Below are 57671 nucleotides of genomic sequence, written 5' to 3'. Positions count from 1 at the left end.
TCAGACAGAGGTGCAATATCCAGCACCAGCCCAGGCTGATCGGCCGCCACCAGCTGGCGATAGTTTACGCGGCAGTGGGAAATAGTTTGCTGAACGGGAGGCTGAAGTTCTTGCAACAATTTCGCCGCCGCTGGCGGATTACTCACCAGCGCGTCCCAGTCCTGAAAAAGGCGTTCCTCTTCCTCAACGCGGGAATTAAACATATTTGGATAAAGGCACGCTAATACCGTCTCACGTAACCGGTTCAGATCTTTGACGGGTTTTAGCAGAATATCCTGAACGCCAAGACGTAATGCTTTGGCAATATCCGCCATATTTTCTGTCGCGGAGATCACCAGAATGGGCATCTGGTCACCCTCGTTGCGCAGATGTTCAACCAGTTTCAGCCCATTCATTCGCGGCATCGCGATGTCGCAAATCATCAGATCGGGCGTAATACCGGTCATTTTTTCCAGCGCGTCGACACCATCTTCAGCCAGTAAAGTGTTTGCTCCCAGCGAGGATAACCACGAATCCAGTAGCGATCGGAAAACGGGCTCGTCTTCAACAATCAAAATGTGTTTTCCGGCCAATGGCTGCGTCATGGTTCCTCCCCTGGCTGACAGTTACTAAATAGTGGCATGCTATCGGCACTATCGCCTGTCAGATTTTGCTGAAGTAGTCAAAAAAAGGTGCTTAACGTGCTGTTCGCACAAACGGCAGCAACTCGTCTATTTTCTTTTCGACGGCTAGCGAGCCCGCTGCGATGGCGGCCTCAGCCCGATGGAAATCAAGGGTAGAGATTTGCGGACAGTAAGGCTGAATAAGAATATCCGGAGGATCGCCAGCCATACGGTTACGTTTAAGGCGATTCTCAAGAACCTGAATTGAGGTGGTCATGATCTCCATGGCCGTCGGTGCGGCAACCGAGCGTCGTGCGGCCAGGCGACCAATTCTTCCGCGCAGGCGTTCATGCCAGGCAAGCTTTTCGACGTCGGCATCTTCGCTCTGCAGATTGATCGGCATAAGGTCTTGCTGCATCAGATGAGCGTCGTGCTGCAAATCAACGGCGATGACGATGTCCGCCCCCATGGCGCGCGTCAGAGAGATGGGAACCGGGTTCACGACACCACCATCGACAAGCCAGTAACCGTTATGGGGCACGGGCGCCATAAGCCCAGGAATACTGCATGAAGCACGCACCGCAAGGTGAATATCCCCTTCGGTCAGCCAGAGTTCACGGCCTGTGCTGAGATTGGTTGCGACGGCACCGAAAGGCATCCGGCAGTCAGTAAAGTCTTCGAGAGGCATCACCCGGCGGAACTGGTTAAAGACGCGTTCACCGCGCAACAGCCCACCGCGCTGCCAGGAGAGATCCATCAGACGCAGCACGTCCCAATAGCTGAAGGAGCGCACCCAGGTTTCGAGATCTGGAAGCTTGCCGCACGCGTAGGCGGAGCCGACAAGCGATCCGATTGAACATCCTGCTACGATATCGACGTCAACGCCCATCTTGTTTAAGGCATTAATCACGCCGATATGAGACCATCCCCGGGCTGCACCTGATCCCAGCGCCAGTCCAATTTTAACCTTTCTCATTAGCCCTGTTTTACTTCCCCTGGATTCCTGACATAGCGTCAACGCAACTGCTCAGTTAACATAGTGCTACCCGAGGCGTTTTACGCCCTTATTTTTTGTTCCAGGAAGAGAATCGTGTCTCAACTCTGCCCCTGTGGTAGCGCTCTGGAGTATAGCCTATGTTGCCAGCGATATCTTTCTGGCAATCAGGTTGCACCGGATCCGTCACACCTCATGCGTTCACGGTATACTGCTTTTGTGATCAAAGACGCAGACTACCTGATAAAAACCTGGCACCCGTCCTGCCACGCCGCCGATTTCCGACAGGAGATCGAAGCCGGGTTCGCCAACACCCACTGGCTTGGGCTTACCGTGTTTGAATCGTCACCCGGTAGCCACCACGACGAAGGCTTTGTCAGCTTTGTTGCCCGTTTTACCGAGAACGCCAGGCCTGGCGCCATTATCGAGCGTTCCCGGTTCTTAAAGGAAAGCGGGCAGTGGTATTATATTGACGGTACGCGCCCACAGTTTGGTCGTAACGATACCTGCCCTTGTGGTTCAGGAAAAAAATTCAAAAAGTGTTGCGGGCAGTAACGCCTGACAACCCAGACTTCGCAAATACAAACAGGATTTCCCGGCGATGCAATCATTACAACGTAAAGTTCTGCGCACTATCTGTCCCGATCAAAAAGGGCTGATCGCACGAATCACCAATATTTGCTACAAGCATGAACTGAATATCGTGCAGAACAACGAGTTCGTTGACCACCGTACCGGTCGCTTCTTCATGCGTACCGAACTGGAAGGCATTTTCAACGACACCACCCTGCTGGCCGATCTGGACAGCGCGCTGCCGGACGGTTCCGTGCGTGAGCTGAATCCTGCGGGCCGTCGTCGCATTGTGATTCTGGTGACGAAAGAAGCTCACTGCCTGGGCGATCTGTTGATGAAGGCCAACTACGGCGGCCTGGACGTAGAAATTGCCGCTGTTATCGGCAACCACGAAACCCTGCGCACGCTGGTTGAACGTTTTGATATTCCGTTTGAGCTGGTAAGCCATGAAGGCCATACCCGTGAAGAGCACGACAACCTGATGGCTGCTGCCATTGAAGCGCATAACCCGGACTACGTGGTGCTGGCGAAATATATGCGCGTGCTGACGCCTTCCTTCGTCGCCCGCTTCCCGAACAAGATTATCAACATTCACCACTCGTTCCTGCCGGCCTTTATTGGCGCGCGGCCTTATCACCAGGCGTACGAGCGCGGCGTGAAGATCATCGGCGCAACCGCGCACTACGTGAATGACAATCTGGACGAAGGTCCCATCATCATGCAGGACGTGATTCACGTGGATCACACCTACACCGCAGAAGATATGATGCGCGCCGGACGTGACGTTGAGAAGAACGTGTTGAGTCGTGCCCTGTATCAGGTGCTGGCGCAGCGTGTCTTTGTCTACGGTAACAGAACCATCATTCTTTAATCTTTCGGAAAATGAATTGATTAGCTTTGCGCCTTTACGGATAAAAAGCAGGCAAACAGCTTCTTTTCCCTAAAGGAATGCTTTACAGGGGCGTCTCATTTGATATGATGCGCCCCGCTTCCAGCAGGAAGCAGGCCAGTAAAAACGCATTACCCCGTGGTGGGGTTCCCGAGCGGCCAAAGGGAGCAGACTGTAAATCTGCCGTCATCGACTTCGAAGGTTCGAATCCTTCCCCCACCACCATCACTTCCAGCAAAATCCCAAGTCATATTAAAACCAAACACTCAACCGAATCCGCCTCTGTAGGCCTGGTAAGGCGCATCCGCCACCCGGCGACAGACGACTACATTGGCGGCAAACGACGCTTCACCGGCGAACTTTTCACAATCGACGTATTACATTGTGCATGCTCCGCCAGCCCGTCCAGCAGCGCATCCAGTTGTTCTATCGATCGCACCACCAGCCTAATCACAAAGCAGTCTTCCCCGGTCACCTTGTCGCTCTCAATACACTCCGGCATCGCCTGAATGTACTTATCCACCTTATGCAACAGCCCCGGCAAAGGCCGCACGCGTACCAGCGCCTGCAGCGTATACCCCAGCGCCGCGAGATTCACACGTGCGCCATACCCCTGAATCACACCGCGCTCCTCCAGCCGCTTCAGACGCTCTGCCGTGCTGGGTGAGGTCAGGCCAATGCGGCCGCTCAGCACCTTCAACGACATGCGCGCATCCTCAACCAGGCAGGCTAAAATTTGCCGATCGATATCATCAATAAGGTATTCCACTCATTTCACCTAATTTAAAAATGCAATTAACACCTTCAACCTTATCTCATCCCTGTAAAACCCAACAGCGATTTCCGACAATAGCGTTATTAATCAGGAGGTGAATAATGCGTGATTTACATAAAGGCGTCTGGCAGATGAGTCTGGCGATGTTAATTTCCGGCTCTATCGGCGCGTTTGTTTTGCTCAGCGGTCTGCCGGTGACGGAAGTGGTGTTCTGGCGCTGCCTTATTGGGGCAATAGCGCTTTTCATTTTTATCCGGGTAAGTCAAAAGCCCTTTAGCCCCCTCACCCGCACCACGCTGCTGCTGGCGATTCTCGGCGGTGTGGCATTAGTGGTGAACTGGCTACTGCTCTTCGCAGCCTATGAGCGGATCTCTATTGGTCTTTCGACCGTGGTCTATAACACTCAGCCGTTTATGCTGGTCCTGATGGGGATGTTTTTAGGCGAGCGCGTCAGCGTGGTGAAATGGGGCTGGCTGTTCCTCGCCTTCGGCGGCGTGGTGATACTGCTCTCCAGCGAGCTGACCGGCACCCACGACACTGAATGGCTGGCGGGTATTGGTCTGGCAATGGCCGCGGCCTTCTTCTACGCGCTGACGGCAATCATTGCGCGCAAACTGAAAACTATCGCACCGCAGCATATTGCCTTTATTCAGGTGCTGACGGGCGTCGTGATGCTTCTGCCGTTTGCCAGCCGGCCGTCATTTTCCGGTGATTTTCCCTGGCCGATCCTGCTGACGCTCGGCATCGTCCATACCGGCATTATGTACCAGCTGCTCTACAGCGCGATTCAGAAGCTACCTACCCCCATTACCGGCTCCCTGTCGTTTATCTATCCGGTAGTGGCGATCGTTGTCGATAACCTGGTGTTCGGACACTCGCTGAACCTGACGCAGCTGGCGGGCGGCGCGTTGATCCTGTTTGCTGCAGCGGGCAACAACCTGGGCTGGGGCGAAAAAAACCCCGCGAATGCGGGGTTGGTATCAAGACGCTGAATTAGCGACGGGCACGCACAATCTGGTATTTGCGCGTCAGGTACTCCACCGGCGCGCTCCAGATGTGCACCAGACGGGAGAACGGGAACAGCACAAACAGCGTCATCCCCAGCACAAGGTGAACGCGGAAGATAAACGCCACGCCGTCCAGGTGCTCAGACGCTCCGCCGTGGAAGGTCACGACGGACTGCGCCCACCCCACCAGCTTCATCATTTCACTGCCGTCCATATGCTGCGCAGAGAATGGAATAGTCAGCAGACCCAGCGCGCACTGTACCATCAGCAGGGAGAGGATCAGGATATCCGCTGCAGTGGTGGTTGCACGCACGCGCGGGCTGAACAGACGACGTTTCAGCAGCAGCAGGCCACCCACCAGGGTCATCACACCGCAGGCACCACCGGCGATCATCGCCATCTTCTGCTTCACTTCAATCGGCAGCCACGCTTCGTACATCCAGTGCGGCGTCAGCATCCCAAGGAAGTGACCGGCGAAAATCCCCAAAATACCGATGTGGAACAGGTTAGACGCGACGTGCATCCCTTTGCGATCCAGCATCTGGCTGGAGGCAGCACGCCAGGTGTACTGGCCGTAGTCATAGCGCAGCCAGCTTCCTACCAGGAATACGGTGCCCGCGATATACGGGTAAATGTCAAAGAAGAACATATTCAGGAAGTGCATTAGTGCCGTCCTCCGTTAGAGATATTCAAATATTGCGGGGCAACCGCGCCGGCAAAACGACGCTGGTGAGCGGAGATTTCAGACTCGCCGCAGTTCTGGTCAGCAAAGAATTTCACCTGTTCTTCTTCCCAGACGGCATCCAGCGCTTGCGGGGTATCGTCGCGGGCTTCATCCGCGATTTTCTCCGCCACTTTTTCACTGTCTACAGAGGCGTTCGCCAGCTTCACCAGCAGATCGAACAGTACGGCATAGCGGCTCTCGCGCTGCTGTAGACGCGCGCCGAGCAGCGCAAGAATCGGGGCGATATCCTGCAGACCGCCCAGCGCCTCTTCTTTCGGCAGCTGCGCCAGATACTCCAGGTACAGCGGCAGATGATCCGGCAGCTCGCGGCTGTCGAGCTGCAGGCCGTGCTGCTCGTACTGGGCCATCAGGTCCACCATCGCCTGACCGCGGTCGCGGGATTCCCCGTGAACGTGTTCAAACAGCAGCAGCGACGTCGCGCGCCCGCGGTCAAACAGCTGGCTGTAGTCCGCCTGCGCGTCGAGCAGATCGCGTGCCAGCAGATCGCGGAGGAAAACGCCAAGCCGCTGGGCATCCTCTTTATCCAGGTTTTCAGATGACGCGAGTGCATCAAAGAGTTCCTGTTGATGCTGCGCAAGCGCAGCATCCGGGTACTCAAGCAGACGCGAAACAATGACGAGTTCAATCATTGGTGCGGCTCCGTTTTACTGGTCACATCCATGGCGTCGATGCGGCGGCTGTTGAACAGGTTGAATTTACTGTCTGACCCGTGGCAACCGTCGCCAAAGGTGAAGCCACACGCGCTTTTCTCCGGGAAGGCCTCGCGCGCCAGCTCGCGGTGGCTGCTCGGCACCACGAAACGATCTTCGTAGTTAGCAATCGCCAGATAGCGGTACATCTCCTGCGCCTGCGCTTCGGTCAGGCCGACCTCTTCCAGCGCGCGGGTATCGTTCACGCCGTCAACGGTTTCCGCACGTTTGAAGTGACGCATTGCCAGCATACGCTTCAGCGCCAGCAGCACCGGCTGGGTATCTCCGGCGGTCAGCAGGTTGGCCAGGTACTGAACCGGGATACGCAGGCTTTCCACGTCCGGCAGAATACCGTTGCTGCCCAGCTCGCCCGCGTCCGCCGCAGACTGAATCGGAGACAGCGGCGGCACGTACCAGACCATCGGCAGGGTGCGGTATTCCGGGTGCAGCGGCAGAGCCAGCTTCCAGTCCATCGCCATTTTGTACACCGGCGACTGCTGTGCGGCGTCAATCACGCTCTGTGGAATACCGTCCTTCAGGGCCTGCTCAATCACCTTCGGATCGTTCGGATCGAGGAAGACGTCCAGTTGACGCTGATAGAGATCTTTCTCATTCTCGGTGCTTGCGGCATTCTCAATCGCGTCCGCGTCGTACAGCAGCACGCCGAGGTAACGAATACGACCTACGCAGCTCTCGGAGCAGACGGTCGGCATACCGGCTTCGATACGCGGATAGCAGAAGATGCACTTCTCAGACTTACCGCTCTTCCAGTTGAAGTAGATTTTTTTGTACGGGCAGCCGGTGATGCACATGCGCCAGCCGCGGCACTTGTCCTGGTCGATCAGTACGATGCCGTCTTCTTCACGCTTGTAGATGGCACCGCTCGGGCAGGTCGCGACGCACGCCGGGTTCAGGCAGTGTTCGCACAGGCGCGGCAGATACATCATGAAGGTGTTTTCGAACTGGCCGTACATCGCCTTCTGCATGTTCTCGAAGTTCTGGTCTTTGGCGCGCTTTTCGAACTCGCCGCCCAGAATTTCTTCCCAGTTTGGACCGCTGGTAATTTTGTCCATGCGCTGACCAGTGATCAGCGAGCGAGGGCGGGCGATCGGCTGGTGTTTGCTTTCCGGCGCGTTGTGCAGGTTCTGGTAGTCGTAATCAAACGGCTCGTAATAATCCTCAATGCCCGGCAGATGCGGGTTAGCGAAGATTTTCCCCAGCAGCATCGCACGGTTACCCATGCGCGGCTGCAGCTTGCCGTTGATTTTGCGGATCCAGCCGCCCTTCCACTTCTCCTGGTTTTCCCAGTCGGTCGGGAAGCCGGTGCCCGGCTTGCTTTCCACGTTGTTGAACCAGGCGTACTCCATACCTTCGCGGCTGGTCCAGACGTTTTTACAGGTCACTGAACAGGTGTGGCAGCCGATGCACTTATCCAGATTCAGCACCATGCCGACTTGTGAACGAATTTTCATTTTACGCTCTCCTGTACCTGGTCATTACCTTCGGCGTCTAACCAGTTAATATTCTTCATCTTACGTACCACCACGAACTCATCGCGGTTCGATCCTACGGTGCCGTAGTAGTTAAAGCCGTAGGCCAGCTGCGCATAGCCACCGATCATGTGGGTCGGCTTCGGCGTAATACGGGTCACGGAGTTGTGAATACCGCCGCGCTGCTCGGTGATCTCTGAACCCGGCAGGTTCACGATACGTTCCTGCGCGTGGTACATCATGGTCATCCCGGCCGGTACGCGCTGGCTCACCACCGCACGCGCCGTCAGGGCGCCGTTGCTGTTGAACACTTCGATCCAGTCGTTATCTTCGATACCCAAGTCTTTGGCGTCCGCTTCGCTCATCCAGACAATCGGCCCCCCGCGCGACAGGGTCAGCATCAGCAGGTTGTCGCTGTAGGTGGAGTGGATACCCCACTTCTGGTGCGGCGTCAGGAAGTTCAGCGCCTTCTCAGGGTTACCGTTCGATTTCGCGCCCATCACCGCTTTCACGGAGCGGGTGTCGATTGGCGGACGGTACACCAGCAGGCTTTCACCGAAGTCGCGCATCCACTGGTGGTCTTGATACAGAGACTGACGGCCGGAAAGCGTGCGCCATGGGATCAGCTCGTGAACGTTGGTATAACCAGCGTTATAGGACACATGCTCATCTTCCAGACCAGACCAGGTCGGGCTGGAGATAATCTTGCGCGGCTGGGCCTGGATATCGCGGAAGCGGATTTTCTCTTCCTCTTTATTCTTCGCCAGATGCGTGTGGTCGCGACCGGTAAATTCACTCAGGGCCGCCCACGCTTTCACCGCCACGTGGCCGTTGGTTTCCGGTGCCAGGGTCAGGATCATCTCCGCCGCATCAATTGCCGTGTTGAGCATTGGCTGGCCTTTGGCCGGGCCGTCTGCTTTGGTGTAATTGAGCTTGCGCAGCAGGTCCATTTCGCTCTGGGTGTTCCAGGCGATGCCTTTGCCGCCGTTACCGATTTTCTCCATCAGCGGGCCGATGGAGGTAAAGCGCTCGTAGGTTGCCGGGTAATCACGTTCAACCGGAATGATGTGAGGCGCGGTCACGCCCGGGATCAGGTCGCATTCGCCTTTTTTCCAGTCCTTCACGTCAAGCGGCTGCGCCAGTTCGGCAGCGGAGTCGTGCTGGATTGGCAGCGTCACCACGTCGGTCTCTTTGCCCAGGTGACCTACGCAGACTTCGGAGAATTTCTTCGCGATGTCTTTGTAGATATCCCAGTCGCTTTTCGATTCCCACGCCGGGTCAACGGCGGCAGACAGCGGATGAATAAACGGATGCATGTCCGAGGTATTCATGTCGTCTTTTTCGTACCAGGTGGCGGTTGGCAGCACGATATCGGAGTACAGGCAGGTGCTGGACAGACGGAAGTCCAGCGTCACCACCAGATCCAGCTTGCCGTCCAGACCGTTGTCTTTCCACTCCACTTCTTCTGGCTTCACGCCGCCCTGCTTGCCGAGGTCTTTACCCTGAATACCGTTCTCGGTGCCCAGCAGGTATTTCAGCATGTACTCGTGGCCTTTACCGGACGAGCCCAGCAGGTTGGAGCGCCAGATGAACAGGTTGCGCGGATGGTTTTTGCCGTTCTCAGGCTGTTCTGCCGCGAAGCGGATGGAGCCTTCCTTGAGCGATTTCACGGTGTAATCCACCGGCGACATGCCCGCTTGCTTCGCCTCTTGTGCAATGCGCAGCGGGTTAGTGCCCAGCTGCGGCGCAGACGGCAGCCAGCCCATGCGTTCAGCGCGCACGTTGAAATCAATCAGGTGGCCGCTGTAGCGGGATTTATCCGCCATCGGCGACAGCAGTTCCTGCGCAGTAACCGTCTCGTAGCGCCACTGGCTGGAGTGGTTATAGAAGTAGGAGGTGCTGTTCATGTGACGTGCCGGACGCTGCCAGTCAAGGGCAAACGCCAGCGGCTGCCAGCCGGTCTGCGGACGCAGTTTTTCCTGGCCCACGTAGTGCGCCCAGCCGCCGCCGCTCTGACCGACGCAGCCGCAGAAGATCAGCATGTTGATCAGACCGCGATAGTTCATATCGAGGTGATACCAGTGGTTCAGACCGGCACCCACGATGATCATCGAGCGACCGTGGGTCTTGTCGGCGTTTTCCGCAAACTCGCGGGCGATACGAACGATCTGCGCGCGCGGTACGCCGGTGATCTGCTCCGCCCAGGCCGGGGTGTAGGCCTTAACGTCGTCATAGCTGGTTGCGCAGTTTTCGTCGTTCAGACCGCGCTCCAGGCCGTAGTTCGCCATGGTCAGGTCATAGACGGTGGTGACCAGCGCGGTAGAACCGTCGGCCAGCTGCAGGCGTTTAACCGGCAGCTTGTGCATCAGCACGTTTTTTAGTTCGACCTTGTTGAAGTGCTCGGAACCTTCACCACCAAAGTATGGGAAGCCAACCTCGGCGATCTCGTCCTGGCTGCCCAACATGCTGAGGCGCAGCTCCGTCTCTTCACCGGTGGTGCCGTTACGCTGCTCAAGGTTCCACTTGCCCTTCTCGCCCCAGCGGAAGCCGATAGAGCCGTTTGGCGCCACCAGCTCGCCGTTGCTGTTATAGGCAACGGTTTTCCACTCAGGGTTGTTTTCCTGGCCCAGCGCATCCACCAGATCGGCGGCGCGCAGCGTGCGGCCCGCGGCATAGTAGCCCTCACGCTCTTCCAGCATCACCAGCATCGGCATGTCGGTGTAGCGGCGAACGTAGTCGGTAAAGTACTGGCTTGGTTTGTCGAGGTGGAATTCGCGCAGCATGACGTGGCCCATCGCCATCGCCATCGCGGCATCGGTACCCTGTTTCGGTGCCAGCCACAGGTCGCACAGCTTGGCGATTTCCGCGTAGTCCGGGGTGACCGCAACGGTTTTGGTCCCTTTGTAGCGGACTTCGGTAAAGAAGTGCGCGTCCGGGGTACGGGTCTGCGGAACATTAGAGCCCCAGGCGATAATGTAGCTGGAGTTGTACCAGTCGGCGGATTCCGGTACGTCGGTCTGCTCACCCCAGGTCTGCGGTGACGCTGGCGGCAGGTCACAGTACCAGTCGTAGAAGCTCAGGCAGGTCCCGCCGATAAGCGACAGGTAGCGCGCGCCGGAAGCGTAAGAGACCATCGACATCGCCGGGATTGGCGAGAAGCCCGCCACGCGGTCAGGACCGTAGGTTTTTACGGTATAGACGTTGGAGGCGGCAATCAGCTCGTTCACCTCTTTCCAGGAAGAACGAACGAAACCACCGCGACCGCGCGCCTGCTTGAAGCTTTTCGCTTTGTCGGCATCTTCAATGATAGAGGCCCACGCATCAACCGGGTCGCTGTGCTGCACTTTCGCTTCACGCCACATTTTCATCAGGCGTTTGCGCATCAGCGGGTATTTCAGACGGTTGGCGCTATAGAGATACCAGGAGTAGCTGGCCCCGCGCGGGCAGCCGCGCGGTTCATGGTTCGGCATATCCGGACGGGTGCGCGGATAGTCGGTCTGCTGCATTTCCCAGGTCACCAGACCGTTTTTAACGAAAATCTTCCAGCTACATGAGCCAGTGCAGTTTACGCCGTGGGTAGAACGGACGACTTTGTCATGCTGCCAGCGCTGGCGGTAACCGTCTTCCCAGTCCCGGTTGGTATCCAGAACCTGGCCGTGCCCATCGGCAAAAGTTTCACCCTTCTGTTTGAAGTAGCGAAACCGGTCCAAAAATTTGCTCATCGGGTATCTCCTGTATGGAGCCTGTGGCTCTCTAAATCGACATTGCTGATTTGCAGCGAAGGTAACGCCCTGAAAGAGGGGGAGAATTGATAACGATCAAGACGAAGAGGGACTGTAAAAGGAGGGGTTAGACCAAATACCACCAAAGCGGTATATTTTTAAAACAAATAAATAAATGATTTATAAAGATATTTATTATTCATCGTACAATAACCCCGGCAAAATTTAACATCTCAGGTATTAAGGGGTAGACATCCCTGCAAAGCGATGGCGATCACAGTGTTACCCGCAGATGACTGCTGCAAAAGCTTTCAGTATGTTGTAACTATTATTCAGTCGAAAAAAAACGCGGCACGAAGGCCGCGTTAACGGATAATCACACTTACTTATTTTTCTTGGTATTACGGCCATATACCAGCCACGTAATCACGACGCAGGCGATATAGAAGACGAGGAAGACTTTCATGGCGCCAGCCGGAGAGCCGGTCAGGTCAAGCGAGATGCCGAACGCTTTCGGAATAAAGAAGCCGCCAATTGCGCCAATAGCCGAGATAAAGCCCAGGGCCGCAGCCGTATCCGTCGCCGCTTCACGCATGGCCTGCTCTTCGCTTCCGCCCTGCGCTTTCACGCGATCCATCGTCAGCTTGCGGAAGATCACGGAGATCATCTGGAAGGTAGACGCACTCCCCAACCCGGCCGTCAGGAACAGCACCATAAACACGCCGAAGAAGGCAAAGAAGTTACCGCCCTGCCCGTCAGAAGGCAGCGTCAGGAACAGCAGCGCGCAGAAGACTGCCATCACAATAAAGTTCACCAGCGTAACGCGAGTCCCGCCCAGACGGTCGGAGATCATGCCCCCCAGCGAACGCGCCAGTGCGCCAATGAACGGACCGAAGAAGGCGAATTGCAGGATCTGCACGTCCGGGAACTGGGTTTTCGACAGCATGGCAAAGCCCGCTGAGAAGCCGATAAACGAACCGAAGGTAGCCAGATACAGCAGCGCCATCACCCACAGGTGTCCACGCTTCAGCACCGGAAGCTGCTCGCTCAGGGATGCTTTCGACGCGCTCAGATCGTTCATAAAGAACCACGCAGCGAGGGTGAACACCACCAGGAACGGAACCCAAATCCAGGCCGCGTTCTGCAGGTAGAGGGAAGAACCATCCGCCTGCTCAACGCCGCCGCCACCGAAGGCGGCAAAAATAGAAACAGAGATCGCCAGCGGCGCAATCAACTGCATCACGCTTACGCCCATGTTGCCCAGACCGCCGTTAATACCCAGCGCGCCGCCCTGCTTCGCTTTCGGGAAGAAGAAGCTGATGTTCGCCATGCTGGAGGCGAAGTTAGCGCCGGCGAAACCGCACAGCAGGGAGATAATCACGAACACGCTGAACGGCGTGGAGGTATCCTGCACCGCGAAACCTAGCCACACGCAAGGGACGATCATGATGCCCGTACTGAACGCCGTCCAGCGACGTCCACCGAATACCGGGACCATAAACGCGTAAGGGACACGCAGCAGCGCGCCAGACAGCGACGGCAATGCGGTAAGCATAAACAGCTGATCGGTCGTGAACGTAAACCCTACTTTCGGCAGGTTTACCGCGACCGCGCTAAACAACATCCATACGCAAAACGCTAAAAGCAGACACGGAACGGAAATCCACAGATTCCGGCTTGCTACACGATGGCCGCGCTGTTGCCAGAACGCCGGATCCTCTGGACGCCAGTCTGTAATAACGGCACCATTTTCCCTTTCGGGAGCGGATGAGTGACTCATAGACACCTCTGATTCTCGAATGATGCTGCAAACATTAGGGTTTTAGGGCGGCGGTAAGTTGATATAAATCAAAGGAAAAGTGCGGGGATTTGCGGCGCAAAAAAAGGGGTTATCCTTAGTGAGTAGGATAATTCGGTAAAAAAGACGTGGTTTTTCACTGCACTGAAGGTTCCTTGCTACCACCGCTTCTTCACCTATACTCCGTTGGCAATTTAGGGGTAATCCTTTATTGGTATGGGTATACTCCAGGGTATGCACCAGAATAGCGCCATTCCTGCAAGCAGGCCACGTCAGGAGCCCGGCAACTCTATGTTAAAAAGATGTTTATCACCGCTGACTCTCGTCAATCAGCTAGCCCTGATTGTTTTGCTGTCTACCGCCCTTGGCGTGGCCGGCATGGCGATTTCCGGCTGGCTGGTACAAGGGGTACAGGGTAATGCACATGCCATCAACGAGGCAGGTTCTCTACGCATGCAGAGTTATCGTCTGCTGGCGTCGGTCCCCCTGACGCAGGACGATCGGCCCTTAATTGATGAAATGGAGCGCACGGCCTTCAGCCCCGAACTGGAAAACGCCGCCATTCGCGCCGGCCAGCAGTCCCAGCTGAAAGCCCTGCAGGGCTACTGGCACACCCAGCTGGAACCCGGTCTGAAACAGGCGCGCAGCACCGAAACCGTTGCGCAGGACGTAGCGGGTTTCGTCTCCCGCATTGACGCGCTGGTCTCCTCTTTCGACCAAACCACCGAATTACGCATCGACCGGGTGGTAATGGTACACCGTGCCATGGCGCTGTTTATGGGCCTGCTGCTGATCTTCACCATTATCTGGCTCCGGGCGCGGCTGCTGAATCCCTGGAAACAGCTGCTGGCGATGGCGCGCGCCGTAACGAACAGAGATTTTACCCAGCGCACGCACATCAGCGGCCGCAACGAGATGGCCATGCTCGGCCAGGCGCTGAACACCATGTCGGCGGAGCTCTCCGAAAGCTACGCGGTGCTGGAGCAGCGCGTGCAGGAAAAAACCGCCGGGCTGGAGCAGAAAAATGAGATCCTCTCCTTCCTGTGGCAAGCCAACCGTCGGCTGCACATGCAAGTGCCGCTATGTGAACGCCTTTCGCCGGTGCTGAACGGCCTGCAAAATCTGACCCTGCTGCATGACCTGGAGCTGCGGGTTTACGATGTGGAAGATGAAGATAATCATCAGGAGTTTACCTGTCAGTCCGACATGTCCTGCGATGATAAAGGCTGCCACCTGTGCCCGCGCGGCCTGCCGCTGCAGGCTTCTGGCGGCACTACCCTGAAGTGGCGGCTGACGGACAGCCACACCCAGTACGGTATTCTGCTGGCCACCCTGCCAGCCGGACGTCATCTGAGCCACGACCAGCAGCAGCTGGTGGACACCCTGGTTGAACAGCTAACGGCCACACTGGCGCTCGACAGGCACCAGGAAAAACAGCAGCAGCTGATCGTCATGGAAGAGCGCGCGACCATCGCCCGCGAGCTCCACGACTCTATCGCCCAGTCGCTCTCCTGTATGAAAATGCAGGTGAGCTGCCTGCAGATGCAGGACGCGGAAATGCCGGAAAGCAACAAACAGCTGCTGAGCCAGATCCGCAACGAGCTGAACACCTCCTGGATACAGCTGCGCGAGCTGCTGACCACCTTCCGCCTGCAGCTGACCGAGCCGGGGCTGCGCCCGGCGCTGGAATCCAGCTGCCAGGAATTTAGTGCCCGGCTTGGCTTCCCGGTGAAGCTGGATTACCAGCTGCCGCCGCGGTTTGTCCCTTCCCATCAGGCGATTCATCTGCTGCAGATCGCCCGCGAAGCGCTGAGCAACGTGCTCAAACACGCTGAAGCGACGGCGGTTACGGTTACCGTCAGCCAGCACGCTAATCAGGTCAGGCTGACGGTTCACGACAACGGTCGCGGCGTGCCGGAAAATGCCGAACGCACTAACCACTATGGTTTAATCATTATGCGAGACCGCGCCCAAAGCCTGCGCGGTGATTGCCAGGTTCGACGGAGAGAGACGGGTGGCACGGAAGTTGTGGTCACCTTTATTCCCGAAAAACCGCTTACAACTGCTCAAGGAGAAACCCATGACTAATCAGGAACCGGCATCCATCCTGTTGATCGACGACCATCCGATGCTGCGTACTGGCGTAAAACAGCTGGTCAGCATGGCACCCGACATTACCGTGGTGGGCGAAGCCAGCAACGGTGAACAGGGTATTGAGCTGGCCGAATCCCTCGATCCGGATCTGATCCTGCTCGATCTCAACATGCCCGGCATGAACGGTCTGGAAACCCTCGACAAGTTGCGCGAGAAATCCCTTTCCGGTCGCGTGGTGGTCTTTAGCGTCTCCAACCACGAAGAGGATGTGGTCACGGCGCTGAAGCGCGGCGCGGATGGCTATCTGCTGAAGGATATGGAGCCAGAAGACCTGCTGAAGGCGCTGCAGCAGGCCGCCGCAGGCGAGATGGTGCTGAGCGAGGCCCTGACGCCGGTGCTGGCCGCCAGCCTGCGGGCGAACCGCGCCACCTCTGACCGCGACGTCAGCCAGTTAACCCCGCGCGAACGCGATATTCTGAAGCTGATTGCCCAGGGCCTGCCGAACAAAATGATCGCCCGCCGCCTGGATATCACCGAAAGCACGGTTAAAGTGCACGTGAAGCATATGCTCAAGAAAATGAAGCTAAAATCCCGCGTTGAAGCCGCGGTGTGGGTCCATCAGGAACGTATTTTTTAAGCATTACTCATCCGGCAGCAGCTTCCAGCGCGGGTCGTCGTCAGGTAATGCGACCAGCGGCTGCACCACAGCGAGCGTGATCTCATTGGATGAGACGCGCTGGCCCTTCGCATCTTCCACCACCGCCGAGAGATGCCAGCGGTTTGTCGCCCCTTCAGCGTCATTCCAGGCAGGCATGATCACGCTCCAGCCGTCGGTGCTGTCACTTTTACCCGGGGACGTCAGGCTCAATGCCTGGGTATCACCCTGCCAGTGGATCTGACGAATTCCGTGAGTGCTGCGAACCTGCAGCTTCAGCATGACGGTTTCGCCCCCTTTGAGATCCCACGGCGGGGTTGCCAGCCAGACGGAGAGCGTTTTACGCTGGCGGAACTCCATCACCGGCAGGCTGTTACGCTCCGGCGAGTCATAGCGGCTTCCGCGCAGGGATCGCGTGGCCGCGACCTCTCCGGCGGAGAGCTGCTTAACCAGCGGCACGCCGAAGCGATAGTTGAGCTTCAGCCCGAGGTTATTCTGGCTCTCTCCGCTTTCGCCCTGCTTATGCCCGGCGGTCAACGTCACCAGCGGCACGGGGGTATAGTTAAGCCCGAGATTGACCGCCACCGGGTTGTGATACCCGGTTCCGCTGTTGAAGAGGTCAACGTTGTCGCCAAAATATTGCTCAAAGCTGACGCTGGTGTTCAGGTGATGAAACCACGGCAGCCAGGCTTTGGCGGTCACGTCATATCCCCGCGCCATGCGCTGCTCCTGGACGTCAGAGCTGTCGCGCCAGCCGGCAAAAGGCTGATAATAGTTAGCCGACAGGCGCAGATTTTCTCCCCACACCTCCGCACCCAGCCCGGCACGCTGCAGGTTCTCATCCAGCAGATTGTCGTAAAAGGTGTTGTAGCCCAGCAGCCATTTTCCGGCCACCCAGCGCTGGCCGATTCCGGCGTTACTGACCAGGCCATCCGTCTGCTGCGTCAGGCCGAGCTGGCTCCAGCTCAGGTAACGGTTGTTATCGTTCCAGGGGATAAACCAGCTCCCACTGCTGCCGTTGAATTTCCCGTCGTTATCCACCAGCAAATTGACGCTGGCATTCCCCCAGGGTGACAGCCAGGATTCAATCTGCTGGTTCACCTCGCCGCTCACCGCGTCGCGCACCTGACCAAAGGCAAACTGCCGCGCCTGCTCGCCCGTAGTCAGGCCGTTGTCGGTCATACTGGCTTCACCAAAGGCTTTCGCCATTTCGGCGAGATGCTTTTCCCCTTCCCCGGTGGGGGCTGCCATACCGAGATCGGGGAGATTATCCCCGTTATTATCAAAGGGATTTTGTGCCTGCTGGATAAAGGAATTCGGCGCACCGTGAACGGCTCCGGCAGTAACAAGGGAGAGTAAAACCAGCGTTCGGAAAGGGGGAGAAACAGTCATCAATGTCGTAAGAATTACCCGGTGCTTACGTAAGAACACCAGGTACCTTAACGTGATTTCTCCCTCTTTGCAGCTTTACGGGGAATTTTCCGGAATTTCCTGAAACATTGTTTTGAGCTCAGGCACGCACGAACCGCAGTTCGTGCCGCACCGTAGCGTCGCCCCCAGCGCGGTAACGGAACCGCAGCCTCCGGCAATCGCCTCCCGTATCGCGTTTTCTCCAACGCTGAAACAGCTGCAGATGATGCGCCCCGGATCTGTAACCTTCCCCACGCCCTGCCCGTTCAGCAGCGCATGGCGCTCAGCGGGTGTCGAGGGTGGTGACTGAAAAGCGGCTTCTATCACCGGGTGCGCCAGATCGGGCAAGGCGGTCCCTTCCCAGAAACCCAGCATCAGATGGCCGTTATGCCAGGCCAGTACGCTGCTGCGTTCCCCGGTTTGCGCAACCTGCAGCTGCCAGCCCCGGCCGCTGGCATAGTCCATGACCCACGACAGCAGCGGCTTTTCACCCGCTATCGTCATTCGCGAGGCTTTACGCCACCAGTGAACCCAAGAGGGGATTTCCGGCCATTCCCGGGCATAGAGCTCCCCCTGCCAGGCGGGCTGCCAGGGCATGATTCTGACGGCGGTTTGCTTACTCTCCGGCTGCCCGGAAGCCGGATCGATGCGCCCTTCCACCAGCGCGTTAACCTTTCCCTGGCGGGCAAACTCAGCGTTCCAGTGCATAGGAGCAAACGCTTCGCCTTCCCGTATTCCCTCGTTGATTCGTACTCTGGCCACCATCACGCCTCGCGGCGAGCCGATCCGCGCCAGCTGGCCGTCGCACAGTGAAAACCGAATGGCGTCTGCGGCGCAGACCTCAACAAACGGCTCCGCGATATGCTGCATCAGCCGGGGCACGTATCCCGTACGGGTCATGGTGTGCCACTGGTCGCGGATACGGCCAGTGTTGAGGATCGCCGGGTATAGCGCGGTAGCCGTCGCGCCGTGCGGCAGCGGATCGACAGGGACTACGTTTCGGCGCGGTAAACTTCCCGTCGGCCACTGGTACGGCTCAAGCGTCTCCCACGCTTCACGGGTTAACCCCGTCAGTTCCTGAAGGTTCAACGCCCGCGCGCCGTCATTTTCAAACGCCGTCAGCGCCGCATGTTCGCAAAAAATCTCCTGCGGATGTTGCCAGGCAAAGGCCTCGCCGTAGCCCAGCCGTTTTGCAATCTGAGCCACGATCCACCAGTCCGGCTTCGCCTCACCCGGCGCGGGCAGAAACGCGCGCTGGCGAGAAATGCGCCGCTCGGAATTGGTCACCGTGCCGTCCTTCTCCCCCCAGCCCAGCGCCGGAAAACGGATATGGGCGAACCGGCTGGTGTCGGTATCTTTCATCACCTCAGAGACAATCACCAGCGGACAGGCCGCCAGCGCCTGACACACCGCGTGGCTGTCCGGCAGCGATACGGCAGGATTGGTGCCCATGATCCACACCGCCTTCACCTCGCCGCGGGCGATGGCGTCAAACAGTTCCACCGCCATCAGCCCCGGCGTCTGCGCCAGCCGTTCCGTTCCCCAGAAACGCGCCACCCGCGAAAGGTCGTCCGGCTCGAAGCTCATATGCGCCGCCAGCTGGTTCGCCAGCCCGCCCACTTCCCGGCCGCCCATGGCGTTTGGCTGTCCGGTCAGCGAAAACGGGCCGCAGCCCGGACGGTTGAACTTCCCGCTGGCAAGGTGAACGTTAATGATGGCGCTGCACTTGTCGCTGCCGCTGGAGGACTGGTTGATCCCCATGGTGTAGAGCGTAATGGCGCGAGGCACGGTAACAAACCAGTCGTAAAAGGTACCAATATCCTCTGCCGGAAGGTCGCAAAACGCCGCCACGCGGGCAATCGGCCACTCATCAGTGCCCTGGATCAGATTGAGCAACCCCACAAACAGCCCGGCATCGCTGCCGGGTTTAAGCGCCAGATGCAGGTCGGCAATATCGCAGGTAGCGGTTTTACGCGGGTCAATCACCACCACCTTCATCTGCGGGTTGTTGTGCTTTGCCTGCACCAGGCGCTGATAGAGCACCGGATGCGTCCAGGCCGCGTTCGAGCCGGCCAGCACCACCAGATCGCTGTTTTCCACATCCTCGTAGCTGCACGGCACCACGTCTTCGCCAAAGGCGCGCCTGTAGCCCACCACCGCCGAGGACATGCAGAGCCGGGAGTTGGTATCGATGTTCGCCGCGCCGATAAACCCTTTCATCAGCTTGTTGGCGGCATAGTAGTCCTCGGTTAATAGCTGGCCGGAGGCGTAAAACGCCACCGCCCGTGGCCCCCATGTGTCGATGATCTCCCGCAGTCGCTCGCCCGCCGCGTTCAGCGCCTGGGACCAGTCCACCTCAAGTCCATCGACAACGGGGTACAGCAATCGCCCCTGCAAGCCCGTTGTCTCCCCCAGGGCCGATCCTTTCACGCACAGGCGGCCAAAGTTTGCAGGGTGGGTGTCGTCCCCCCGAACGCTGACCGCTCCATCCTCCACGCTGGCGATCACGCCGCAGCCGACCCCGCAGTAGGGGCACGTTGTCCTGGTTTCCGTCATGAGGCCTCCGCGCGCATCACCAGCTCTTCGTTGCCGACCCACACCTTGCCATTTTCAATTTTGACCGGCCAGGCGCGCACAGCGGGTTCGCCACTCTCCACCTGACAGCCGTCGCGCAGGCGAATGCGCTGCTTGTAGAGCGGAGAAATAACCACCGGTTCGCCCGCCGCATCGCCGAGGATGCCGCGTGACAGCACGTTCGCACTGCTGCCCGGCTCCTGGTCGTCCAGGGCATAAACGGACGTGCCAAAGCGGAACAGCGCGATCGGTTTACGGCCAAGACGCGCGCCAATGCCCGCCTGCTCCGGGATATCGTCAATGCCGCAGATTTCCTGCCAGCGCTTGCTTTCGTCCGACGGCGCGACGTTCACCGCGGTGCGGAACAGCGCCAGGCGGTCAGGATCGTTGAGCGTGGTTTGCCATTCGCACTGGTACGTCTCGACTACCCGGGCCATCTCCTGCTCCAGCTCGTGGGCGATGCCGAGACTGTCGTTGAGGATCACCTCACGCAGATAGTCGAGGCCGCCCTCCAGGTTGTCCATCCAGGTACTGGTGCGCTGCAGGCGATCCGCCGTGCGGATGTAGAACATCAGGAAACGGTCGACGGTGCGGATCAGCGTTTCGTCATCCAGATCGCTGGCGAAGAGATCCGCATGGCGAGGCTTCATCCCGCCGTTGCCGCACAGATAGAGGTTCCAGCCTTTGTCCGTGGCAATCACCCCCACGTCCTTGCTCTGCGCCTCCGCGCACTCGCGGGTGCAGCCGGAAACGGCCATTTTGATTTTGTGCGGGGCGCGCAGGCCCTTGTAGCGGTGCTCCAGTCTGACCGCGAGACCAGTGGAATCCTGCACGCCGTAGCGGCACCAGGTCGACCCGACGCAGGATTTCACCGTGCGCAGGGATTTCCCGTAAGCGTGCCCGGTTTCAAACCCGGCCTCCACCAGCGCCTGCCAGATTTCCGGCAGCTGTTCCAGGGTGGCGCCAAACAGGTCGATACGCTGCCCGCCGGTGATTTTGCTGTACAGGCCGTAGCGTTTCGCAATCTGGCCGATGGCGATCAGCCCGTCGGCGGTCACTTCTCCTGCGGGCATGCGCGGCACGATGGAATACGTCCCGTCCTTCTGAATATTGGCGAAGTAGCGGTCGTTGGTGTCCTGCAATGGCAAATGCGCCGGCTTCAGCAGGTATTCGTTCCAGCAGGAGGCCAGCACTGACCCCACCAGCGGCTTACATATTTCGCACCCGTGCCCCTGACCGTAGCGGCTGATGAGCTGCTCAAAGGTGCGGATATGGTTGACGCGCACCAGATGGTAAATCTCCTGGCGCGAGTACGGGAAGTGTTCGCAGATGTCCTTTTTCACCTCCACGCCCTGCTCGGCAAGCTGGAACTCCATCACCTGCTTCACCAGCGCGCTGCAGCCCCCGCAGCCGGTCGCCGCTTTGGTGCACTGCTTAACGGCGCCGATATCCGCTGCGCCCGCGCTCACCGCCCGGCAGATATCGCCTTTGCTGACGTTATGACACGAACAGATCTGCGCGCTTTCCGGCAGCGCCGCCACGCCCAGCGCTTTTGGCGCGCTGCCTGACAACGTGGGTAGTATCAGCGTTTCCGGCTCTTTCGGCAGGCTGATGCCGTTAAGCATCATCTGCACCAGCGTGGCGTATTCGCTGGCATCGCCCACCAGCACGCCGCCGAGCAGCGTTTTTCCGTCGTGGCTGACCACGATTTTCTTGTAGATTTGCTGCGGGCCGTGCGTCCACTGGTAGCTTAGCGCCCCCGGCGTGCGCCCTTGAGCATCGCCAAACGACGCCACGTCCACGCCGAGCAGCTTGAGCTTAGTGCTCATATCTGCCCCGGTGAAGGTTTTATCTTCGCCCGCGAGCGCGGCGGCGGCCACGCGCGCCATCTGGTAGCCCGGCGCCACCAGGCCAAAGATTTTCCCCTCCCACAGGGCGCATTCACCGATGGCAAGCACGTTCGAATCGGAGGTCCGGCAGGCGTCATCAATGCAGATCCCGCCGCGCTCGCCGACAGCCAGCCCGCTGCTGCGCGCCAGCGCGTCCTGAGGACGAATACCGGCAGAGAAGACCACCATGTCCGTTTCCAGCTGTTCACCGTCGGCGAAGCGCAGCACCAGCCCGTCGTCCGTCGCAGCAATTTCCGTGGTGGCTTTACTGGTGTGAACGCCAACGCCCAGCGCCTCGATTTTCCTGCGCAGCATCGCCGCACCGTCATTATCAAGCTGCACCGCCATCAGATTGGGCGCAAACTCCACCACGTGCGTTTCCAGCCCGAGTTGCTTGAGGGCATTCGCCGCCTCCAGCCCGAGCAGGCCGCCGCCAATCACCACGCCACGACGCGAGCCCGCCGCGTGGGCCGCTATGTTGTCCAGGTCGTCAAGGGTGCGGTAGACAAAGCAGCCCGGCAGATCGTTGCCCGGCACCGGCGGTACGAACGGGTATGAGCCGGTCGCCAGCACCAGCTTGTCCCAGTGGGTCTCATGCCCGCTGGCGGTACGCACCACGCGCGCGTCGCGATCGATAGCGACGATCTGCTGCGAGAGGCGCAGCTCAATGCCGTTATCGGCAAAGAACTCCCCCTCCACCAGCGAGAGCGACGCCGCGCTTCGGCCGCCAAAGTATTCCGACAGATGCACGCGGTCATAGGCGGCATAGCGCTCCTCACCAAAGACAACGATCTGATACTGCTGATGCAGATTGCGGTTAACGCAGTCTTCGAGAAAATGATGGCCGACCATACCGTGCCCAACCACCACCAGAGTAGGTTTTGTCATAGCGTTCTGTCCTGCAACCTGCGGTTGCGTAGTGAAACGATCGAACAGCCAGTCCGCGCGTGCGGGCGCAGCCGTTGCCAGTAAATCGGTAAATGTTGCCGCGCTGCGGCAGTCGCCCATCAGCAGTACGCCAGCCAGCGCACCCTGATGGATCAGTAACCGACGATAGTGACGGGTTAGCGGATCCCAGGAACTCCAGACCACATCGTCCTCCTGCACCGTCGCGCGCCCGAGGCTGAACAGCTCCACGCCGGTCACCTTGAGGCGCACGCCGTTGTCGGTGAGGGCAAACGGCGCGGCTGTGTCACCCGCCAGCCGCGCGGCGAGAATATCCGCCTGCGTCATACAGGGGGCGACCAGGCCAAAGGTCTGGCCGTCAATTTCGCAGCACTCGCCAATGGCGTAGACGTCCGGTGCGGAGGTCCGCATCTGGCTATCCACCACGATGCCGCGCGCGCAGCGAACACCGCTGGCCTGCGCCAGCGCGACGTTGGGCTGCACGCCGGTCGCCAGCACCACGCGAGCGGCGGCGACGCGGCGTCCGTTGAGCAGCGTCACGCTATTCCCGTTAATCGCCGCGATGCCGGAGGCGAGTTCAGAGCGCACGCCCCGCGCCGCCAGCGCCTCATCAAGCAGTACGCCCGCCTGCTGGTCCAGCTGCTGCTCCATCAGCCACGGGCCGCGATGAACGAGCGTGACGTTGTCACCTGAACGAGCCAGCGCTGCCGCCGTCTCTACGCCGAGCACGCCGCCCCCCAGCACCACCGCCGGACCGGCTATCGCCTGAATGGCGCGGGTATCCTCCAGGGTACGGAACGTGAAGACGTGCGGCGCATCGCCCCCAGGAATCGGCGGCACAAACGGCGTTGACCCGGTGGCAAAGACCAGCGCATCCCAGCCCAGCGTGCGGACGGTGGTTTGCACTTCCCGCGCGTCCACGTTCACGGCGAGTGCCTTTTCGCCCCGCAGCACCGTCACGCCGCGCTCCTGGTACCAGTGGTCATCCTGAAGGCAGATGCCCGCAGCCGTTTTTTCACCCCCCAGCACCGGCGAAAGCTGGATGCGGTTATAGGCATGCTCCGGCTCGTCACCGATGACGGTGATAGCGAACCGACCGGAAGCTCGCCCGGTGAGCGAAGCAATCAGCCGGGTTGCCGCCATGCCATTCCCGATAATGACCAGTCGCATCAGCGCCCCCTCGTTACGCCGCTTTCGGCTGTTTTTCGTAGAGGAAATGGAGGATCTGCTGGCGCATGTGGTGATAGCGGCTGTCGTCCGCCAGCTGCACCCGGTTGCGCGGGCGCGGCAGGTCAACGCGCAGGATCTCCCCGACGGTGGCCGCCGGGCCGTTGGTCATCATCAGCACGCGATCGGAGAGCAGCACCGCCTCGTCCACGTCGTGGGTAATGAGCACGATGGTGGTGTTCAGCGCCTGCTGGATCTGCATCACCGAGTCCTGCAGATGGGCGCGCGTCAGCGCATCCAGCGCGCCGAACGGCTCATCCATCAGCAATACTTTCGGCTTCATCGCCAGCGCGCGGGCAATCCCGACGCGCTGCTTCATGCCGCCGGAGATCTCCCCCGGACGCTTGTGCAGCGCGTGGCCCATCTGCACGCGGTCGAGGTTGTGCTCGATCCACTCTTTGCGCTCGGCCTTGCTCATGGTGTGACGGAACACCTGATCCACCGCCAGCGCCACGTTGTCGAAGCAGGTCAGCCACGGCAGCAGCGAATGGTTCTGGAACACCACCGCGCGCTCGGGTCCCGGCCCGGCGATTTCGCGGTTGTCGCAAATCAGCCCGCCTTCCGTCGGCAGCGCGATCCCGGCGATAAGGTTAAGCAGCGTCGACTTGCCGCAGCCGGAGTGGCCGATAAGACTCACGGTTTCGCCCTCGTGGATATCAAAAGAGACGTTCTGCAGCGCCAGAAACTCGCCGCTGGCGGTGGAAAAACGCTGGCTCACGGCCTGGACCTGAATTAATGGTTTCATGTTCGCTCCTTATTTTTCCTGCCAGCTAAAGCGACGGGCGATCAGCATCAGCCCCTGCTCCAGCAGCAACCCGACCACGCCGATGATGACGATGGCGATCAGAATGTTTTCGACGTTGAGGTTGTTCCACTCGTTCCAGATCCAGAAGCCGATACCCAGCCCCCCGGTCAGCATCTCGGCGGCGACAATCACCAGCCAGGCGATGCCGATGGAGAGGCGCACCCCGGTCAGCACGGCGGGTAGCACAGCCGGGAAGAGTATGCGGCGCATGATCGTCCACTCGGAAAGCTGCAATACGCGGGCGACGTTGAGGTAGTCCTGCGGAATGCGGCGCACTCCTTCGGCGGTGTTGATCACCATCGGCCAGATAGAGCAGATGAAAATGGTCCAGCTCGACGCGGGCTCCGCTTTCTGGAACAGCAGCAGGCCGATGGGCAGCCAGGCGAGCGGGCTGACCGGGCGCAGAAGCGCAATCAGCGGGTTGAACATGCGCGAGAAAAAGGTGAAGCGGCCAATCAAAAAGCCCAGCGGAATACCCGCCAGCGCTGCCAGGCCAAAGCCGATGGCGACGCGCTGCAGTGAAGCAAGCACGTTCCAGCCAATTCCCATATCGTTAGGCCCGTCGCGATAAAACGGGTCGGCAAACAGGGTAACGGCAGAATCAAGCGTGCTGAGCGGCGTCGGGAAGCCTTTGCTGTTTATCGCCGCCAGTTGCCAGAGCACCACCAGCAGCCCGAGGCCGAGCAGCGCCGGAATAACGCGTTGGAAAAAGTCGTTCATCCGGCGCGCTAACGCGGGCGGACGGCGGCGAACCTGTACCGGAGGCAGGACAATCACTTCCCCGCTCTCTGGCGTCTCTTGTGGTTTCGTGTTTTGCAGATGCGGCATAATCAGGCCCCTTTACGGTGAATGGCGAAACGGCTGGCGTACCCTTCCGGATCGGTGCCGTTCCAGACGGTGCCGTCCATCAGCGTGCTGCTGCGGTACGGTGATGACGGCGTGGACATGCCGCCGACGGCAGTGGCGGCATCCTGCCAGACCGCGGTCTGGTTGATGCGCTGCGCGATGTCCGCATAGTCCGGCGCGGCTTTGAGCAAGCCCCAGCGGCGGAACTGGGTTAAGAACCACATGCCGTCGGAGAGATACGGGTAGCTCACAGCCCCCTCGTTGAAGAAGCGGATCGGGTGCGCGTCCTGCCAGCGCTGGCCCAGACCGTTGTCGTACTCGCCGAGCATGCGCCCGGTGAGATACTGTTCTTTGCAGTTGAGCCACGCCCGGCGGGAGAGGATCTGCGCGGTTTCGCGTTTGTTTTCCGGGGACGCCTCGATCCAGCGCGCGGCCTCCAGCACCGCGCTCACCAGCGCCCGGGCGGCGTGCGGGTTTTTCTCCACCCAGTCACGGCGCGTGCCGAGGATCTTTTCCGGATGATCGGCCCAGATGGACTGCGACGTGGCGGCGGTAAAGCCGATCCGGTCGTTAATCGCCCGCGCGTTCCACGGCTCGCCGACGCAGAAGCCCACCATGTTGCCGATGCGCATGTTCATCACCATCTGCGGCGGCGGCACCACCACCGTGCGCACGTCGTCAAAGGGGTTAATGCCCGCGCTGGCCAGCCAGTAGTAAAGCCACATGGCATGCGTTCCGGTCGGGAAGGTGTGTGCGAAGGTGTAGGTTCCCGGCGCCTGCTGCCCGATCAGCGTTTTCAGCCCGTCGAGATCGCGAACGCCCTTCTCCGCCAGATCGCTTGAAAGCGTGATGGCCTGGCCGTTCTGATTGAGCGTCATCAGGTTCGCCATCTGCTGCGGCTTGCCGGCGATGCCCAGCTCCAGCCCGTACAGCAGACCGTAAAGAATGTGTGCGGCGTCCAGTTCTCCCGCCACCAGCTTGTCGCGCACCGCCGCCCAGCTCGCCTCTTTGGTGGGAACGATGGTGATACCGTATTTTTTATCAAAGCCTTTTAACGCTGCGATAACCACCGGCGCGCAGTCGGTCAGCGGGATAAACCCGACGCGCACCGTCTCCTGTTCCGGTTTATCAGAGCCAGCCGCCCAGGCAGCCTGCATAACACCCGGTAACAGCGCTGCACCACTCGCCAGCATGCTGGCCTGCAAAAATCGCCGTCTCGACAAATCCGCCATAACCGCTCCCGAAAAAAAGCCAAAAAAAAGCGCCCGCCGTGCCGAAGCACCGCTGGACGCCTTTATCCCGAAGACGGATGCACCGCCGTTGGCGCACCGTCAAAAATGGTTAATTAAATAATGCAAAGCCAGTGCCAGGTTTAAAGACCCTCTTTCAGGGCCGAAAACCGGGTTTTGCCCGCGTTCACGCACCTCAATCAGGCATAAAATGCCCGCTGATTGTGCAGCTACTCCTTTGGTGTTACCTGCCAGACGCTCTTCACCGTAAGCAGCGCGCGGGCGATATCGACCATGCGCTGGTTCTTGTCCATCGCCATTTTGCGCAGCGTTGTCCAGGCCTGTTCTTCACTCATGTTCTGGTGGGTCATCAGCACGCTTTTGGCTTTATCAATGGTTTTGCGCTCCTCAAGCGTATCGCGCAGCGACGCGAGCTGGCGGGAAAGCTGCTCTATCTCTCGTGCCTGCTGGCGAACCAGGGTCAGCAGCGGTTTATCCGGGTAGTGCGCCAGCGGATCGTCCTGTTCATCCCCGGGAAGCGGGTACGCCTCGTCGCGCTGAATACGCTCATCCACCGCGACCATCAGATCGGCGATGATCGTCTCCTCCAGCGCGCGCAGATGCTCCAGCCGCGCCGTTTGCAGCGCAAACCAGGCGAGTGCGGTATGTCCATTGTCTGCAGCAGGCTGGCGGGTACAGGCCACGCGCCGGAGCTGCTCCGTCTCACGATCGGGCTGACAATTAAGGGAGAACGAAGTCTGCACGTCGGCCTGGCTGTGGGAGAGAAAGATCTCAAAGCAGGCCTGCTGCCCGTCAATGCGGTCAACCAGCCGCTGGCGGGTCACATCATCGAAAAAGCCCTGCGTGAAGCCAATCGCCCCCAGGGCCCGCTCTTGTCCCGCCAGTTCTTTCCCCTGCATCAGGCTATATAGCGCGACGAAACGGCCCGCGATTTGCGGGTCGTCAATGCTGTCATTAAGCTGCGGTACGATACTGAGCAGGTGGCGCAGCATGCGGGAGTAGTGCTCCATTGCCTGCGGAGCCGTCAGCGTTTGCCGATTTACACCGTCGCGCAGTGCGGGAAGCGTCTCCAGCGTGAGCAGCGCATTGCCGATACGTTCGCAAACGGCGCTTCCCGGAAAGGCGGACTGTTTTCCAAGAATGCCATTCAGTGCGGCAAGGTTTTCGTCCACCAGCGCCCGGCTGGCTTTGCATTCAGGTGCATAGAGCTTACCCTGTGAGCAGAGCCAGACGTTAGATGCGCCGCGCTCGCACTGGAGCATATGCACCAGCTGGCTAATACCGCGCACCAGCACGTTCAGCTGCGCCAGCCTGCTGAGCTGCTCCCGGCGCATCCGCCTTGCGCGCTGGAGCCATTCGGTTGCACCTGGCGAAATGCCGGCCATTAATGTCATGCTTACTCTCCCGGACAGCGAAACTCCGGGAAATTAAGCAATATTCGTGCCTTTATAAGAACAGGAGTCAACATGCAGAAGATTGTGATCGTCGCCAACGGGGCTGCCTACGGCAGCGAATCCCTTTTCAACAGCCTGCGCCTGGCGATCGCGCTACGCGAAAAAGAGAGCGACCTGGTACTGCGGATATTTTTAATGTCCGATGCCGTGACCGCCGGGCTGAAGGGTCAAAAACCGGCGGAAGGCTACAACATTCAGCAGATGCTGGAGATCCTGACCGCGCAGGACGTGCCGGTAAAACTCTGTAAGACCTGCACCGACGGGCGCGGCATTACCGGGCTGCCGCTGATCGAGGGCGTAGAAATCGGTACGCTGGTTGAACTGGCCGAATGGACGCTGACCGCGGATAAAGTATTAACTTTTTAATAATAAACCCGTAAAAATATTATTTTCTTATGGACGCGGTTTCAGCATCAAGTTTACCTGCGGGGTTGCCGATAGGCATGGAAACAACACAGCAGGTATTTCACTTATGTTCAGATCCATTCGCGCACGCATTATCGCCGCGACGACAGGCTGCCTCGTCGTCGCCCTTCTTCTCAATACCGTAATTAACTTCCAGGTCACGCGCCAGGATAACCAGCAGTCCCAGCGCAATATTCTGACCAGCACCCGCGCCAGCCACAACATGGCGATTGCCGACTGGGTCAAAAGCAAAATGACGGTGATTACCTCCGCGCAGAGCATCGCGCTGGCTGACGATCCGGTTCCGGCGTTTAAGCAGCTTGCCCAGGCGGGCGGTTTCACCAACGTTTACGTGGGCTACGCCAGCAAGACGGCGAAATTCTCCGACCCGACAGGCGTCCCGGCGGATTATGACCCCACCGTTCGTCCCTGGTATCAACAGGTGGTGAGCACGGACGGCCCGGTGGTAACGGCACCCTACGTTGATGCCGGGACCGGGAAGCTGGTGGTCACGTTTGCCGTGCCGGTGAAGGAGAATGGCGCTCTGAAAGCGGTGGTGGCGGGCGATGTCGCCATGGATAGCGTGGTGGCGAACGTGCGCGGGATCCACCCCACGCCGGCCAGCAGCGGGTTGCTTCTGAATAGCGACGGCACGGTGATTGCCGCCAACGAGCCGGCCCTGACGCTGAAGCCGTTTGCCGAGACGATCAAAGGCATCGACCTTGCGGCGCTGAAGAGCGGTAATCCGGTCGACGGAACGCTGAATGACGAGGAAAAAACCTTTATCGCCTCAGCCGTGCCGGGCACGAACTGGCTCCTGGTCGTCGCCCTCGACAGCAGCGATGCCACCTCCGGCATGCGTTCCCTGCTGAAAGCGTCGGCGATTTCGCTGGTGATCCTCGCACTCCTGAGCGGTGCCATTGTTCACGTCCTGATTGCCCGCCTGCTGAAACGCCTGTCCGACATTCGCGACGCGATGCACAACATTGCCAACGGCACTAACGATCTGTCCCAGCGCCTGCCGGACAGCGGCGATGACGAAGTGGCGCAAATTGCGCAGGCGTTTAACGCCTTCAGCGATAAGCTCTCGGTGGTGATGGTTCAGCTCCGTGACGCCAGCGCCTCGGTGAAAAACGCCGCGCAGGAGATTGCGGCAGGTAACCAGGATCTTTCAGGCCGTACCGAGCAGGCGGCATCCAGCCTTCGCGAAACCGCCAGCGCCGTGGAAGAGATCACCGCCTCCGTCACCCAGTCGAATGAATCAGCAGCAGAAGCCAACGACCAGGCCAGCAAGGCCTCTGCCGCCGCAGCGCGCGGCGGTGAAGTGGTTTCGCAGGCCATCAGCACCATGCAGTCCATCGAAGTGGCGTCCGCTAAGATTGGCGATATCACCAGCGTGATCGACGGCATCGCCTTCCAGACCAACATTCTGGCGCTGAACGCCTCCGTCGAGGCGGCGCGTGCCGGTGAGCAGGGCCGCGGGTTCGCCGTGGTTGCCGGTGAAGTGCGGAACCTCGCCAGCCGCAGCGCCCAGGCGGCGAAAGAGATCAAATCGCTTATCGACTCCACCACCGACAGCGTGGCCACCGGCTCGCGCTACGTGCATCTGGCCGGGGAAAGCATGGATGAGATCCGCTCCAGCATCGGCAGCGTCTCCGGCATCATGCGCGAGATCTCGATTGCCACCAGCGAGCAGATGAAAGGCATTCACGAGATTAACCATGCGGTGACCCACCTCGACAGAATGGTACAGCAGAATGCCGAGCTGGTGGTGCAGTCCGCCGCGGCCGCCAGCGCATTGCAAAGCCAGGCGGGCGACCTTGCTGAAACCGCCGGCCATTTCCGCATTTAATTTTCTTCAGGCGCGCGTTAAACAGGGTAAACGCGCGTCCGCTGAAAGGTTTCAGGAATTTTGTCATTTTTGTTTAATCGTTATGCCATTTTTTGATCAAAATCAGCATCCCTCGCTCCCCGCTTTGGTGTTATGCAATGAGTATTTTGTGAACAACATCACGCTCGGGATGGGCAAAATCGACGGGGTAGAAAATGGCACTGGTGAAAACAAGTTTGAAACTGTTTGGCGGGGATACGGTGGTGGTGCGTTGCTCAGAGCGCTGTCGTATTCATCTGATGAGTGCGAAAGCACAGAAGCAATCCCAGGCGGATATTCTGACCGTGCAGGATGACAAGGCCTGGCTTACCGTGCCGTATACCGGCACGTGGGATGTGCTGATCGACAGCCACAGCCAGTCGCTGGAGCATTCGGTCAGCTACGTGGCAGCGTAATTTAAACGCCCGGCTCGCCGGGCGTATTCTCAGGCAAAACCCGGTCGCAGCGTGCTGTTGAGCGGGTTCCCTTCCAGCAGCGCCTTCACTTTCACCACCAGCTCATTCAGACAATCGTCCTGCATGCCGAGGCGGGTCAGCTCCTGATCGAGGGAGAAGAGATATTGCGCGTTGGTGCCCAGCGGCCCGCTGGCGGCGGCGATTAACGGGGCAATCACCTGCGTGCGGGTGTCCGCTTCATACAGCGGGTGGCGCGGATCCATAATAAACACCAGCGCGTTAACGGTGCGCCCGTCGTCGAGCTCCAGCTTGCACCAGCTCGGCATATAGCAGCCGGTGATCATCTCGCGCTTCCAGAGCAGCGTCAGCTCCTCTTCGAGCGTGGCATCCGGAAGGCGATACGCGACGCCCGTGGTGCGTCCGCCCTCTTTTAGTGCAAGCATGCGCCCTGGCTGACAGGCGCTGCCGCGTCCGGCCGTCAGGCGCAGGCAAAATGCGCGATGCCAGCCGGGCAGCGTGCCGGTTGCCGATTCAACAAATTCGAGAGCCGGGTTCCACATCAGTGAACCGTAGCCAAAAATCCATACCGGGCCATCATCCGGGCGGCAGGCAAGCGTAGCAGCGAGCGACGCCGCACGTTGTTCAGCTGACCAGAGAAGCGATTCCTCAATAGCACCAAATGCCGTCTTACAATCTGCCTTCATTAAGAAATCACGCGTTAACACTTTACACCTCCGCCACTGCATGCTTCCTTGCGACATCTGTAATTCGCCTTCCCGGCATTCTGTGCTGGTCATTTTGCCAGCAGTCAAATTACGATAAGCAATTAGCGGACCAGTTGCAATACAACGGAAGTTCAACCGCCTGAAAAGTCAAAATGAAGGCAGCGAATAATTTCACGGCTATTTCTTTTTATGCCATTTATCATCGTCTCCTTTCTCATAGTCATGTTTTACTGCGGCCCAGGCGACCTTGTGCGCCGTCTCTTCCCGGCTGGCATTATCCCGCCGATCGTCTTTATCTTTGTACTGATCCCAGGCGCTGTTAAACGCTTCTTTGTAGATATCCTGCGCGTGTTCGGGCAGGACGTTTTTCATGTTATCGGGTAATTCGCGTTTCGTTTTATATGGCATCACTAACCTCTCTTTTGCCTAAAGAGTTAAGTGTGGACGACGATACGCCGGTGTGCCAGCTGGTCATAAACAATGAACGGATGAATTTCATAATTCATTGTTATTTAAACTATATTTAAAAGAGATATCTTATTATAGGCATTAAACAAGAAAACCATAACAAAGGGTAAAATTAAGTAAAAAATAAAGGTTATTTAACAGATTTCTGTTAATTTATTGCCCTTAAAATCTATCTATAATTACAAGCACCTGCATTGATGGAGAAGCACATGACAGCAACACACGAGGCGGTAAAGACCCGCCACAAGGAGACGTCTCTCATTTTCCCGGTTCTGGCACTGGCTGTGCTGCTCTTCTGGGGAAGCAGTCAGTCACTGCCAGTGGTGGTTGGTATCAATATTCTTGCCCTGGTGGGCATTTTAACCAGCGCATTTAGCGTCGTTCGCCATGCGGACGTATTAGCCCACCGCCTGGGCGAGCCTTATGGCTCTTTAATTCTCAGCCTTTCCGTCGTTATTCTCGAAGTCAGCCTGATTTCCGCGTTGATGGCAACCGGCGATGCCGCCCCGACCCTGATGCGCGATACGCTTTACTCCATCATTATGATTGTGACGGGCGGCCTGGTAGGCTTCTCTCTGTTACTGGGCGGACGCAAATTTGCGACCCAGTACATGAATCTTTTCGGCATTAAACAGTATCTGATTGCCCTCTTCCCGTTGGCCATCATCGTGCTGGTCTTCCCGATGGCGCTGCCGGGCGCAAACTTCTCCACCGGCCAGTCGCTGCTGGTCGCGCTGATTTCCGCCGCCATGTACGGCGTGTTCCTGCTCATTCAGACCAAAACGCACCAGAGCCTGTTTGTTTACGAACATGAAGATGACAGCGACGACGATGACCCGCACCACGGCAAGCCGTCGGCCCACAGCAGCGCGTGGCACACGGTTTGGCTGATCGTGCATCTGATTGCGGTGATTGCCGTCACCAAGATGAACGCCAACCCGCTGGAGACGCTGTTAACCGAACTGAACGCGCCGGTGGCCTTTACCGGTTTCCTGGTGGCGCTGCTGATCCTGTCCCCTGAGGGTTTAGGTGCGCTGAAGGCGGTGCTGAACAATCAGGTGCAGCGTGCGATGAATCTGTTCTTCGGCTCCGTGCTGGCGACCATTTCACTCACCGTACCGGTGGTGACGCTGATCGCCTTTATGACCGGTAACGAGCTGCAGTTTGCGCTGGGCGCGCCGGAGATGATTGTGATGGTGGCCTCGCTGCTGCTGTGCCAGATTTCATTCTCCACTGGCCGCACCAATGTCCTGAACGGCGCGGCGCATATGGCGCTGTTTGTAGCGTATTTGATGACAATTTTTGCGTAGTCTTTTTGCCCAGCGGCGCTTCGCTTACCCGGCAATATGTCCCATAAAAAAACCCGCCGAAGCGGGTTTTTTTATTAGTTGCTGGTATCCAGCTCGTCGAAGCTTTTCACCAGATCGTCAATCGCTTTGATCTGCTTCAGGAACGGCTCCAGCTTATCCAGCGGCAGCGCGGATGGACCATCGCATTTCGCGTTAGCCGGATCCGGGTGCGCTTCAATGAACAGACCTGCCAGGCCGGTCGCCATACCGGCGCGCGCCAGCTCGGTCACCTGAGCACGACGGCCGCCAGAGGCTGCACCAAACGGGTCGCGGCACTGCAGCGCGTGGGTCACGTCGAAGATCACCGGCGACTGGTTAGAGACGTTCTTCATGACGCTGAAGCCCAGCATGTCTACAACCAGGTTGTCGTAACCGAAGTTAGCGCCACGGTCGCACAGAATAATCTTGTCGTTACCGCCTTCGATAAACTTATCAACGATGTTACCCATCTGGCCAGGGCTCACGAACTGTGGTTTTTTCACGTTGATCACGGCACCGGTTTTCGCCATCGCGGCAACCAGGTCGGTCTGACGCGCCAGGAACGCCGGAAGCTGGATTACGTCTACCACGTCTGCCACAGGCTGCGCCTGCCAGGACTCATGCACGTCGGTGATCACTTTCACGCCAAACGTCTGCTTAAGCTCCTGGAAAATTTTCATCCCCTCTTCCAGGCCCGGGCCACGGTAAGAGTTGATGGAGGAGCGGTTGGCTTTGTCAAAAGAGGCTTTAAACACGTACGGAATGCCCAGCTTCTGGGTCACGGTCACGTAGTGCTCGCAGATACGCATGGCGAGATCGCGGGATTCCAGCACGTTCATACCGCCAAACAGCACGAACGGCAGGTCGTTTGCTACCTTGATATCACCAATGCTAACCACTTTTTGTTTCATAGGATCGCCTTATTCAGGTGTGAATCGGAATTAAGATTAATGCAGTGTAATTTGTTTGTGCGAGATCGCGTTGATCTGCGCGCGAATCATTTCGCTAATCGGATCTTCCGGACACTGCTCGACGAAATAGCTCAGATCGTTCAGCGCCACGTGCTCGCAGTCGAGCTGGGCATAGATAAGCCCGCGGTCGCGAATTTCGTACGGATCTTCCGGATTAAACTGCAGCAGCACTTCACTGGCACGCAAGGCCAGCTCCATCTGACGCTCTTCCATCAGCGCTGACTTCAGCGTATCCAGCAGCTTGCGAATGACTTCGGCGTTGTCGGCTTCGTCGAGATCTTCGTTAAAGAGCTCGGCCACCGGGCTGATGTTGCCTTTCAGCCAGACGTCCAGCGTATGCTCGTCCAGTGTGTCGCCGTTAAACGGATTAATGAGCCACATCTCACCGTCCAGCCACTCCGCACGCAGGATCATCTGCGTCGGGAAAATAACCGGCACCAGCGGAATATCCAGGCGGTGCGCAACCCACAGCAAAATAGAGCCCAGCGCAACGGCGCTGCCCTGACGATTTTTTAAGACCTGGTCCAGCCATAATGCGTCAGACAGGCGATACACGCCACGCGTGTCGCAGAAACCCCATTCGCCGTAGAAAAGCTCCAGAAGCTTCTCTAATTGCCAGTCCTGCGGGCGCGCCTGATTGATCTCTTCACGCGCCAGGCTGACCAGATTCTCCAGCTCATCGTAGACGTACTGCGACGTAAAATCGTCGCGTATCATCTCCGAAATCAGGATCATGCCATCGCAAAGCGGCACTTTATTAAATTCGAAATCGGCTAAGGACCTCATGACTTACCCCAGTAACGACTGAGCGAACAATGACGCTCAGGCGCGATAAAACTCAAAACGATGTAGATGATAACGCCAAACTGCCTTTCAGTCAGCCTTACGCCTTTATCAGTAAATGGCAGATACCCGGATCTCAAGACCACTGCCCCAGCGTCAGGCGTTCGTTGCCGCCGTAGTCGCGGCAGGTTTCGACAGCGGCGTAGCCTGCCTGGGTAAACAGTGCCCGCACGGATTCTCCCTGCGTCCAGCCATGCTCCACGAGCAGCCAGCCGCCGGGAAGCAAATGCTCTCGTGACGTTGTCACAATGTGATCAAGATCGGCTAATCCCGCGTTGGCGGCCACGAGCGCCGTTAGCGGTTCGAAGCGAACATCTCCCTGCACAAGGTGCGGATCATGTTCGTCAATGTAAGGAGGATTGCTGACAATCATCGCAAATGAGCGGTTCTCCAGCGCGGCAAACCAGCTGCTTTGCAGCACCGTTACGTTGCTGAGCCCGAGACGTTCCACGTTACGCAGCGCCAGCGCCACCGCGTCGGGCATCACATCCACTGCCGTTACATCGCAGTCAGGCCGCTCGCTGGCCAGCGCCAGCGCGATAGCACCTGTTCCCGTCCCGAGATCGAGAATGCGGCAGGCCGCTGCGGGTAAACGTGCCAGCGCCTGCTCAACCAGACACTCGGTATCCGGACGCGGGATCAGCGTTGCCGCCGAGACGTAAAGCGGTAGCGACCAGAACTCGCGCTCACCGACAAGGTGGGCCACCGGCTCGCCGTATTTACGGCGGGCAAGCAGCGCGGCGAGCCGTGCTTCCTGCTCTGCGGTCAGCTCAGTTTCGCCGAATGCCAGCAGGTACGTGCGGGCTTTACCCGTCACATGCTCAAGCAAAATTTCGGCGTCGCGCTTCGGGCTTTCGCTTTTGGAAAGCTCAGCGGCCGCCTCACGTAACCAGCGCTGAAAATCCATTATTCCTGCTCGGACAGCGCCGCCAGCTGGTCGGCCTGGTATTCCTGCACGATAGGCTCAATCAGCATATCCAGCTTCCCTTCCATCACCTCGTCCAGACGGTACAGGGTCAGGTTGATACGGTGGTCGGTTACGCGCCCCTGAGGGAAGTTGTAGGTGCGGTTACGGTCGCTGCGATCGCCGCTGCCCAGCAGGTTACGACGCGTAGAGGCTTCAGCCTGCTGACGCTTCGCCATTTCCGCCGCGTGGATGCGCGCGCCCAGCACGGACAACGCTTTGGCTTTGTTTTTGTGCTGCGAACGTTCGTCCTGACACTCCACCACGATGCCGGTCGGCAGGTGGGTAATGCGGATGGCGGAGTCGGTGGTGTTAACGTGCTGACCGCCCGCCCCGGAGGAGCGGAAGGTGTCGATGCGCAGGTCCGCAGGGTTGATGTCCGGCAGTTCCGCTTCCGGCAGCTCCGGCATCACCGCCACCGTACAGGCGGAGGTATGAATGCGGCCCTGAGATTCGGTGGCCGGAACGCGCTGCACGCGGTGACCGCCGGATTCAAACTTCAGACGACCGTATACGCCGTCGCCGCTGATCTTGGCGATAACCTCTTTGTAGCCGCCATGTTCGCCTTCGTTGGCGCTCATGATCTCCACGCGCCAGCGGCGCGATTCGGCGTAGCGGCTGTACATGCGGAACAGATCCCCGGCAAAGAGCGCCGCTTCGTCACCGCCGGTACCGGCGCGCACTTCGACAAACGCGTTACGTTCATCGTCCGGATCTTTCGGCAGGAGCAGCACCTGAAGCTGCTGCTCCATCTCTTCGGAACGCGCTTTTGCATCCTGCAGCTCTTCCTGCGCCATCTCGCGCATCTCAGGATCGTCGAGCATCATCTGCGCGGTTTCAATATCTTCCTGAACCTGTCGCCAGTCGGTAAAGCATTTTGATACATCACTCAACTGCGCATATTCACGCGAAAGCGCGCGAAAACGTTCCTGGTCTGCGATAGTCCCGGCATCGCCGAGCAGCGCCTGTACTTCTTCATGGCGCTCGTGCAGAGCTTCCAGTTTAGCGACGATAGAAGGCTTCATAGGCGTAAGTGCACCTTGTCTTAGAAAATGGGTATAGGGCGCTATTCCAGCCCGAGGCTGTTGCGCAGAATAGTCAGGCGTTCATCATCCCCGTCACGGGCAGCCTGTTGAAGAGATTTGGTTGGCGCATGGATCAGGCGGTTGGTCAGCTTCCACGCCAGATCCTGCATAATCGCCTGCGCGTCGCCGCCCTGTTCCAGGGCCGCTAACGCTTTGGCAGTCAGGTCATCACGCACCTGCTCCGCCTGCCCGCGGTACTCGCGGATGGTCTCGCTGACGCTTTGCGCGCGCAGCCAGGCCATAAATTCGCTGGTTTCCTGCTCAACAATGGTTTCCGCCTGCACCGCCGCCGCTTTACGCTGGGCGAGGTTGTGCGAAATAATGCTTTGCAGGTCATCCACGCTGTAAAGATAGGCGTTAGCCAGCTTGCCAACCTCTGGCTCAACATCGCGCGGAACGGCGATATCCACCAGCAGCATTGGCTGATTACGGCGGGATTTCAGCGCACGCTCCACCATCCCTTTACCGATGATCGGCAGCGGGCTGGCGGTAGAGCTGATAATAATGTCCGCCTCTTTCAGACGTTCATCAATATCGCTCAGCGCAACCACCTCGGCACCCACTTCATCCGCCAGCACCTGCGCGCGTTCGCGGGTGCGGTTCGCGATAATCATCTTTTTCACTTTATGCTCGCGCAGATGGCGCGCCACAAGCTCGATGGTTTCGCCCGCGCCTACCAGCATCACGGTGACGGTCGACAGGGATTCAAAGATTTGCCGTGCAAGGGTACAGGCCGCGAAAGCAACAGAAACCGCACTGGCACCAATGTCGGTTTCGGTTCGCACACGCTTCGCCACGGAGAAGGACTTCTGGAACATACGCTCCAGCTCGCTGGCCTTGAGATGTCCTTTCTGGGAATCTGCGAAGGCTTTTTTTACCTGGCCGAGGATCTGCGGCTCGCCCAGCACCAGCGAATCCAGACCGCTGGCGACGCGCATCAGATGGCTGACCGCATCGTTATCCTGATGCCAGTACAGGCTGTTGCGCAGCTCGTCTTCGTTGAGATTGTGGTAGTCACATAGCCAGCGGATCAGCGCGTCGTGCAGGTTATCCTGCTCTTCCACGCTCAAATACAGCTCGGTACGGTTGCACGTCGAAAGCACCACGCCACCCTGCACCATCGGCTGTGCAAGCAGGCTGTCCAGCGCCAGGTCAAGCGTATCCGGCGAAAACGTAACGCGTTCTCGCAGCGAAACCGGGGCCGTTTTGTGGTTGATGCCGAGTGCTAATAGGGTCATGTTGAGCGGGAGTAGTACCAGCGTTAATAAGGTTAGCAGGACGCATCATACAGGATGCGCGAGATCAATAAAAGAGACCGCCTCCTTTCGGAGTAATAGGTTACTCAACGCTTTGAGATAATTTGAACGTAGACGGTAGCACTGCGGGGCGCTAGCATTAACAGTTATAACTGCAACGTATCTCAAGGATTTGTCCTCATTATGACCCGACTGATTCGCCTGCTGCCGCTGGCAGCACTGGTTCTGACCGCCTGTACTGTCACCCAACCAAAAGGCCCGGGCAAAAGCCCTGATTCACCGCAGTGGCGTCAGCACCAGCAGGACGTCCTTAATTTGAAGCAGTACCAGACGCGCGGCGCCTTCGCGTATCTCTCTGACGAACAAAAGGTTTATGCCCGCTTCTTCTGGCAGCAAACGGGGCAGGACAACTATCGCCTGCTGCTGCTGAACCCGCTTGGCAGCACCGAGCTGGAGCTTATGGCCAAACCGGGCGAAGCGCAGATCACCGATAACAAAGGCCAGCACTACACGGCGACCGATGCCGAAGAGATGATTGGCAAGCTGACCGGGATGCCAATTCCACTGAACAGCCTGCGCCAGTGGATCCTCGGCCTGCCGGGCGAAGCGACCGACTATACGCTTGACGATCAATACCGTCTGAGCCAGGTCAACTACATCCAGAACGGCAAAACCTGGAAAGTGGTGTACAGCGCCTATGACAGCAAGAGTAAACCGTCGCTGCCATCAAACATGGAGCTGACCCAGGGCAGCCAGCGCATCAAGCTGAAAATGGACAACTGGATCGTTAAATGATGACCCACTGGCCTTCTCCGGCAAAACTGAACCTGTTTTTATACATCACCGGCCAGCGTGCTGACGGCTATCACACTCTGCAGACGCTGTTTCAGTTTATTGACTATGGCGACACGATTGCCATCGAGCCGCGTCAGGATGGGCAGATTTGCCTGCTGACGCCGGTCGACGGCGTGGCGCATGAGGACAACCTGATCGTCCGCGCCGCGCGCCTGCTGATGAAAGCCGCCGCGGAGTCGGGCCGTCTGCCGGCGGGAAGCGGTGCGGATATCCGCATTGAGAAGCGTCTGCCGATGGGTGGCGGTCTCGGCGGGGGCTCATCCAACGCCGCCACCGTGCTGGTTGCGCTGAACCACCTCTGGGGCTGCGGGCTGTCGACGGATGAACTGGCTGGTTTGGGCTTAACGCTGGGCGCAGATGTCCCTGTGTTTGTTCGCGGCCACGCGGCCTTTGCCGAGGGCGTGGGCGAGATCCTCTCCCCGGTCAACCCGCCGGAGAAATGGTATCTGGTTGCCCACCCCGGCGTGAGCATTCCGACCCCGGTCATCTTTAAAGATCCTGACCTGAAAAGAAATACCCCGGTACGGTCAATAGAAACGTTATTAAATTGTGAATTCAGCAACGATTGCGAGGATATCGCAAGAAAACGTTTTCGCGAGGTTGATGCGGTGCTTTCCTGGCTGTTAGAATACGCGCCGTCGCGCCTGACCGGTACAGGGGCCTGTGTCTTTGCTGAATTTGACACCGAATCCGCTGCCCGTCAGGTGCTTGAGCAAGCGCCGGATTGGCTGCATGGTTTTGTAGCGCGCGGGATGAACACCTCCCCCCTACAGCAGGCCATTCTGGCGCAGACTGAGTTTCGGTGACAACGTCACCCTGTTCCAGACGTTGCATCGCGCTCTTTAATACACCGCCTGGATAGCCTTCGCTTAGGCCCCGCAGTTTGCGGCGAACGCTATCCACCACTGGACGCATGCCTGAGGTTCTTCTCGTGCCTGATATGAAGCTTTTTGCTGGTAACGCCACCCCGGAACTAGCACAACGTATTGCCAACCGCCTGTACACTTCCCTCGGCGACGCCGCCGTAGGTCGCTTTAGCGACGGCGAAGTCAGCGTACAAATCAACGAAAATGTACGCGGTGGTGATATTTTCATCATCCAGTCCACCTGTGCTCCAACAAACGACAACCTGATGGAACTGGTTGTTATGGTCGACGCTCTGCGTCGCGCTTCCGCAGGCCGTATCACTGCTGTTATCCCTTACTTTGGTTATGCCCGCCAGGACCGTCGCGTCCGTTCCGCGCGTGTGCCAATCACCGCAAAAGTTGTCGCTGACTTCCTGTCCAGCGTCGGCGTTGACCGCGTACTGACCGTTGACCTGCACGCAGAGCAGATCCAGGGCTTCTTCGACGTCCCGGTTGATAACGTATTCGGCAGCCCAATCCTGCTGGAAGACATGCTGCAGCTGAACCTGGATAACCCAATCGTGGTTTCTCCGGATATCGGCGGCGTGGTACGTGCCCGTGCTATCGCTAAGCTGCTGAACGATACCGACATGGCGATCATCGACAAGCGTCGTCCGCGCGCTAACGTTTCTCAGGTGATGCACATCATCGGTGACGTGGCTGGCCGCGACTGCGTGCTGGTTGACGACATGATCGATACCGGCGGTACGCTGTGTAAAGCTGCTGAAGCGCTGAAAGAGCGCGGTGCCAAGCGCGTGTTCGCTTACGCGACCCACCCGATCTTCTCCGGTAATGCCGTGAACAACCTGCGCAACTCCGTCATTGACGAAGTTGTGGTATGCGATACCATCCCACTGAGCGACGAGATCAAGGCACTGCCAAACGTGCGTACCCTGACCCTGTCCGGGATGCTGGCCGAAGCGATTCGTCGTATCAGCAACGAAGAATCCATCTCTGCAATGTTCGAACACTAATCGAACACGGCCAAAAAACCCGCTGCGGCGGGTTTTTTTGTCTCTGGGTTTTATTTGTATGATTAATGCCTCCTTCACCTGCCATTCACATGACAGATGATGCGCACACGGATGATAGATAATTGTGAAAAACGTAGCCTCCTCACATGTTCTGCCCTTTCGCGCCCTCATCGACGCCTGCTGGAAAGAGAAGTACACCTCGTCACGCTTTATCCGTGACCTGATTGCCGGGATCACCGTCGGAATTATTGCCATCCCGCTGGCGATGGCGCTGGCGATTGGCAGCGGCGTTGCGCCACAGTACGGTCTGTATACCTCGGCCGTTGCCGGGATTGTTATTGCCCTGACGGGCGGCTCGCGCTTCAGCGTCTCCGGCCCGACCGCCGCCTTTGTGGTGATCCTCTACCCGGTTTCACAACAGTTTGGTCTGGCAGGCCTGCTGGTTGCCACCCTGATGTCCGGCGTCTTTTTGATTCTGTTCGGTCTGGCCCGTTTTGGTCGCCTGATTGAATATATTCCCCTTTCCGTGACGCTGGGGTTCACCTCGGGGATTGGGATCACCATCGGAACCATGCAGATCAAAGATTTTCTCGGTCTGCAGATGCCCCACGTCCCGGAGCACTATTTACAAAAAGTGGTGGCGCTGTTTATGGCGCTGCCAACGGCCAACCTGGGCGACGCCGCCATCGGAATAGTCACCCTGGGGACGCTGATCGTCTGGCCTCGCCTCGGTATTCGCCTGCCGGGCCATCTGCCCGCCCTGCTGCTGGGCTGCGCGGTGATGGCTGTCGTCAATATGTTCGGTGGTCATGTCGCGACTATCGGCTCGCAGTTCCACTATGTTCTGGCGGACGGTTCGCAGGGTAACGGCATTCCACAGCTGCTGCCGCAGCTGGTGCTGCCGTGGGACATGCCTGGTTCGAGCTTCACCCTGAGCTGGGATTCCCTTCGCGCCCTGCTGCCCGCCGCGTTCTCTATGGCGATGCTGGGAGCGATTGAATCCCTGCTGTGCGCTGTGGTGCTCGACGGCATGACCGGCACCAAGCACAAAGCCAACAGCGAACTGGTCGGTCAGGGCTTAGGCAACCTCATCGCACCATTCTTTGGCGGGATTACCGCCACGGCAGCCATCGCCCGTTCTGCGGCAAACGTGCGCGCAGGTGCGACCTCCCCCGTTTCAGCGGTTATCCACTCCGTGCTGGTGATTCTGGCGCTGCTGATCCTTGCCCCACTGCTCTCCTGGCTGCCGCTTTCCGCCATGGCCGCCCTGCTGCTGATGGTGGCCTGGAACATGAGCGAGGCGCATAAGGTGGTGAATCTGCTGCGCCGTGCGCCGAAAGACGACATCATCGTGATGCTGATCTGCATGTCGCTGACCGTGCTGTTCGATATGGTTATCGCCATCAGCGTCGGGATCGTGCTCGCGTCCCTGCTATTTATGCGCCGCATCGCGCAGATGACGCGCCTCTCGCCGGTTAACGTGGAGGTGCCTGAGGATGTGCTGGTGCTGCGCGTGATTGGCCCGCTCTTCTTTGCCGCGGCGGAAGGATTGTTCAGCGATCTGGAGTCCCGCATCGCGGGGAAACGGGTTGTGGTGCTGAAGTGGGATGCCGTCCCGGTTCTGGATGCCGGTGGTCTGGATGCCTTCCAGCGCTTTGTTGCACGTCTGCCGGAAGGCTGCGAGCTGCGGGTCAGCAACCTGGAATTCCAGCACCTGCGCACCATGGCGCGTGCGGGCGTGCAGCCGATCCCTGGCCGCCTTGCCTTTTATCCTAACCGTGAAGCCGCGTTAGCGGATCTGTGAATTATCTGATGCAGAGAAACGTCTCTGCATCATCACCCCGATCGCCTGCTGGAGCCATGCAAGCACGGCAGGCGTCATCCAGGTTCCTTTCATCAGATGCGGCTCCTGCTGCATAGCCGTACGAAACTTTTGCTGGGTCTCGGGGTTGGTGCCTGCGTAGGACTGGAACAATGCCAGCCAGTTTTCAGCCAGCTTTTGCGCCTCCGCCGAGGCAGGATCGGTATTTTCACGCTGCGCCTGATGCAGTTTCGCCACCAGCGGCGGCCACTCCATCATGCGGTCAAAATAATGTGCCCGGGTAAAGGCCATCTCTTCGGCAGTGAGATACTTCTCCCATATCCTGAGCTTAGATTCCGCAAACGCGCGCGTGATGTAATCTGTCATCTCCGGGGTGATGCCGGTCTGCGCCTGCATCTGTGGCTCTACGCTGTGCATCTCGTTCAGCCGGGTGAGAAACTCCGGCTTGCCCGCCGTGTCCTGTTCAAGACGTTCCATCCAGCGCGTCGCCAGATCCATCGCCCGCGTGTCAGTAACGGGTATATCCTGTTCCAGCAGCGCGTTAGCCTCTGCCACCAGCCCTGACCAGATAGCCGCCAGCGCATCCTTCTGTACCGCAAACGGCAGCTGCTGTAACTCTTCTTTGCTAAACCAGCGATCGTACATATTCATTAACTCCAGAGTCTGTAGCCAGGACTCCAGATCCGGCGTCGCATCGTCGGTAAGCCCGGTACGCAGCTCCACCAGCCGGTCGCGCAGCGTGTGTATGCTGCGCAGCTGTTTATCCAGCAGCGTGATTTGCGCATCGAGTAGCTCGGTCAACGACAGCGACTCCTTTTCCAGAAAATCCCTGATTTCAGCAAGTTCCAGCCCCGCTTTTGCCAGCGCCTGGATCATGTGCAGACGCTGGACATCCGCCAGGTTGTAAAGCCGGTAACCTGCCGCGCTTCTGGCAGAAGGCAGCAACAGCCCTGTTTGCTCGTAGTGATGCAATGTCCGCACGGTGATACCGGCTCGTTTCGCCAGCTCACCCACCTGAATCAACATAACTGCTCCTTTTTACTTTGCCAGTGCCACCACTCTGGAGCCTTACGTTACGTGAGGGTCAATATGCTATGCAAAAAAAAACGACTCCGGATGGAGTCGTTTCGATGTTCTTAATCAGGCACTAGCTGTGCTTATGCTGGTCACGACGACAGCGTTTGTCGTAGTGGCGCACCCACCAGTATTTATCGCAGACTTCCTCATGTCCGCTTACGCGCGCCCCGGCGAGCCACAATACTGCACCGAGGAAGATGCTCAATACCGCGCCATGCGCGAAGTATTGTGGGAGATCAAGTTGCGGCAGTTGGTTTAAAATGGAATAACCTACGCCGACTACCATCACGAACAGTCCCAACCCCATTAGCACGTTACCGAGCATCGAAGCGTTTTTGCGTTTCATATGTCACCTCCGGAACTTTGGGTTGTCAGGGGAAAAGCCCCTAATCCTTGTGTGTAAAGTATAGACAACGCCCCTTTTATGAGTTGCGTGAATGATCACAATTACGGATAACGCACAAACAAAAATTTACAAATAAGGCGTTGAACAGCTTGAAATTCTAATTGTTCAGATGAGTAATTATTCGAATTTCGCTGGGATAACCGCAGAATTTTGTCAAGCGGCGCGCCAGACAGTAAACTACGCGCCAGATCTGGAACCCATTAGGAATTGAATCGTGACGATTAAACTGATTGTCGGCCTCGCCAACCCGGGCGCGGAGTATGCGGCCACCCGCCACAACGCCGGAGCCTGGTACGTCGATCTGCTGGCCGAACGGTTACGTGCTCCCCTGCGTGAAGAACCAAAATTCTTCGGCTATACCTCACGTATCAACCTTGCTGGCGCGGATGTTCGCCTGCTGGTGCCCACCACCTTTATGAACCTGAGTGGTAAAGCGGTGGCGGCAATGGCAACGTTTTATCGCATCAATCCGGATGAAATTCTGGTGGCTCACGATGAGCTGGATCTCCCGCCTGGCGTAGCAAAATTCAAGCTGGGCGGCGGACACGGCGGTCACAACGGTCTTAAAGACATCATCAGCAAGTTGGGCAATAACCCGAATTTCCACCGTTTGCGCGTGGGAATTGGCCATCCGGGCGATAAAAACAAAGTTGTCGGTTTCGTGCTCGGTAAACCCCCGGTTTCCGAACAAAAACTGATTGACGAGGCGGTAGACGAAGCGGCGCGCTGCACTGAAATCTGGCTGCAAGACGGCTTAACCAAAGCGACAAATCGCTTACACGCTTTCAAAGCGCAATAATCCGCCCGATACGGCTTTTTTACCGCGCGTCATGCGGGTTACGTGTATAATAGGCGTAGTTATTTACTTTTCATCAATCGGTTATCGTTAACGGATTGATTATCAAGATATTAAGGTGATTTAGAAATGGGATTCAAATGCGGTATCGTCGGTCTGCCAAACGTGGGCAAATCCACCCTGTTTAACGCGCTTACCAAAGCGGGTATCGAAGCGGCGAACTTCCCGTTCTGTACCATCGAACCTAACACCGGCGTTGTGCCAATGCCGGACCCGCGTCTGGACCAGCTCGCGGAAATCGTGAAGCCGCAGCGCATTCTGCCAACCACCATGGAGTTCGTGGACATCGCGGGCCTGGTAAAAGGCGCATCCAAAGGTGAAGGCCTGGGCAACCAGTTCCTGACCAACATCCGTGAAACTGAAGCGATCGGCCACGTTGTGCGCTGCTTCGAGAACGACAACATCATCCACGTAAACAACAAAGTGGATCCGGCTGACGATATCGACGTTATCAACACCGAGCTGGCGCTCTCTGACCTCGACACCTGCGAACGCGCCATTCACCGCGTGCAGAAGAAAGCGAAAGGCGGCGATAAGGATGCGAAAGCGGAACTGGCTGCGCTGGAAAAATGTCTGCCACAGCTGGAAAACGCGGGCATGCTGCGCGCGCTGAAAAACCTGACTGACGAAGACAAAGCGGCGATCAAATACCTGAGCTTCCTGACCCTGAAGCCAACCATGTACATCGCCAACGTTAACGAAGACGGCTTTGAAAACAACCCGTACCTGGACAAAGTGCGTGAAATCGCCGCGGCGGAAGGTTCTGTGGTTGTGGCGGTTTGCGCTGCCGTTGAATCCGATATCGCAGAGCTGGACGACGCCGACCGTGAAGAGTTCATGGCCGAACTGGGTCTGGAAGAGCCGGGCCTGAACCGCGTGATCCGCGCGGGCTATGAGCTGCTGAACCTGCAGACCTACTTCACCGCTGGCGTGAAGGAAGTGCGTGCATGGACGATTCCTGTGGGTGCGACTGCGCCTCAGGCGGCCGGTAAGATCCACACCGACTTCGAAAAGGGCTTCATTCGTGCGCAGACTATCGCGTTTGAAGACTTTATCACCTACAAGGGTGAGCAAGGCGCGAAAGAAGCTGGCAAGATGCGTGCGGAAGGGAAAGATTACATCGTTAAAGATGGCGACGTGATGAACTTCCTGTTTAACGTTTGATTTGTTTTGAATGAAAAAAATCCACGCTTTGGCGTGGATTTTTTTATAGAGTAACGAACTTATCCCCTTTTGCGCAGGTAGAACTCTAGATATTTTTTAGGTCTATCCTGAAACGCACGCTCTTTGCCGTAGTTATAAGCATCGTTAAAATATTTGTACGCTTCATCGAATTGATTCAACTCGTAACAGACCATACCCAAGTCGATTAACGGTGCAGTGTCTATATCCGATCCACGTGTCCGTAAAGTCGTCTCTCCCCATTTCTTTGCCTCAACGTAATCCGCAAGATCAAAATATGCGCTGTACATGCACGCAGAGATCCAGTTGGCGAGTTCCCATTCAAGCTTTGGTTCAGGGAGAGCTTGCCATGCTTTTTGGTATTGCTCTAAAGCCTCGGCGTATTTTTTGTCATCGTGAAACTCGTTTCCTTTTTCAACAAAGGAGTTAATTTTGGATTCAATTTTTGGGTCTTCAAGATCTTTCATGGAACAATGCTCCTTCATTGGAAATATTGGGACTTTTCCTTTGGGCCAATAAAATCAAGGGAATCTTTATATCTTTCCGGTAGCACTGCTCCCTGAGACCGATTGTGCCATAATATTCAAGCTCATACTTCCTGGAATCTCTCATAAAGGCTCTGACCTCACGAGATTTAGGACCATAGTAGCCACCCTTCTGATTCCAGTATTTAACTGCATCTGTTAAATGAGCCATGTCCGCATCCTGAATACGGTACCATTTACCATCAGTTGAGCTTTTAAATTGCATCCTATCGCCCGTACCATGAATACGTCTTTCTCCTCGCATTCGTGCAATTACTTCACGTCAAGTTTTACTGTTTTTTCCCGGGGGTCTTCCCATAAATTTCTGACATTGCAGGTAAAGACGTCCCGGCGATGCCATCGCCCAAGGCGGTCTTACTCGCTACGGGGATCAGCCGCCACTGGGGGCTTTACTCAGGGTAGAGTTGTTCGTCGCGAGTATACTGACAGCTTATTGAACACAAGGGTAAGCAAGGCGCGAAAAAAGCAAGCAAGATGCGTGCAGAAGGAAAAAAAATAGTGTTAAAAATGGCCACGTAGTGAACTAATTAATTATTTAACATTTTTTTGGATGAAAAAATCCACGCCAGGGCGTGGATTTTCATTCAGAGGTAAACACCCTCTTCTAATGAGTTTTCAGTAAACGTTGCTTTTGTAAAGGAAATTAGCACATCTGAACCATGCTTTTTATATTTAACCTCGTAACTACCTGGTTCTAAAGTAATAAACTCGCCTGAAATAGCATCTGAATCATCTGGCTCCAGATCTCCTCCAGTGACATCCTCTCCCGCCCCTATGAAAACCTTTCCAGTAGGTACGTTTAAAAATAACGATCCGGTATATTCACCAATGTCACTTTTAATATCAACTTTATAGTTACCATCATCTCCAAGATTGAGAAATAATACATTCCCTTTATTTATTTCTTCAACTTCATCTTCTGGAAGACTCCACCAATCTGCATCATCATTAATCCTATGCTTTAATGACATCAAATCATAAATCACTAATGTGGCAGTATCCGTCTGTATATTAATAGATTTATTCATTTTACCCCCTATTGAAATATTATTTCACTGATGGCATCTCCGGGCTGAAGCCCCGCCTTTCTGCCTGCATTTTTCAAAGAACTACCTACACTTTTATTAATAGTTTCATTCAGCATTTGTAATCTTTGTGTAGGCGAACCTCCAACAATTAAATCAACAGGATGATCAGCGTTTAACTTACTTAGATCAGGTGCTGAACCAAACATTTTTTCAAAACGTGCAGAAACAGCCTGCCTGTAAGAACTTTGCAAAGATGAAATCCTAACCTCATGGGTGCCAGGAGACCAAACTAACTCTCCTCTTTGAGCCGCTCGGTTTAAAGCATTCATTTTTTTCATAAACTGTCTTTCGAGGAATTTTCTCTCAGTTGATGACAGCTTTGTGCTGCTTAAAATCTTCGGTTTATTGACAGTTAAGCGGGTACCTCCAGAACACCTACTCAACCCCCACGGATCCACCCACCCCAGCGCATTCGGCGCATACTGGTAAAGGTTTATCCCCCCCGCCAGCCCTATCGGGTCCTGCTGCGTAAACCTTCCGCAATCCGGGTCGTAATACCGGAATAGATTGTAGTGCAGCCCTGTCTCACGGTCCAGGTATTGCCCCTGCATCCGCAGGTTCTGGGAATATCCTGATAGCTGCGTCTCGCTTTCCCGCAGCAGCTTGCCCCAGGCGCTGTTCACGCCTTCCCAGCGCACCTGCCCTTCGCTATCCGTCATCCGCTCCGGCGTGCCGTTGGGCTGGCAGTGGAACCAGAAGATCTCCGGCGCTTCCAAGCCATCAATACGCGCCAGCGGATCGTAGCTGTCCTGATCGCTGTAGACGTAGGTGAGCGGCACATCCCCGTGAACTTCCTGCAGCAGGCGGAACCCTTCCCAGACAAACCGGGTGGTGACCGGCTTGCCGGTTGGCTGTCCACCCAGCATCTGGCGTCGCGTTTTGCTGATGCGTCGCCCGAGCGGGTCATAGCGGAAGCTGACCTGCGTCTGCGGCCTGTTGCGATCCCGCGGCTGGCTGACCACCTCCGTCAGGCGGTGCTCACCGTCGTAGCGGTAGTGCCAGCGGGTCTGGCCGTTATCTTTCTCCACGGTGCGTCCGTGGACGTCATAGCGCCAGCGAATGCCGTTGAGCTGCATCAGGCGGTTGTGCGTGACCTTCTCAGCAGAGCCTTCCAGCGGGTTACCGGCTGCATCCCAGCGCCACTGCTCCTGGCCGGGTAGCGTGCCGTCCTGAACCAGCAGACGCCCGGCGCTGTCGTACTGCCAGCGGTACCAGCTGAACGGGTTATCGTCCCGCTCTTCCCTCACCAGGTTATTACGGTAATCGTAATCCCAGCGGCGGGACCAGCGGCGCGGCGACGGGCGCTGGGCATTGCCGGTAAAGACGTCCCGGCGATGCAGTCGGCCAAGACGATCGTATTCGCTGCGGGTGGTCAGCAGCCCCTGCGTGCGGCTGGTTTCACGGTGAAGCTCGTCGCGGGTAAAGTCGGAGACCGACAGCTTATCGAGGGCAATGCTGAGCAGATGCCCGCTGCCGTAGTAGAACTGTTTCAGCTCGCGGCCATCGGGCAGCGTGACGGAGGTGCGATTGCCCAGCGCATCATATCCCCACGCCAGCTCACCATGCTCGCCCGCTTCGCTCGTCACGCGGCCGAGCGCGTCATACTCAAAGGCGAGCTCCTGCTCCGCCTCGGTGCTCCACGCGTCGGCTGAAAGCGCCGGATGCAGCCCAATGCGGCTTAACAGCCCGGACGGCGTGTAGTGGTAGCGGGTCTGCCCTTCTGGCGTGGTGCGGGCGACCATCTGGCCGCTCGCGCTCCAGGCGAAGGCGTGGGTGATAGCTTCCGGATGACCGGCGGCAAACGTGCGCGCAATCGTGCGTCCGCAGGCGTCATAGCGATACTGTGAGGCCACGCCATCAAGCCCTACCTCTTCCAGCAGCAGCGAGTCAGCGCCCCAGCGGAACTGGTACGCTTCGCCGTTTTCGTTTTCCAGGGCAATCAGACGCCCGCGGCTGTCCCAGCGGCGACGGACCTCTTCACCCTGCGTATTACGGGTGGCGGTTAAGCGCCCCGCCTCATCGTATCTGAACTCGCTCTCTTTCCCGTCGGCGCCCGCGTGCCTCACCGGCAGGCCACGTTCGTTCCATTTGAGCGACTCCGTCCAGCCTTCCGGGCGATCGAGCTGCACCGGGCGCCCTGCGGCGTCGTAGCGGTAGCGCGTCTCTTCACCGTCGGCGCCTGTCTCAGCCACCAGCCAGCCCAGCGGGTGATAGCGATAGCGGGTAATACGCCCGGAACAGTCCGTCGAACGGACAATCTGCCCGGCCTCGTTGTACTCCTGATAGCGGCTGTTGCCGGCGGCATCGATCTCTTCCACAACCTGGCCAAACTCGTCCCGGCGCAGCTGCGTGGTCTGCCCCAGCGGATCCACCACGCGCTTCAGCCCGTGGTGTTCGTCGTACCAGAAGCGGGTGGCGCTGCCGTCGGCTTCGATAATGGCCGAGGGAAGCGCGCGGTGCTCCAGCCAGGTGGTAGTGCGGGTATTGCCGTCGGCATCGGTTTCCTGCACCCGGTTGCCCATCTCGTCGTAGACGAAGGTGACGGCATTGCCGAGCGGATCGATGCGACGCGTCAGAAGCTCGTTATCGTCCCACTCGTAGCGCCAGTTTTCACCGCGCTCGTCGACGTAACGCACAATCAGATTCTGCGCGTTCCAGTAGTGGCGTCGCGTCTGGCCGTCGTAGTGCTCGACGGTCGTCAACCCCGCGTCTAAATCGTAGCTAAAGCGGCAGCCATCGCCGGTGCTGGTGCGGTTTTCCACCACGCGCCAGTGATCGAATTGTTTCCAGCGGTATTCGCTCTCCAGCCCCCCCGGCAAGCGGTGCCAGACCATCAGGCCGTGGTCGTTGTAACGGTATTCACGCGTCACCACGCCGGAGGCGTCCGTCGCGCTCGCCAGCTGGCCGCGCGCATCGTAGCCCCACTGCATCAGCGGCCAGGTTTGGTTGCCGTCGAAATGGCTGGCTGCGGTAACCCGCTGCGGGAAACGCTCATCTTCATAGCGCAGGGTGACGTCTATCGCCCGCGGCTCGTCGTGAAGACCAACCAGCCTGCCGTACTCGTCCCACGCCGTCAGCAGCGCGTTGCCGTATTCATCGCTGAGGGAGGCCAGACGCAGGATGGATGGATTCGCCCGGGTCGGTTTGTACAGACGCCACACCGCGCCGTCATCGTCGGCAATCGCCACGTCGCCGCTCTCATTGCAGCGGATAATGATGCCTTCGCTGATGCTGTAAAACGCCTGGTCGACAGGCGGCAGTTCAAAGCTCAGCTCGCGCCCGGTTTCATCGAACCAGGTCGCATTGTTATCTTCCAGCGTCAGATAGCTGTCAAAGGTTGTAGCCCAGCCCAGACCGAACAGCCCTTCGCGGGTGGTCAGGCTGTTATAGCTGCGCTGCCAGCGCAGCGGAAAGCGCCCCGGCAGCGAGAAATCGAGCTCGTCGTCGTCATTCAGCACCTTCACGCCGGTGGCGGCGTGAACCGGGTGCGAGGAGCCAAACACGGCATTCACCGCCATATCCGCCAGCATCCCACCGCCTGCCGCCGCCAGCGCGCAGGGCATGTTTTTCAGGATCTTGCCCGGACGCCCGCGCAGCAGGGAGAGCGCAATCATCCCCAGCGCCAGACCCGGCGTTTTACCGCTTTTGATATCGCGGACCGTGAGCGTGTCCCCGCCGATGATCACGTTAGGAGAGACATCGTCGGAAACGGTGCCTTCGCAGGTGGTGCGATCTTTCGCGCGCACCGCAGGCTGGCCGTTGATGAAGACGCTTTTGGAGCCTTCCGCCAGATACTGCGGCCCGGAGTGTTTTTCACACGCCACCTTGTCTTCTTCCAGCGGCGAGGTTCCCGCAGCGGCAGAGGCCACGCTCGGCTGCCACATTTCGCTGCCAAACTGTCCGGCGGCGGAAAGCAGCATGCCCGCGTAATCGGCAAAGCTGCCCGGCGACTGCGGCTCAGGGGGCGGGGTATCGGCGGGCGTGAGCGTGCCTGCCGCGCGCGCGGCAGGGATTGCGTTGGTCAGAACGTTGTTCGAACCGGTGGTGATTTTGCCCGCAGGCGACGGCGGGAAAAGCGCATTACCTAACCCTTCCGCGGCATTGCTGATATCGTCTGTGATCCCCGCCACGTTCGCCAGCACACCACCGATAATTCCGCTTAACAGACAGCTGGACCCAATCGCCGCCACGCCCGCTGCGGCGGCTCCGGCACCGAGCAGTGGCGCCGCAGCCGTAGCCGCCAGCCCTACCGCCGCACCGATCACCGCATAGGCGGCACCTTCCGCCACAATGCTGGTGATGTCAGCAAAAATGCTGGAGTGAATAATCTCGTCGCCCTTGCGGGCCGCGTTGTTATCGCTCATGCCTTACACATTCCGGTTGTCGTTTAGCGTCAGACTCTGCTTAAGCGCGCTCCAGCGCACCTCGTCCTCTTCAGTGAATGCTCTGAGTGCCGAGAGGGTAAAAATCATCAATACCGGTTTGCCCGGCGTCTGCACGGCCAGCTGTTTTTGCCACAGACGCTGCCCGTTGCGGTCAAAGGTGGTCTCGACTTCCAGTCCGCTAATTTTTCCATCAGGCCCGGCTTTTACGCTCCGGAATTCGCTCTGGGCAATCTCACCCATCTGAGGACGCAGCACGTCCCACTGGCGGTGAAACTCTTGTTCGTAGTCGCTGCCGTCCGGGATAACGCCGCGGCTGACCACCACGGACAGCCCGCTTTCGTCATCGCGAATGATGTTCATGCTGTTATCCTGCCAGGCAGCAGGAAAAAGGGAAAATGAACCTTCCTGGAGGGTGTATTTCATAAGTGAACTCGGGATGATTAATATTGAGAGAAACAAAAGAGGCCAATCCATGCTGGCCTTTTGGCTGGCTTTTTTATTTAAGCCACTGACCTGACTGTTCGACTAAAACATGACTGCCTTTGCTGACAACCAATTTCACAGGTGCATACGTCACGGTATAAGCGATCTCGCCATTCTTGTACGTTGAGCCGATTATTTTACCTGCGGAGTCGTGTAACGTTTTACCCCTTAAGGAGATCGTACTGTTATCGCTTTTGCGCACGCCGAGATAAACCATCTCGTCACATTTGCTCTCAAAATGGCCGCATTTGTTTATCAGCGAAATAGTTAATTTATCGGTGTCCAGTTTTCTGGTTTCCGCGTTTTGAACCGAAGCGGCTTTACGTAATGTATACCGCAGCGGGGCATAGTAATTTCCTTTTTGAGGAGGAGTAACTAAACGCCATTCCATTTCACGCCCCTTTATTTCCAGAACAGCCCGTCCACCTACGCCGCCAAACGATGAGTTGAACTCAACGCTGGCACGATTGCCAGCGATCGTACCGCTAAGATTTTGCTCATCATCTTCCGGGCAATCTATGCGGTTTCCTCTCTGGGAGATATAGCAATAAGAGCCGATGATCCGGTTGTCTGATTCAGCTAACCGCAGGGTTAACGTCGAGTCGTTCTTGTATTCGCCAGCCCACTCCCCGTCAAATACGAGTTTTGATTGGCCGAACGTTGCAAAATGCATCGCATCAAATCTGGCTGCCCACTGCTGAATATCGGCATGAATAACCGGGCTATTATCAGATGACTGGTAATGAATAACGTCCGACGTCGGAACCACCCAGGCTGCAAAGATTTTGCCGTCAGGATTGATGACCAGCGCGGATGCATTCTCCTGATAGAGATCTTTTAACCAGCCTTCAACAAACAATCCGCCACCTGTGGTGGTATGCGGTTCACCGAAGACATCAAAGTTATCAATAAAGGTCTGGTAATGATTTCCCAGCGTTTTCCTGAGATTGTCAGTCACTTCGCTGTCGTTAACGATTTGACTGACCGTATCGAGCTTGTTGTATTGGGATAATTCAAGCGCCGTTGACGTTTCAACGAGACCTGTCAATAAAGCGGTGAACAATATGGCTGCCAAATGTTTTTTGCTCATAAATTACTCTGAAGAGCCATTGTTGTAATTCATGGTTATTTTCAAAACGTCGCCGTCTTTCATCTCAAACGAGAGCGCTTTTTTACCCAACTCGTAGGTAATCCACTGTTCCCCCGAATCATTGTCGACCTGACCGGTACCGTATGCGCTGTTCAATTCCTCTCTCGTTGAACCCACATGGATACCACGCGGCGTTGCGAAGCCTTCGGCAGTCACCGTAATTTGAGACACGATATAATCATCAACGCTTCTTTCCGCTTTATCCCACCAGAGATTGGAACTGAATATTTCTAACCCAGCCCTTTGATGCTGGAAGAATTTATAATTAGTTCCGTCAAAAGGAACCTCACCGGTAAAACTGCCTTCCACCGGCACGTCAAATTTAAGCGCGATATTAGGAGCCCATCTGTCGCCCAGGGCGATGGACTGGTCTTTGACCTTCACGGAAAAATCCTTTTTTGTCAGAACGGGCGGCATAGCCTCTGCCAAAACCACATTGCTACTCAGACAACTAAACATCAGGGAAAAACAAAGAAATATAGGCGTGTGTTTTTTCACGTTTATCGTCACTAACTTGATGTAAATTACGCTTTTCATGAATACTGCAAACCGGCAGCGAAATATCCGTGCCGGCATGAAAACACAACACTTATTAACGATCGTAACGCGACATAACGACTCTATTTAGGCATTCCTGGTTCATTACCGGAAAACTAAATGCCCATGCAAGTCCTCTCTCATCAGTAACGGTTCGGTATCCAACTGATTGTCCTGCGGTATTCCCACGAGGAATGTTAGAAATTTTAACATCAGGGAAATGAGTTTTGACTTGTTCGAGCGTAATGCAAGGCTGTTCGATTACAAACGAGATAAGTGAAACACTATTATCTCCATTTCCCCATAAACGAACATCTAAATCGCTGATACGAGTTCCATCAGATAATGTGAATGGAACTGACGTATATCGGTCTTTCACTTCTGGATTTTTTTGGACCAGTGGTTGATGGAAAAGTTTACTGACATCCTCGGTCTGTTTTCCCCAGACTGTTTTGAGTTCTTTAACAATATTCCATAACGAATCTTGGTTCATGTTTTTTTGTCCTGCGTAAGAAAAAGATGAAAATAGTGGGAGCAAAAAGAGGATGGTATTTTTTGTCATTCTACTTACCATAGAACCCCCCGTAATAATCGCTGTAATTGAGATCGGTACCCGAAGCTATTTCGCCTTTACCGTAGACTTTACCTATAGCTTTTGCAGCGTCAACCCGCGACAGCTCTCCACTTACCATTTTATCATAGGCTGCATTGTAAGCTTTGAGATTTTCCGGGCTTCCTGCTATATCAATATCAATACCGCCATTTCCCAGAATTTCACGCTGTATTTTAATATTATTCAAGGTTGCACCACCTTCATCCATAAGCTGGCTGTTAACGAAATTTTCTTTACTAGAATAGTCCGCTGGAACAGGATATGTTGCATGCCCTGCTTCATGAGCCAGTGTTTGTACTGTATTGGCCGTGTCTTCCATGTGTTCGGGATCCATAACGATCAGTTTATTATCCGAATCAGTATAACTTCCCCCTCCAGTCGCACCTGGTTGAATCGCCCATCCCTTGTCTTTCAAATCTTTTAGCTGAGTTTGAAGGGTCGGTGACTTGTTGATTTGTTTAACAACATCATCATTGAAAGGCATAACGTCTGAGCTATTCGGATTGTTTTTATAAACATAATTCCCTTTCAAAGGCGGGGCTGTTGTTGACGCCGAAGCTGGAGCAGGTTTCGATTGGCCTGCTGCTGGAGCCGCAGCGGGGGCAGGACGACTAGCGCTCTCTTGCGGCGAAAACTTCGCCTGCACCGCCGCATCAATATCCCCTTTATGCCCCGATCCCGGTGCCGTTGTGCCCGGCTTGGTTCCCGAGGTATTCAGATGCAGCTTACCGCCCGTGGTGATATACCCATCTCCCTCAACGAAGAAGTTAAACTCTTTGCCAATCAGGTTAATCTTGCCGTTAGCGTTAAGCTCTATGGCGCTTTCACCTGAGACCAGCCTCAGCTTCGTCCCGGAAGCAATAACAAACTGCTCTACCGCCGCATCCAGCTTGCCTTTCCCCGTCAGGATCTCGGTTCCACCTTTCACCGCTTGAGTCTGGTTTGCTTCCACACGATGCAGCTCATTTTTCTTCACATAATGGCTGCGCGCCCCGCCGACGCTGTGCGTTTCATCATTTTTAACGCTGGTGTCCATGTTGCGCTCGGCCTGGATCCATACCTGTTCTGCGCCCGCTTTATCCTCAAAGCGCAGGGCGTTGGCGTTGTCCACGGAGCCCCCTTTCGTGCGGCTCATAAAGCCCATCTGCGTCGCCGCAGCCGGCAGCGCCCACGGCGGCATGCTCGCGTCGTTATACACGCGGCCGGTAATAATCGGACGGTCCGGGTCGCCGTTGATAAAGTCCACCACCACCTCGTCGCCNGAGCCCCCTTTCGTGCGGCTCATAAAGCCCATCTGCGTCGCCGCAGCCGGCAGCGCCCACGGCGGCATGCTCGCGTCGTTATACACGCGGCCGGTAATAATCGGACGGTCCGGGTCGCCGTTGATAAAGTCCACCACCACCTCGTCGCCGACGCGCGGGATCTGCACCCCGCCGTAGCCCTGGCCCGCCCACGCGCTCGACACGCGAACCCAGCAGGAGCTGGTGTCATCGCCCTTCGCCAGCCGGTCCCAGTGGAACTTCACCTTCACCCGGCCATATTTGTCCGTCCAGATACTCTCGCCCTTCGGCCCCACCACCTTCGCGGTCTGCGGGCCGTAGGTGCGTGGCCACGTCGTGCTCTGCGCCGGACGGTAAACCACCGCCGACGGAATGACCGTGAAATCGGTACGGTGTATGGTCTCCCCCTCGCCGCTGGCGTAGCGGTTCTCCTCGAAGTGGTAGCCCGCCGCCGTCACCAGATACTCCCCGTTGTCGCTGAAGAACGGGGCGTTGGTTAACGTGAAGGTGTGCCCTGGCGCTATCCCCGCCGCCGTGGCGGTGGCCTGAATCTGTTGGTGCTCAACCTGCCAGCGCTCCTGACGGATACGGGCATAGAACTCCCCGTGACCTTTGTCCACAAAGCGACCCGGCCAGTCGTACACGTCGATGCTGCCCGGCTTCGGCGACGCCGGGTTCTGCTGGGCCTGGAACAGCCACGCGTTCGGCTTGCGGAAGTCATAGTCGTCGAGGCTGTAAATCCCCGGCGTCACGCTGTCCTCCAGCGCCCACTGGCTGATGCCCTCTTC

The 57671-nt window shown here is 57.4% G+C and carries 47 protein-coding genes, 1 tRNA gene and 2 pseudogenes (1 of these 50 running past the window's edge); 16 read left to right on the top strand and 34 right to left on the bottom strand.

Annotated elements, in window-relative coordinates:
- Together rssB and rssA are read right to left on the bottom strand one after the other, a co-directional pair.
- A protein-coding gene (gene rssB, locus A6013_RS07920) for a two-component system response regulator RssB (protein ID WP_028013436.1) crosses the window boundary here: on the bottom strand, nucleotides 1-584 show its 5' portion. 430 nt of this gene lie to the left of the window's left edge; only the first 584 of its 1014 coding nucleotides appear in the window; it begins with the start codon at nucleotides 582-584; the stop codon falls past the left edge of the window.
- Between the two features lie 91 nt (nucleotides 585-675).
- Entirely contained in the window at nucleotides 676-1578 is a 903-nt protein-coding gene (rssA, locus tag A6013_RS07915) for a patatin-like phospholipase RssA (protein WP_069732832.1), read from the bottom strand.
- A gap of 114 nt (nucleotides 1579-1692) precedes the next feature.
- On the opposite strand from rssA, the gene A6013_RS07910 reads away from it, so the two are divergent.
- From A6013_RS07910 to A6013_RS07900, 3 genes are all read left to right on the top strand, one after another.
- Complete coding sequence (locus tag A6013_RS07910) at nucleotides 1693-2151, top strand: YchJ family protein (RefSeq protein ID WP_041909602.1); 459 nt, start codon at nucleotides 1693-1695, stop codon at nucleotides 2149-2151.
- A gap of 46 nt (nucleotides 2152-2197) precedes the next feature.
- On the top strand, nucleotides 2198-3040 hold the full coding sequence (purU, locus tag A6013_RS07905; RefSeq protein ID WP_028013439.1) for a formyltetrahydrofolate deformylase: 843 nt from the start codon (nucleotides 2198-2200) through the stop codon (nucleotides 3038-3040).
- A gap of 158 nt (nucleotides 3041-3198) precedes the next feature.
- Nucleotides 3199-3283 (top strand) — tRNA-Tyr (locus A6013_RS07900).
- A gap of 100 nt (nucleotides 3284-3383) precedes the next feature.
- On the opposite strand, the gene A6013_RS07895 is transcribed toward A6013_RS07900, so the two are convergent.
- Complete coding sequence (locus tag A6013_RS07895) at nucleotides 3384-3827, bottom strand: Lrp/AsnC family transcriptional regulator (RefSeq protein ID WP_041909598.1); 444 nt, start codon at nucleotides 3825-3827, stop codon at nucleotides 3384-3386.
- 107 nt (nucleotides 3828-3934) lie between these two features.
- On the opposite strand from A6013_RS07895, the pseudogene A6013_RS07890 reads away from it, so the two are divergent.
- Nucleotides 3935-4830 (top strand): annotated as a pseudogene (locus A6013_RS07890) (DMT family transporter).
- Here the strand turns inward: A6013_RS07890 and narI are convergent.
- The 5 genes from narI to A6013_RS07865 form a co-directional block, all read right to left on the bottom strand.
- Complete coding sequence (gene narI / locus A6013_RS07885; RefSeq protein ID WP_021240339.1) at nucleotides 4827-5504, bottom strand: respiratory nitrate reductase subunit gamma; 678 nt, start codon at nucleotides 5502-5504, stop codon at nucleotides 4827-4829. The pseudogene A6013_RS07890 and the gene narI overlap by 4 nt on opposite strands.
- A complete protein-coding gene (gene narJ / locus A6013_RS07880; RefSeq protein WP_028013443.1) occupies nucleotides 5504-6214 on the bottom strand; it encodes a nitrate reductase molybdenum cofactor assembly chaperone in 711 nt (236 codons plus the stop codon). Before narJ ends, narI begins: the two co-directional genes overlap by 1 nt.
- A complete protein-coding gene (narH, locus tag A6013_RS07875; RefSeq protein WP_069732830.1) occupies nucleotides 6211-7746 on the bottom strand; it encodes a nitrate reductase subunit beta in 1536 nt (511 codons plus the stop codon). Before narH ends, narJ begins: the two co-directional genes overlap by 4 nt.
- On the bottom strand, nucleotides 7743-11486 hold the full coding sequence (locus A6013_RS07870) for a nitrate reductase subunit alpha (RefSeq protein WP_069732829.1): 3744 nt from the start codon (nucleotides 11484-11486) through the stop codon (nucleotides 7743-7745). The genes narH and A6013_RS07870 overlap by 4 nt, the downstream gene beginning before the upstream one ends.
- Nucleotides 11487-11868: 382 nt before the next feature.
- Nucleotides 11869-13266, bottom strand: a complete 1398-nt coding sequence (locus tag A6013_RS07865) for a NarK family nitrate/nitrite MFS transporter (protein WP_047364940.1) — start codon at nucleotides 13264-13266, stop codon at nucleotides 11869-11871.
- A gap of 309 nt (nucleotides 13267-13575) precedes the next feature.
- Here A6013_RS07865 and narX point away from each other — a divergent pair, with 309 nt between their 5' ends.
- Both narX and narL read left to right on the top strand, forming a co-directional pair.
- Nucleotides 13576-15372, top strand: coding sequence for a nitrate/nitrite two-component system sensor histidine kinase NarX (narX, locus tag A6013_RS07860; protein ID WP_069732828.1), 1797 nt, complete (start codon nucleotides 13576-13578; stop codon nucleotides 15370-15372).
- The gene (gene narL / locus A6013_RS07855; RefSeq protein WP_003856701.1) at nucleotides 15365-16015 is read left to right on the top strand and encodes a two-component system response regulator NarL; all 651 of its coding nucleotides are present in this window, start codon (nucleotides 15365-15367) and stop codon (nucleotides 16013-16015) included. The genes narX and narL overlap by 8 nt, the downstream gene beginning before the upstream one ends.
- Nucleotides 16016-16018: 3 nt before the next feature.
- Here narL and A6013_RS07850 read toward each other — a convergent pair whose 3' ends face one another.
- The 7 genes from A6013_RS07850 to nasR form a co-directional block, all read right to left on the bottom strand.
- The gene (locus A6013_RS07850; protein WP_059354254.1) at nucleotides 16019-17425 is read right to left on the bottom strand and encodes a YchO/YchP family invasin; all 1407 of its coding nucleotides are present in this window, start codon (nucleotides 17423-17425) and stop codon (nucleotides 16019-16021) included.
- A gap of 75 nt (nucleotides 17426-17500) precedes the next feature.
- Complete coding sequence (locus A6013_RS07845; protein WP_069732827.1) at nucleotides 17501-19999, bottom strand: nitrate reductase; 2499 nt, start codon at nucleotides 19997-19999, stop codon at nucleotides 17501-17503.
- Nucleotides 19996-23982 carry a nitrite reductase large subunit NirB gene (nirB, locus tag A6013_RS07840; RefSeq protein ID WP_083264077.1) on the bottom strand — a complete coding sequence of 1329 codons (3987 nt, stop codon included), beginning with the start codon at nucleotides 23980-23982 and terminating at the stop codon, nucleotides 19996-19998. Before nirB ends, A6013_RS07845 begins: the two co-directional genes overlap by 4 nt.
- A gap of 13 nt (nucleotides 23983-23995) precedes the next feature.
- Nucleotides 23996-24784, bottom strand: coding sequence for an ABC transporter ATP-binding protein (locus A6013_RS07835; protein ID WP_045630583.1), 789 nt, complete (start codon nucleotides 24782-24784; stop codon nucleotides 23996-23998).
- Nucleotides 24785-24793: 9 nt separating this feature from the next.
- On the bottom strand, nucleotides 24794-25672 hold the full coding sequence (gene ntrB, locus A6013_RS07830; protein ID WP_069732826.1) for a nitrate ABC transporter permease: 879 nt from the start codon (nucleotides 25670-25672) through the stop codon (nucleotides 24794-24796).
- Nucleotides 25673-25674: 2 nt separating this feature from the next.
- Nucleotides 25675-26922 carry a CmpA/NrtA family ABC transporter substrate-binding protein gene (locus tag A6013_RS07825; protein WP_069732825.1) on the bottom strand — a complete coding sequence of 416 codons (1248 nt, stop codon included), beginning with the start codon at nucleotides 26920-26922 and terminating at the stop codon, nucleotides 25675-25677.
- A 227-nt stretch (nucleotides 26923-27149) separates the two neighbouring features.
- The gene (nasR, locus tag A6013_RS07820; protein ID WP_069732824.1) at nucleotides 27150-28334 is read right to left on the bottom strand and encodes a nitrate regulatory protein NasR; all 1185 of its coding nucleotides are present in this window, start codon (nucleotides 28332-28334) and stop codon (nucleotides 27150-27152) included.
- A 72-nt stretch (nucleotides 28335-28406) separates the two neighbouring features.
- Between nasR and A6013_RS07815 the strand changes: the two genes are divergently transcribed.
- From A6013_RS07815 to A6013_RS07805, 3 genes are all read left to right on the top strand, one after another.
- Entirely contained in the window at nucleotides 28407-28760 is a 354-nt protein-coding gene (locus A6013_RS07815; RefSeq protein WP_028013455.1) for a DsrE/DsrF/TusD sulfur relay family protein, read from the top strand.
- Nucleotides 28761-28866: 106 nt separating this feature from the next.
- A complete protein-coding gene (locus A6013_RS07810) occupies nucleotides 28867-30651 on the top strand; it encodes a methyl-accepting chemotaxis protein (RefSeq protein WP_069732823.1) in 1785 nt (594 codons plus the stop codon).
- Between the two features lie 194 nt (nucleotides 30652-30845).
- The gene (locus A6013_RS07805) at nucleotides 30846-31085 is read left to right on the top strand and encodes a DUF1883 domain-containing protein (protein ID WP_013096243.1); all 240 of its coding nucleotides are present in this window, start codon (nucleotides 30846-30848) and stop codon (nucleotides 31083-31085) included.
- A gap of 29 nt (nucleotides 31086-31114) precedes the next feature.
- Here A6013_RS07805 and A6013_RS07800 read toward each other — a convergent pair whose 3' ends face one another.
- Both A6013_RS07800 and chaB read right to left on the bottom strand, forming a co-directional pair.
- A complete protein-coding gene (locus A6013_RS07800) occupies nucleotides 31115-31810 on the bottom strand; it encodes a gamma-glutamylcyclotransferase (protein ID WP_028013457.1) in 696 nt (231 codons plus the stop codon).
- A 177-nt stretch (nucleotides 31811-31987) separates the two neighbouring features.
- Complete coding sequence (gene chaB / locus A6013_RS07795) at nucleotides 31988-32218, bottom strand: putative cation transport regulator ChaB (protein ID WP_069732822.1); 231 nt, start codon at nucleotides 32216-32218, stop codon at nucleotides 31988-31990.
- A gap of 269 nt (nucleotides 32219-32487) precedes the next feature.
- Here chaB and chaA point away from each other — a divergent pair, with 269 nt between their 5' ends.
- Nucleotides 32488-33588 carry a sodium-potassium/proton antiporter ChaA gene (gene chaA / locus A6013_RS07790; RefSeq protein WP_041909576.1) on the top strand — a complete coding sequence of 367 codons (1101 nt, stop codon included), beginning with the start codon at nucleotides 32488-32490 and terminating at the stop codon, nucleotides 33586-33588.
- A gap of 74 nt (nucleotides 33589-33662) precedes the next feature.
- Here the strand turns inward: chaA and kdsA are convergent, their stop codons facing one another.
- The 6 genes and pseudogenes from kdsA to hemA all read right to left on the bottom strand — a co-directional run bounded on the left by kdsA (nucleotide 33663) and on the right by hemA (nucleotide 38707).
- Nucleotides 33663-34517 carry a 3-deoxy-8-phosphooctulonate synthase gene (gene kdsA, locus A6013_RS07785; RefSeq protein WP_028013459.1) on the bottom strand — a complete coding sequence of 285 codons (855 nt, stop codon included), beginning with the start codon at nucleotides 34515-34517 and terminating at the stop codon, nucleotides 33663-33665.
- Between the two features lie 36 nt (nucleotides 34518-34553).
- A complete protein-coding gene (gene sirB1 / locus A6013_RS07780; protein WP_028013460.1) occupies nucleotides 34554-35363 on the bottom strand; it encodes an invasion regulator SirB1 in 810 nt (269 codons plus the stop codon).
- Between the two features lie 41 nt (nucleotides 35364-35404).
- A pseudogene (locus A6013_RS27535) lies at nucleotides 35405-35488 on the bottom strand (siroheme synthase); the annotation flags it as partial.
- 8 nt (nucleotides 35489-35496) lie between these two features.
- A complete protein-coding gene (gene prmC / locus A6013_RS07775) occupies nucleotides 35497-36327 on the bottom strand; it encodes a peptide chain release factor N(5)-glutamine methyltransferase (protein WP_069732821.1) in 831 nt (276 codons plus the stop codon).
- Nucleotides 36327-37409, bottom strand: a complete 1083-nt coding sequence (gene prfA, locus A6013_RS07770) for a peptide chain release factor 1 (protein WP_021240360.1) — start codon at nucleotides 37407-37409, stop codon at nucleotides 36327-36329. Before prfA ends, prmC begins: the two co-directional genes overlap by 1 nt.
- Before the next feature lie 41 nt (nucleotides 37410-37450).
- The gene (gene hemA, locus A6013_RS07765) at nucleotides 37451-38707 is read right to left on the bottom strand and encodes a glutamyl-tRNA reductase (RefSeq protein WP_021240361.1); all 1257 of its coding nucleotides are present in this window, start codon (nucleotides 38705-38707) and stop codon (nucleotides 37451-37453) included.
- Between the two features lie 201 nt (nucleotides 38708-38908).
- Here hemA and lolB point away from each other — a divergent pair, with 201 nt between their 5' ends.
- The 4 genes from lolB to dauA all read left to right on the top strand — a co-directional run bounded on the left by lolB (nucleotide 38909) and on the right by dauA (nucleotide 43263).
- On the top strand, nucleotides 38909-39520 hold the full coding sequence (gene lolB, locus A6013_RS07760) for a lipoprotein insertase outer membrane protein LolB (RefSeq protein WP_069732820.1): 612 nt from the start codon (nucleotides 38909-38911) through the stop codon (nucleotides 39518-39520).
- Complete coding sequence (gene ispE, locus A6013_RS07755) at nucleotides 39517-40386, top strand: 4-(cytidine 5'-diphospho)-2-C-methyl-D-erythritol kinase (protein ID WP_028013463.1); 870 nt, start codon at nucleotides 39517-39519, stop codon at nucleotides 40384-40386. The genes lolB and ispE overlap by 4 nt, the downstream gene beginning before the upstream one ends.
- 125 nt (nucleotides 40387-40511) lie before the next feature.
- A complete protein-coding gene (gene prs / locus A6013_RS07750; RefSeq protein ID WP_003856663.1) occupies nucleotides 40512-41459 on the top strand; it encodes a ribose-phosphate diphosphokinase in 948 nt (315 codons plus the stop codon).
- Between the two features lie 124 nt (nucleotides 41460-41583).
- Nucleotides 41584-43263 carry a C4-dicarboxylic acid transporter DauA gene (dauA, locus tag A6013_RS07745; protein WP_069732819.1) on the top strand — a complete coding sequence of 560 codons (1680 nt, stop codon included), beginning with the start codon at nucleotides 41584-41586 and terminating at the stop codon, nucleotides 43261-43263.
- Here the strand turns inward: dauA and A6013_RS07740 are convergent.
- Both A6013_RS07740 and ychH read right to left on the bottom strand, forming a co-directional pair.
- On the bottom strand, nucleotides 43249-44307 hold the full coding sequence (locus tag A6013_RS07740; protein ID WP_069732818.1) for a MerR family transcriptional regulator: 1059 nt from the start codon (nucleotides 44305-44307) through the stop codon (nucleotides 43249-43251). The genes dauA and A6013_RS07740 overlap by 15 nt on opposite strands.
- Nucleotides 44308-44428: 121 nt before the next feature.
- Nucleotides 44429-44704 carry a stress-induced protein YchH gene (ychH, locus tag A6013_RS07735; protein ID WP_028013466.1) on the bottom strand — a complete coding sequence of 92 codons (276 nt, stop codon included), beginning with the start codon at nucleotides 44702-44704 and terminating at the stop codon, nucleotides 44429-44431.
- 274 nt (nucleotides 44705-44978) lie between these two features.
- On the opposite strand from ychH, the gene pth reads away from it, so the two are divergent.
- Together pth and ychF are read left to right on the top strand one after the other, a co-directional pair.
- A complete protein-coding gene (pth, locus tag A6013_RS07730; RefSeq protein WP_008499504.1) occupies nucleotides 44979-45563 on the top strand; it encodes an aminoacyl-tRNA hydrolase in 585 nt (194 codons plus the stop codon).
- A gap of 126 nt (nucleotides 45564-45689) precedes the next feature.
- Nucleotides 45690-46784, top strand: a complete 1095-nt coding sequence (ychF, locus tag A6013_RS07725) for a redox-regulated ATPase YchF (protein WP_003856650.1) — start codon at nucleotides 45690-45692, stop codon at nucleotides 46782-46784.
- A gap of 59 nt (nucleotides 46785-46843) precedes the next feature.
- On the opposite strand, the gene A6013_RS07720 is transcribed toward ychF, so the two are convergent.
- From A6013_RS07720 to tssI, 9 genes are all read right to left on the bottom strand, one after another.
- Nucleotides 46844-47269 carry a hypothetical protein gene (locus A6013_RS07720; protein ID WP_063437393.1) on the bottom strand — a complete coding sequence of 142 codons (426 nt, stop codon included), beginning with the start codon at nucleotides 47267-47269 and terminating at the stop codon, nucleotides 46844-46846.
- Entirely contained in the window at nucleotides 47256-47498 is a 243-nt protein-coding gene (locus A6013_RS27530; RefSeq protein WP_248035325.1) for a hypothetical protein, read from the bottom strand. The genes A6013_RS07720 and A6013_RS27530 overlap by 14 nt, the downstream gene beginning before the upstream one ends.
- A 433-nt stretch (nucleotides 47499-47931) precedes the next feature.
- Complete coding sequence (locus tag A6013_RS07710; RefSeq protein WP_063437391.1) at nucleotides 47932-48375, bottom strand: DUF6386 family protein; 444 nt, start codon at nucleotides 48373-48375, stop codon at nucleotides 47932-47934.
- Between the two features lie 8 nt (nucleotides 48376-48383).
- Nucleotides 48384-52799, bottom strand: a complete 4416-nt coding sequence (locus A6013_RS07705) for an RHS repeat-associated core domain-containing protein (RefSeq protein WP_248035326.1) — start codon at nucleotides 52797-52799, stop codon at nucleotides 48384-48386.
- Between the two features lie 3 nt (nucleotides 52800-52802).
- Nucleotides 52803-53243 (bottom strand): DcrB-related protein, encoded by a 441-nt coding sequence (locus tag A6013_RS07700; protein WP_047366812.1) that lies wholly within the window; start codon nucleotides 53241-53243, stop codon nucleotides 52803-52805.
- 73 nt (nucleotides 53244-53316) lie between these two features.
- On the bottom strand, nucleotides 53317-54393 hold the full coding sequence (locus A6013_RS07695) for a hypothetical protein (protein WP_069732816.1): 1077 nt from the start codon (nucleotides 54391-54393) through the stop codon (nucleotides 53317-53319).
- Between the two features lie 3 nt (nucleotides 54394-54396).
- Entirely contained in the window at nucleotides 54397-54990 is a 594-nt protein-coding gene (locus A6013_RS07690; protein ID WP_180216842.1) for a hypothetical protein, read from the bottom strand.
- A 55-nt stretch (nucleotides 54991-55045) separates the two neighbouring features.
- Nucleotides 55046-55552: a hypothetical protein gene (locus A6013_RS25120; RefSeq protein WP_223824751.1), complete on the bottom strand. Its 507-nt coding sequence runs from the start codon at nucleotides 55550-55552 to the stop codon at nucleotides 55046-55048.
- Nucleotide 55553: 1 nt separating this feature from the next.
- Nucleotides 55554-57671 (bottom strand): type VI secretion system tip protein TssI/VgrG (gene tssI, locus A6013_RS27525; RefSeq protein WP_254677881.1); only part of this gene is annotated, 2118 nt, incomplete at its 5' end.

The sequence above is a fragment of the Enterobacter sp. IF2SW-B1 genome (genome assembly GCF_001743375.1).
Taxonomy (GTDB): domain Bacteria; phylum Pseudomonadota; class Gammaproteobacteria; order Enterobacterales; family Enterobacteriaceae; genus Enterobacter; species Enterobacter bugandensis.
This window is presented reverse-complemented; position numbering and strand designations above follow the sequence as displayed.

Bases quoted from the DNA above. Each gene is read 5' to 3' on its own strand.
- chaA (WP_041909576.1), top strand. From the start codon at position 32,488: ATGACAGCAACACACGAGGCGGTAAAGACCCGCCACAAGGAGACGTCT.
- A6013_RS07710 (WP_063437391.1), bottom strand. From the start codon at position 48,375: ATGAATAAATCTATTAATATACAGACGGATACTGCCACATTAGTGATT.
- narH (WP_069732830.1), bottom strand. From the start codon at position 7,746: ATGAAAATTCGTTCACAAGTCGGCATGGTGCTGAATCTGGATAAGTGC.
- rssA (WP_069732832.1), bottom strand. From the start codon at position 1,578: ATGAGAAAGGTTAAAATTGGACTGGCGCTGGGATCAGGTGCAGCCCGG.
- A6013_RS07835 (WP_045630583.1), bottom strand. From the start codon at position 24,784: ATGAAACCATTAATTCAGGTCCAGGCCGTGAGCCAGCGTTTTTCCACC.
- kdsA (WP_028013459.1), bottom strand. From the start codon at position 34,517: ATGAAACAAAAAGTGGTTAGCATTGGTGATATCAAGGTAGCAAACGAC.
- narL (WP_003856701.1), top strand. From the start codon at position 15,365: ATGACTAATCAGGAACCGGCATCCATCCTGTTGATCGACGACCATCCG.
- A6013_RS25120 (WP_223824751.1), bottom strand. From the start codon at position 55,552: ATGACAAAAAATACCATCCTCTTTTTGCTCCCACTATTTTCATCTTTT.
- lolB (WP_069732820.1), top strand. From the start codon at position 38,909: ATGACCCGACTGATTCGCCTGCTGCCGCTGGCAGCACTGGTTCTGACC.
- A6013_RS07695 (WP_069732816.1), bottom strand. From the start codon at position 54,393: ATGAGCAAAAAACATTTGGCAGCCATATTGTTCACCGCTTTATTGACA.
- narJ (WP_028013443.1), bottom strand. From the start codon at position 6,214: ATGATTGAACTCGTCATTGTTTCGCGTCTGCTTGAGTACCCGGATGCT.
- A6013_RS07815 (WP_028013455.1), top strand. From the start codon at position 28,407: ATGCAGAAGATTGTGATCGTCGCCAACGGGGCTGCCTACGGCAGCGAA.
- A6013_RS07700 (WP_047366812.1), bottom strand. From the start codon at position 53,243: ATGAAATACACCCTCCAGGAAGGTTCATTTTCCCTTTTTCCTGCTGCC.
- ychH (WP_028013466.1), bottom strand. From the start codon at position 44,704: ATGAAACGCAAAAACGCTTCGATGCTCGGTAACGTGCTAATGGGGTTG.
- nasR (WP_069732824.1), bottom strand. From the start codon at position 28,334: ATGACATTAATGGCCGGCATTTCGCCAGGTGCAACCGAATGGCTCCAG.
- A6013_RS07825 (WP_069732825.1), bottom strand. From the start codon at position 26,922: ATGGCGGATTTGTCGAGACGGCGATTTTTGCAGGCCAGCATGCTGGCG.
- sirB1 (WP_028013460.1), bottom strand. From the start codon at position 35,363: ATGAGGTCCTTAGCCGATTTCGAATTTAATAAAGTGCCGCTTTGCGAT.
- A6013_RS07720 (WP_063437393.1), bottom strand. From the start codon at position 47,269: ATGAAAGATCTTGAAGACCCAAAAATTGAATCCAAAATTAACTCCTTT.
- A6013_RS07870 (WP_069732829.1), bottom strand. From the start codon at position 11,486: ATGAGCAAATTTTTGGACCGGTTTCGCTACTTCAAACAGAAGGGTGAA.
- prmC (WP_069732821.1), bottom strand. From the start codon at position 36,327: ATGGATTTTCAGCGCTGGTTACGTGAGGCGGCCGCTGAGCTTTCCAAA.
- A6013_RS07850 (WP_059354254.1), bottom strand. From the start codon at position 17,425: ATGACTGTTTCTCCCCCTTTCCGAACGCTGGTTTTACTCTCCCTTGTT.
- nirB (WP_083264077.1), bottom strand. From the start codon at position 23,982: ATGCGACTGGTCATTATCGGGAATGGCATGGCGGCAACCCGGCTGATT.
- A6013_RS27530 (WP_248035325.1), bottom strand. From the start codon at position 47,498: ATGGCTCATTTAACAGATGCAGTTAAATACTGGAATCAGAAGGGTGGC.
- narX (WP_069732828.1), top strand. From the start codon at position 13,576: ATGTTAAAAAGATGTTTATCACCGCTGACTCTCGTCAATCAGCTAGCC.
- A6013_RS07690 (WP_180216842.1), bottom strand. From the start codon at position 54,990: ATGAAAAGCGTAATTTACATCAAGTTAGTGACGATAAACGTGAAAAAA.
- prfA (WP_021240360.1), bottom strand. From the start codon at position 37,409: ATGAAGCCTTCTATCGTCGCTAAACTGGAAGCTCTGCACGAGCGCCAT.
- A6013_RS07705 (WP_248035326.1), bottom strand. From the start codon at position 52,799: ATGAGCGATAACAACGCGGCCCGCAAGGGCGACGAGATTATTCACTCC.
- A6013_RS07865 (WP_047364940.1), bottom strand. From the start codon at position 13,266: ATGAGTCACTCATCCGCTCCCGAAAGGGAAAATGGTGCCGTTATTACA.
- A6013_RS07810 (WP_069732823.1), top strand. From the start codon at position 28,867: ATGTTCAGATCCATTCGCGCACGCATTATCGCCGCGACGACAGGCTGC.
- ntrB (WP_069732826.1), bottom strand. From the start codon at position 25,672: ATGCCGCATCTGCAAAACACGAAACCACAAGAGACGCCAGAGAGCGGG.
- hemA (WP_021240361.1), bottom strand. From the start codon at position 38,707: ATGACCCTATTAGCACTCGGCATCAACCACAAAACGGCCCCGGTTTCG.
- ychF (WP_003856650.1), top strand. From the start codon at position 45,690: ATGGGATTCAAATGCGGTATCGTCGGTCTGCCAAACGTGGGCAAATCC.
- chaB (WP_069732822.1), bottom strand. From the start codon at position 32,218: ATGCCATATAAAACGAAACGCGAATTACCCGATAACATGAAAAACGTC.
- A6013_RS07845 (WP_069732827.1), bottom strand. From the start codon at position 19,999: ATGACGGAAACCAGGACAACGTGCCCCTACTGCGGGGTCGGCTGCGGC.
- A6013_RS07740 (WP_069732818.1), bottom strand. From the start codon at position 44,307: ATGTTGATTCAGGTGGGTGAGCTGGCGAAACGAGCCGGTATCACCGTG.
- ispE (WP_028013463.1), top strand. From the start codon at position 39,517: ATGATGACCCACTGGCCTTCTCCGGCAAAACTGAACCTGTTTTTATAC.
- purU (WP_028013439.1), top strand. From the start codon at position 2,198: ATGCAATCATTACAACGTAAAGTTCTGCGCACTATCTGTCCCGATCAA.
- narI (WP_021240339.1), bottom strand. From the start codon at position 5,504: ATGCACTTCCTGAATATGTTCTTCTTTGACATTTACCCGTATATCGCG.
- A6013_RS07805 (WP_013096243.1), top strand. From the start codon at position 30,846: ATGGCACTGGTGAAAACAAGTTTGAAACTGTTTGGCGGGGATACGGTG.